This window comes from Pseudidiomarina salinarum (assembly GCF_000753715.1).
GTDB lineage: Bacteria > Pseudomonadota > Gammaproteobacteria > Enterobacterales > Alteromonadaceae > Pseudidiomarina > Pseudidiomarina salinarum.
Genome location: NZ_JPER01000005.1, coordinates 114,191 through 171,861 on the forward strand (window position 1 = coordinate 114,191; position 57,671 = coordinate 171,861).

Here is a 57,671-nt window from a genome sequence, read left to right on the forward strand (position 1 = left end):
TACGTTGCAGGCCGCTGGCCAGGTCTTCCTGATGACCGGCGACAAACAGCTGGTTCGCCCGCACCAGATACAGCAGGTGGTTGGCATCGGCCAGCGGAGCGCGACTAGCGGCGGCGCCAAACAGGTAATCAACCGCCGGCAGGTTATTGGTGACGCTGGCGAGGCCGTCAGCTGGCAAGGTTTGTTGCTGCGGAGCCTGCATATTCATAATCACCGGGTGCATGGCTTCCTGAGTAATCATGGCCAGGGTGCTGGTAATACCTTCCAGTGGTGCCACACCCTCGTAGTAATCGCCCTGATTCCAGTTGGGATCGGCTTTAATCGGCCGCGCCCAGTGCTCCAGTGCCATGATGGTCCAGGCATCCATCGCGCCGGCACCGATAACTGAAATCATCCGCTCGACCTGATCCGGGTAGGCCGCTGCCCACTCAATCGCCTGCAGTGAACCCATAGAAGCACCAGCTACAGCATGCAGCTTGTTAATCCCCAGGCTGCTGAGCAGTTCACGCTGTACATTGACGAAATCGCGGATAGTCACAACCGGGAAGTCGAGGCCATAGGGTTCGCCCGTAGCCGGATTAATTGAGATCGGCCCCGTGGTAATCACGTTCGGGTCATTCGGGAACGCGTTAACCAGGGTATCGGAGCTGATCACGAAATATTTATCGGTATCAATGGCTTTGCCCGGGCCGATGATACTGTTCCAGTAGCCTGGCATGGCGTCGTCTGCGGTGTATTTACCGGCGGCATGACTATTACCGGAAAAGTAGTGGGTGATCAGAATCACGTTGTCTTTGGCTTCGTTAAGCTGGCCGTAACTTTCCCAGCCCACGTTAACAACCGGGATCACTTCACCGCTTACCGTGGCAAAATTCTCGGTGGTGAAGGTCTGTTTTTCGACCAGCATATCGGCTTGCACAGGCGCTGCCAGCAGATAGCCACTGATCAGGCCGATGGATAATAATAGGTTTTTCATGTTAATTGCGCTCCACGAGGTAATTTGCGTACTCTTTGCGTAATTCGTTTTTGACCAGCTTGCCGGTGCCGGTGTGCGGCAATGAGTCGACAATCAGAATTGCGTCCGGTGTCCACCATTTGGCAATCTTTCCCTGTAAAAATTCATAAATCATATCGGTATTCAGTTCCATGCCTTTATTGGCAACCACCAGCAGCAATGGGCGCTCATCCCATTTCGGGTGTTTCACGCCAATGACACAGCTTTCATTGACCGCCGGATGCTGACTACAGATGTTTTCGATTTCGAGCGAACTGATCCATTCGCCGCCGCTCTTGATCACGTCTTTTTTACGGTCGACCACTTTCATATAGCCATCAGGGTCGATAACGGCAATATCACCCGTGGCCAGCCAGCCATCAGCGAAGGTGTCAGGGTCGTTGCGCCGGTAATAACTGCTGGCGATCCAGGGTCCGCGTACGCGCAACTCTCCGCTGGTGGTGCCGTCATGTGGCAAAGGGTCGCCATCGGCATTCACAATTTGCATATCCACCCCAAAACAGGCGCGGCCGGCAGTGGTCTGGATGGCATAACGTTGCTGTTTCGGCAGGGTCATGAGGGCCGGCTCGGGCGGTGCGGAACTGGCTAGCGGGCCGGTTTCAGTCATGCCCCAGATGGGCTGCCAATAGACGCCGTAAACCTCATCATAGGTTTTAACCAGACCCAGTGGCGAGGCAGCTCCGCCCACGCAGACCCGTTCCATTGATGGCATCGACTGACCAGACTCGCGTAAGTAGTTATGCAGCGCCAGCCAGATGGTTGGCACGCCCAGCCCCACGGTGACTTCTTCCGTACGAATGAGTTCGTGCAGGGCTTCGCCGCTCATGCCGCTGCCCGGCAATACCAACTTACAGCCAGATAGTGGGGCGGCATAAGGTGCCCCCCAGGCGCCGGCGTGATACATAGCGACCACCGGCATCAGTACGGTATCACCGCGCAAATCAAGTAACTCACGGCTGGCGGTCGCCTGGGCGTGCAGCACCATGGCGCGGTGTGAACTAAGCACACCCTTGGGATTGCCGGTAGTTCCTGAGGTATAACAGAGCAGCGCTCCGCTGTCCTCGTGTAGGGCTGGCCAGTCAAACTCAGCCGGATGTTGCCCAATAAAATGTTCATAAGGTTCAACCGGCAGCCAGATGTGCTCCAGTTCAGCTTTTGGGTGATGTTCGCTGTCGCATAACATCACAATACCTTTTACGGATTTAAGCTCATTGGCAAATTCACTGAGCAGGCCGGCGAAGCCAATATCCACAAACAGCCAGGTATCCTCGGCGTCATCAATCATCCAACGGATCTGATCGGCAAACAGCCGCGGATTTACTGTGTGCAGAACGGCGCCGATGCCGCTAACGGCATAATAGAGTTCCATATGCCGGTAGGTATTCCACGCCAGCGATGCGACCCGGTCGCCGGGTTGAATGCCGGCGTTAGTCAGGGCATGCGCAAGCTGGCAGCTGCGCTGGTAGCAGTCGGCATAGGTATACCGATGGATATCGCCTTCCTGCCGGCGACTGACGATTTCCTGCCGCGGATGCCGGCGCAGCGCGTGGCGCAGTAGGTCGATAATCAGTAATTGGCTGGCTTGCATGGCACCGGCTAATGCCGGTGCCGCCTGGGTTGTTTCAAACATATACGCTTACCACCAGATAAATAATGCGATAGCTACGGCCAGACCCATCAGGGGCACAGCGACGGTGACGGCTGCCACCGGCCAGTAGGCCGCTTTGTGTGTTTCATTACAGATAGCACGAATTGTGGTCACGACATAGCCATTATGGGGCAATGAGTCCAACGCGCCGGAAGAAATGGCCACAATCCGGTGTAACTGATCAGGGTTCACGCCAGCATCAATATAATGGGGGCCCAGAATAGGTAAGGCAATGGCCTGCCCACCCGATGCTGAGCCGGTTAAACCGGCGATAACACTTACTGCCACCGCAGCGCTCACCAGTTCATTACCAGGCAGGCTGGTCATAAAGGCCACGGCGTCAGTAAATGCCGGAGTCACTTTGGCGATGCTGCCAAAGCCAACGACGGCTGCGGTATTCCCGATGGCAATCAGGGCACCGGTTGAGGCCTCAGAAATAGCCCGCGAGATATTCTGAAAGTACTTGTGGTTGATAATAGCGATAGCTATCACACCGCCAAGCAGCGCGATAATCAGCGCGTTCTGTTTCAGGTCATCGTGGAATATAAAGCTCAGCGTCAGCACGGTAGCCAGCGGAATAAGACCGCTGAAGGGGGACGGCAACTTGCGTTCAATCAGAACCGGGTCGCCTTCGCGTGCTTCAAACCGCTCGCCGTTATTGACTGCCTTGGTGATTAGCTTCTTCAGCCACCAGTAGCCAAATAGCGCCATCAGAATCGCGACGAATAAGCTGACTTCCCAGGCTGCATAGGGTGAGGTACCAAGATGCTGGATTGGAATCCAGTTCTGGATCTCCGGTGAACCGGCTGAAGTCATGGTAAAGGTCACGGAGCCAAACGCCAGCGCTGCCGGAATAAAGCGGCGGGGCAGGTTCGCATCTTTAAATAAAGCCAGTGCCATCGGGAATACCGAAAAGGCAACCACGAATACACTGACGCCGCCGTAGGTCAAAATGGCACAGGCCAGTACTACCGCCAGCACAGCTTGCTGGCGGCCAAGTTTGCCGATAATCCATTTGGCAACACTGTCTGCGGCACCGGTATCTTCCATGAACTTACCAAACATGGAGCCGAGCAGGAACATGAAGAACCAGGCGGCGACAAAGCTTGCGAAGCCATCCATATACGCGCTGACAAAGTTTACATCGCCCTGGAACAGGGGGACATTGCTGGTCAGAGCGACCACGACGGCGCACAGCGGCGCACTGATAAACAGGTTCATTCCACGCAGGGTGAGAACAATGAGCAGTGCCAGCCCACCAACCAATCCAATCATGCTTAACATGCATTACCTCATTGAGTAATAGGTTTCAGGTATGCCATGACCTGATGATATTGCGCTGACGATGGCACACATCATGCGGCAGACCGACCGGTTTTTACATAGTACTAACGTACAGAATACAAAGTTGTGGCTTTAGGTTAGGGTAGCTGTGCCATGACAACAAGAGTGTGTGCTGATACACCCAGAAACGCTTTTAAACAACAATAATCAGGAACCGGGAGAACGACACCATGAGTCAACCCAAATTTCGTCATTCGTTAGTTGCTGCAGCAATCGCTTCGGTGGTTGCCATGCCAGCACTGGCGCAGGACCAGGACGCCACTGCCACTGATGAATATCAGGGCCTTGAGCGAATCGAGGTAACCGCACGCCGCACTACCGAAAGCATTCAGGAAGTGCCGGTATCCGTTACTTCGGTCGGAGAAATGGAACTGGAAAACAACGGTATTACCGTGTTAACTGAAGTTCAGCAGTTTTCTCCTAACACCACCTTACAGAACAGCCGTGGTACCAACTCTACTTTAACCGCTTTTATCCGGGGTGTTGGTCAACAGGATCCACTCTGGGGTTATGAGCCTGGTGTCGGTATCTATATTGATGATGTATTCGTTGCCCGTCCACAAGGCGCGGTACTGGATATTCTGAACGTACAGCGCATCGAAGTACTGCGCGGCCCGCAGGGCACGCTGTATGGTAAAAACACCACTGGCGGTGCGATTAAGTACGTAACTAAAGAAATGAGCGGCGATGCTGAATTCAATATCCGCGGTACCGTAGGCAGCTACAGTCAGCGCGATATTAAAGTGACTGGTCAGATGCCGCTAATCGACAATACCCTGTATCTGGGCGTTGGCATTGCCGATTTGAGCCGCGACGGTTTTGGTGAATTCCTGGAAGTCAGTTATCCGAACCAGGATAAAGAGAACTACAACAAAGATCTGACCGCGATGCGGGCAACGCTTGAGTATCATCCTACCGACACCCTGTTTTTCCGGTTGAACTGGGATAAAACTGAAGACGATTCGAATTCAAAAGGCGGTTTCCGCTTACTGCCAAGTTTGCTGGCGCCGATTCAGATCCCTGACAGTGTTTATGACTCGTACTCGTCCATGCCAACCTGGAACAAAGTAGAGCTGGAAAACCTGAGCTTAACGGCGAACTGGGAAATTTCTGCGGATACGTCTTTGAAATACATCGGTGCAACCCGCGAAAGCTATTCACCAACCAACATTGATTTCGATAGTACCCCACTGCAGATCTTTGATGTGCCAGCTTTCTACGATGATGAGCAGTCGTCGCACGAGTTGCAGATCACGCACCATGCATCTTCCTACAAGGTGGTTGCCGGTGTTTATTACGATGATACCGATTCCTGTGGTCGCTTTGATGCCGTCCTGACGGTGCTTGGCCAAGCCGCTTTTGGTACGCCTGGCCTGACTCGTGAAGTCAGCGGTTGTAGCTACGGTGAAAGCCTCTCGGTTTATGCACAGGGCTCAATTGATCTGAATGATCAGTGGTCACTGACTCTGGGCGCACGTCATACAAAAGATGAGAAGTCAGCGATTGTTCGTAACGGTCTGTTATTTGCTCCGGTTTATCCGCTGGACGGCTGGGTCGACGGCTTCGTTCGTGATGAAGACGCCATTGCTGCAGCTACTCCGGTCGTACTGGGTTCTGACAGCGACGGTGACGGCGTACTTGACGCACCGAAATCAGCAGACTGGTCACGCTTTACCCCGCGCGTTGGTGTTGAGTATCAATACAATCCGGATGTGATGTTCTACGCCAGCTATGGTCAGGGCTTCAAATCAGGAACCTTTAACCCACGGGCGACTATTAACGAACCTGCAGCGGATCCGGAAATCGTTGATTCATTCGAGATCGGTATGAAGAGCGACTGGAACGATCGTCTGCGCGCTAACGTCACGCTGTTTATGCTGGACCACGAAGATCGTCAGTACATCTCGGTATTGCCGGGTGAAACTGCGACTGACCTGAACCAACGTCTGGGTAACATCGGTAAATCAAGTGCCAAAGGTATCGAAATCGAAACCACTTATGTGGTTACCGATGCCCTTGATGTGGATTTCAGCCTGGGTTACATCGATGCTGAGTTCGAAGAAGTGCTGGATACCGACCCAAATACCGGTGCCACTTTTGATAAATCAGAACTCTTTACCATTTCAAATACACCTGAAGTGACTGCGAATCTGGGCTTTACCTACAATATCCAGTCAGCAATCGGTGATATGGCTGTAGTGGGTAATTACTACCATCGCGGCAAGTATGACTTGTTTGAAGAGCTTAACCTGCTGAAACAAGACAGCTACGGTATTCTGAACCTGGGTATTAACTGGTTCAGTGATGATGGCCGCTGGACTGTGGGTTTACATGGTAAAAACCTGACTGATGAAGAATACATGGTTGGTGGTTATCAGTTCGTCACCCCAGATCCAAGTGACCTGAACGACACCACGCTGTATCAACCTGGTTTAGGTGGCGACACCACATTGACCGCTTACTACGGCGATCCACGTACTATCTCCCTGACTGTGGGGTATCGTTTCTAAACCCCGCCCGGTGCCTGCCGGAGTTGATTTCCGGCAGGCACTGACTTTTACTGATGGACGCGTTAGCATGGAACATCTGTTTCCAAATCAAACCGACACCCCAATGGCGCGTGCAATTATAGCTGATGATCATCCGTTATTCCGGGCAGCCCTTAAACAGGCGCTGACTGAAACCCTTTCGACTGATATTAAAGAAGCCGCCAGCTTTGAACAGCTACTGGCAATCCTCAAACAAGAACCGCAAATTGAACTGGTGCTACTGGACTTATCCATGCCGGGTAATCGCGGACTGACCGGACTGACCTCACTACGTAGCCGCTACCCCGATATTCTGGTGGTGATTGTTTCTGCCAACGAGCAACTACAGGTTATCCGTCAGGCAATGGCCTATGGCGCCAGTGCTTATATTCCCAAATCTATGCCGCTGGCGGAATTGCAGGGCGCGGTGCACGCGGTGCTGGCCGGTGATACCTGGCTGCCTGAGCATCTGGTGGACGTGGTTAACCAGGCCCCGGTACCGGAAACCCTCGACTTCGCGCGGCGTCTGGAACAGCTAACCCCGCAACAATTTCGGGTACTTGAGTGCCTGGCTGATGGCTTGCTGAATAAGCAGATTGCGTATGAACTCAATGTTCAGGAAACCACGATCAAGCAGCATGTGTCAGCGATTTTGCGCAAACTTGAGGTATTGAATCGTACGCAGGCCGGAATTCGCTTTAAGCAGATGCTCAGCGCGCCGGACTCAGCGGATCAGCCGTTTGAGTAAACGCTTCAACGCCGCGGTTTTTAATGGTTTTGGAATAAACGCAGCATGTTGGGCAATGGCTTGTTCGCGCAGGTGCTCATCGGGATCCGCAGAGTTCAGGATAGCCGGTAAATCATCACCGTAGCGTTCGCGTAGCAACTGCAGCACAGCGATGCCGGTATCCCCGTGATCCAGATGATAATCCAGAATCACCAGATCAGGCTTTGTCGTGGTTGCTGTCGGTAATTGCTCGCGATTGGCGAAGGCGACAACGTCAGCGCCCCAGCCGGATAACAGTTGCTGCATGGCGCTCAGGATCCGATCATCGTTATCGACCACCCAGATAGTGCGACCGTTCAGGAATTTTTCATTGCGCTCAGGCAGGGAGAGAGGTCTGACCGGTGCAACTTTGTGCCAGGCTACTACCGGTAACGTCAGCGTAAAGCGCGTACCGCGGCCAACCTCAGAGTGCAGATCCAGCGGGATGCCAAGTAACCGGCACATGCGATCAACAATGGCCAGCCCCAGTCCCAGCCCCGGGTTATCCCCACTTTGTTCAAGCTGATGAAACTCACGGAAAATATTGTCCCGCTGATCCGTCGGAATGCCGCGGCCGGTATCAATAATATATAGTTTCAGCGCGTTGCCGTGGCGTCGCCCGCCAATCAGGATCTTGCCCCGATCGGTATAGCGCACGGCATTAGACAACAGATTCTGAATGATTCGGCTGAGCAACTTGCGGTCGCTATCCACCATGACCATATTGGGCACATAGCGAATTTTGAGCTGCTTTTCAGCGGCAATAATGCGCTGGTTTTCCAGCAGCGGCTGAATAATGTCATGTAGTGAAACGGCCTGTCGGTTAACCGGCAGGTTACCCGCTTCCAGCCGGGTCATATCCATCAGCATCGTCAGTAATTCTTCAGCATTTTGCAGCGACTGCTGAATCTGCCGTACCAGCTGTCCCTGCTCGCCATCCAGTCGCTGGCGCAACATGTCGCAAAATAGCGTGGCGGCATTAAAGGGTTGCATGAGGTCATGTCCGACGGCAGCAAAAAAGCGTGTTTTGCTCTGGTGTGCGCGCTCTTCGGCATGCTTGGCTTCAAGTAGCTGGCGCGTGCGGTCAGCCACCCGCTGTTCAAGCTGCACGTTTATCTGTTCAAGTTCGCGCTGCGCGACCACCAGTTCGGTAATGTCGGTGTAAGTGGTCACAAAGCCACCATCAGGCATAGGCGCGCCCTGTAGTTCAATCACCAGATCGCCCTGCTGGCGCTGGTAACGATAGGCACTACCCGCCCGCAGATAATTCAGGCGTTTATCGATTTCGTCAGCCAGTTTCGGCTCCTCACCGTCACCGAGCAGCCCCCGTCTGGCGTTGTAACGTAATAGTTCAGACACCGGCATACCTGCTTGCAAAAAACCGGCCGGGTAGTCAAATAGTTCAATATAACGGCTGTTCCAGGCGACCAGCCGCAGATCCTGATCGATTACGCTAATACCCTGGGGGATGTTCTCAACCGAGGCCTGTAATAATTCGCGGTTAAATTTATAGAGTTGCGAGGCCTGCGTGGCCCAGGTGACCACCTGTGCGATAGGTACACCCGGTTGCTGAGTTATAGCCTCGAGCAGGATACGGCTGGCAGCGCTACCTATTACCGCTGACAGTTCCCGTTCAACGCGCGCCAGTACCGGTCCCGGCACCAGCTCATCGCCCGCTGCTGTGGTTAAGTCAAGCTGCAGGCGGCGGCTCATACGTTCTAATTCCACACTGTCGAAGAACCGCGCCAGCACCTGACGCAGGCGGCCCCAACTGATGGGTTGATGATGATAAAGCTCAGGGTGCGCGCCGGTGGGATCGGTAAACTGATGGCGCTGACGTTGTTCAAGGGCGCTGGGACTAAATAGCAGCGAGCCGATAATATACAGCGCCAGATTTACTCCCAGACTGATGAGCACGCCGTCGCTGAGTGCAATATCCGTCAGGTTTTGCGCCGCATGAATAGACGGCCACAGCAGGGCATACACCCAGAGCAGCGTACCTGCAGTGATGCCGGCAATGGCACCCGCCTTATTGGCCCGGGTCCAGACCAGGCCGCCCAGCAGCGCTGGTGCGAGCTGGGCCAGCAGCGCCAGCGACAGCAACCCAGCGTTAACCAGCGGTAAATTCGCTTCGGTCAGCTTATGAAAGCCGTAAGCCAGCACGATGATGAAGATAATGGTTGAGCGGCGAATCAACAGCACCCGGCCGGGGGTGAAAGTGAACTTGCGCATGCGCTGTTCCGTGAGCCGCAGCCACATAGGCATGATCACGTCGTTCGACATCATGATACTGAGCGCCAGGGTGGCGATAATCACCATGCTGGTAGCGGAAGCCAGCCCACCTATGAATGCGACCATGGTCATTACCGGCTGCTCGGCCTGCAGTAGTAGTGTCAGCATAAAGGTATCGCTACGCGCGGCGTCAGGCACCAGCAACAAACCCGCCAGCGCTATTGGTAAAATAAAGAGATTGATGGCAAACAGATACAATGGGAAGGCCCAGCGGGCGGTGCGTAACTCTTCCGGGTCGGTATTTTCGATATAAAGCACATGAAACTGGCGCGGCAGGCAGAACATCGAGATAGCACCAAGCAGAATATGGGTCACGTAGATGTAGGCGCCGCCGGGCTTGCCCTCCAGTACCGGTCGCACATCAATATGGTTGGCCGCCTGCAGGAAAATATCACTGACGCCGTCGAACATGGAGTAACTGACAAAAATCCCAACCCCCATAAAGGCCAGTAACTTAACTACTGACTCAAAGGCCACGGCATCCATCAGGCCAGCATGTTGTTCGGCCAGGCTTAACCGGCGGGTACCGAACAGAATCGCGAAGCCCATCATCGCCAGCGCCACCAGCGCGGCGACGTCACCAAACCAGGGTAAGGGGCGATCAACCATACCTGTGGCGGTGGCGAAGCTACCGGTGACCGCCCGCAATTGCAGCGCGATGTACGGGATAATGCCGATTAAAGCAATAAGGGCAACAGTGACCGCCAGCGAAGAGGTTTTGCCGTAGCGGCTGCTGATCACGTCCGCAATCGAAGTCAGGTTCTGTTGTTTACAGGCGTGCAGCAGCCGCATCTGAATGCGATGGGCAAATAAGAATACCAGCATCGCCCCGATATAAGTTGGGGCCATGGACCAGCCGTAGTAAGCCGATTGCGTGACGGTGCCGTAGAATGCCCAGGTGGTGCAGTGGATACCCTGGGCCAGCGCATAGCGGTAGGGCTTTATTTGGTTGGGTGGCTTACGTTCGCCGCGGTAAGCGATGCTGTATAGCACCGCGATATAACTGATGGCGATAAAGACCGTAAGCGAAGTACTTAGCATAAGTTACCGGTGCTGATCGCCATGAGGTTGGAATACCGTGAGTGACCATTGCCAGCGAATAGCGCCAAAGCGCAATAACAAGGTGCTGAAGCCGCCGGCCAATACCGCGACTACCGGCGCATAAGGTTGCAGTATGACGAAGATACTGGCGCCGATAATGCAGGTGGTGGCATAGAGTTCACTTTTTAGCACCATCGGGATATCACGCGCCAGCACATCACGCAGCATGCCGCCAAAGCAGGCGGTGATGGTACCCATAACCACACAGATGATCGGTGAAAAACCGGCTTCCATTGCTTTGTTAGCACCCATCAGGGTAAAAAAAGCCACACCCAGAGCATCGGCCGACTGCAATAGTCGCTGATGGATGTATTCGCGAAAGCGCAGCCAGATAATAGTGGCAAAAGCCGCGACCAGAATACTGTAGAGGTAACTTGGGTCGTGCGCCCAGAACACCGGTAAATCCAGGATCAGATCACGGACAGTACCGCCGCCAATCGCGGTAACCGACGCCAGCACAATCACCCCGAAGCCATCCATGTTTTTGCGGAATGCCAGTAAGGTGCCGGAGATCGCAAATACTGCGACTCCCAAATGATCAATCCAGTAAAATAATGTATCCATGGCGAATGGTTATTTATTGTTATTTGTTCAGGCAGTTTCGCATGCTTTATTGCCGCTGCCTAGTGTCCTGACCTGCGAACCGGCTGACTTGGTTCTCCCTATTTGGTCAGAAATTCGTTAGAATGCTGCACAATTCTGAAAAACTGGTGGCTAAGCCTTGTTTGCTATAAAGTTTGCCCCCATCCTTAGACTCATTAAATACTAATAACTTGTAGGGGAATACTATGGACTTTTTAATTTCTACAGCGTACGCACAAGATGGCGCAGCACAGACTGGCGGCGGCATGGAACTGATTTTCATGCTGTTAATGTTCGGCCTGATCTTCTATTTCATGATTTACCGTCCACAAGCTAAACGCGTTAAGCAGCATAAAGAACTAATTGCCAGCGTGAGTAAAGGTGATGAAGTGCTGATGAACGGTGGCCTGGTAGGTCGTATTACCAAAATCAGTGAAGATAAAGATTTTATGGTGATTGCCTTAGCTGAGTCAGTAGAAGTAACAGTACAGAAATCAGCAGTAACAGCGGTGCTTCCGAAAGGAACCATGAAATCTCTGTAAGCAGAGATAAGGATTTGACGTGTTAAACAAGTTTCCGCTCTGGAAAAATCTGCTGGTAGTGGTGGTGATAGCGATAGCCGCGTTATTTGCCCTGCCTAACCTTTACGGTGAAGACTATGCCGTGCAGATTTCTGCCAGTCGTAACGCAACGATCGATATGACCGCCCTTGGTAAGGTAGAAGATGTTCTTACCGAGCAGGGGATCGAGCCGAAGTCCGTTGCTATGCAAGATGAACAGATCATGGTGCGGCTGACCAGTGATAGTGACCAGTTGACCGCTCGTGATGCGATTTTGCGGGAATTAGGGACCAACTACGTGGTGGCGCTTAACCTGGCGCCGGCGACCCCCGATTGGCTAGACAGTATCGGGGCCACGCCGATGAAGCTGGGTCTGGATTTGCGCGGTGGGGTTCACTTTCTGATGGAAGTGGATATGCAGGAAGCTATCCGCAAAATTCAGAACCAGATGCGCGATACGGTGCGCACCGAGCTGCGTGAAGAGCGGATTCGCTATACCAGTGTTGAACGGGCTGACAATGAGGTTATTGTTACGCTGCGCACTGCTGAAGATTATGCCGCGGCAGAAGATTACGTCGACAATCGTTATAACGGTTATACACTAATTGAAGAGCCTGAAAACCGCACCCTCCGGTTACGCATGACCGATGCCAAGTTGCAGGAAACACAGAATTACGCGGTATCGCAGAATATTACCATTTTGCGTAACCGGGTAAATGAACTGGGTGTTGCTGAACCACTAGTGCAGCGTCAGGGCGCAGACCGTATCGTAGTGCAGTTACCAGGCGTACAGGACACCGCCCGCGCGAAAGAAATTCTGGGCGCAACGGCCACTCTTGAGTTCCGCTTTGTCGATAACGAAAACAGCGTTCGTGATGCAGAAATGGGCCGGGTTCCGTTCGGTTCCGAATTATTCCCCTCGCGTAGCGGCGGTAATGTGTTACTTGAGCAGGACGTGATTCTGACGGGCGACCATATCGTCAATGCCACCGCCGGCTTCGATGAAAACCAGCGGCCGCAGGTTAGCATCTCGCTGGACGGTCCGGGCGGCGATCTGATGTCACTGGCAACCCGGGATAATATCGGCGAGCCAATGGCAACCCTCTTTATCGAGTTTAAAGCCACCGGCGAGCGTGACGAAGACGACAAGATTGTTTTTGAACGCCACTCCGAAGTGATCAACGTAGCGACCATCCAGGCACGACTGGGCAGCAACTTCCGCATCACCGGCATCAGTAGTCAGCAGGAAGCACAGAATCTCGCGCTGTTACTGCGCGCCGGTGCACTGATTGCGCCAATTCAGATTGTTGAAGAGCGCACCGTCGGACCAAGCCTGGGGCAGGAAAATATCAACATGGGTATTCAGGCGATCGTCTGGGGCTTTGTGCTGGTGCTGGCCTTTATGGTGATGTACTACAAGAAATTCGGCATGGTCGCAAACGCCGCACTGGCTACGAACCTGGTGCTGATTGTTGGTGTGATGTCAATGATTCCGGGCGCAACACTGACCTTGCCCGGCATGGCAGGTATCGTTCTGACGGTGGGTATGGCGGTTGATGCCAACGTACTCATATTTGAACGGATCAGAGAAGAAATAAAAGCGAATCGAAGTCCGCAACAGGCGATTCATCATGGTTATGATAGCGCCTTGTCGACCATCGCTGACGCCAACATTACTACCCTTATTGCTGCGGTTATTCTGTTCTCCATCGGCACCGGTCCGGTGAAAGGCTTCGCAGTGACCTTAATGATCGGTATTCTGACATCGATGTTTACTTCCATTGTGGGCACCCGGGCGATTGTTAACGCTGTATGGGGTGGTAAACGCATCGATAAGTTGTCGGTTTAGGAGGCCACATGAGAGAGCTAATTAAAACAGAGAAAACTATACCTTTCATGAAGCTTCGGGTTCCGACCTGGATCTTCAGTGGCCTGTTAGTTATTGCCTCTATTGTTTCGCTGAGTATCAATCAGCTGAACTGGGGGCTCGACTTTACCGGCGGCACCGTGATTGAAGTGGGGTATGAGCAGAACGCCGATTTATCGGCCATCCGGCAAACGCTGGATGATAATGGCTATACTGGCGCTGTGGTGCAGAACTTTGGTACCCAACAGGATGTACTGATCCGCCTGGAACCGCAGGAAGGTGTAAAGGCGCAGGAAATTGGCAACCAGATTCTGCAGCTGCTGCGCGCAGAAAGCAGCAGTAAAGTCGATATGCGGCGGATCGAGTTTGTTGGTCCGAACGTTGGTGATGAACTTACTGAGCAGGGTGGTCTGGCAATGCTTACCGCGTTGCTTTGTATTCTGCTCTATATCGCAGTGCGTTTTGAATGGCGACTGGCGGTAGGTGCAGTAGGCGCGCTGGCACATGATGTTATCCTCACCTTAGGGCTGTTTTCGATACTGGGGCTGGAGTTTGATCTGACCGTACTGGCGGCCTTGCTGGCGGTTATCGGTTATTCGATAAACGATACCGTGGTGGTATGTGACCGTATCCGGGAAAACTTCCGTAAGTTCCGTAAAGGCACTCCGGAAGAAATTATCGATGGTGCTTTGACCGATACCATGAGCAGAACGGTGATTACCTCATTAACCACCATCTTAGTGCTATTTGCGCTATTCTTCTTAGGTGGCGCATTAATTCATGGCTTTGCTACCGCCTTGTTATTCGGCGTAGTAATAGGTACCTACTCATCGGTTTATGTAGCAAGTTCGCTTGCTCTGGCGCTGGGTGTAAGCCGCGAAGATCTGATGCCACCTGAGGTTGAGAAAGAAGGCGAAGATCTCGAGCCAATGCCTTAAGCAGGCTGATTAGCACGAGCAAACGGCGAACAAGGAGAGGAAGTAATGCTTGTCGTATTATCTCCGGCAAAAAATCTGGATTTTGAAAGTGATTTGCGCACCAAAGAGTATTCGCAGCCGCGTTTACTCGATCATGCCGAGCAATTGGTTGAGCGGTGCCGTGACCTGAGTCCGCAGCAGCTTGGCTCGCTCATGAAAATCAGTGACAAGCTGGCTGGCCTGAATGCCGCCCGCTTTGCCGAGTGGCAACGGCCATTCACGCCAGATAATGCCCGCCCGGCTATCTATGCTTTTGATGGTGATGTGTATGCCGGCCTGGCTGCCGAAAAGCTAAGTGATGAAGCAATTGCTTATGCGCAGGAACATTTACGCATTCTCTCGGGTCTATATGGTGTGTTACGGCCATTAGACCTGATGCAGGCCTATCGGCTTGAAATGGGTAGTAAACTTGATACTGACCGCGGTACTACCCTGTATGCGTTTTGGGGTAAAGTAATTACCGATATGCTGAATGAGGATTTAGACGCGATAGATTCCGACGTACTGATAAACCTTGCGTCGAACGAATACTTCTCCAGCGTTAAGGTTGGCGATTTGAATGCCAGGGTGATTACCCCCGTATTCAAAGACGAGAAAAATGGCGAATTTAAAGTCATCAGTTTTTGGGCGAAGAAAGCTCGCGGTATGATGGCGCGTTATATTATGACCGAGCAGCCTCAGTCTGTAGCTGAGCTAAAGAACTTTAAAGCAGCGGGTTACCGGTATAATGCTGAGCAGTCGAGCGAGACTGAACTGGTATTTTACCGTGCCGAGCGCGACCAGTAATACGCTGCGCCAACAGGAGTAAGCGGAATGAAAGATCTCCACGAAGAAGAGCTAGAGCAAAAGTCGAGTCAGGGGAAGTTAATGACGACTCTGGTTATCGTGATTGCGATTGCCGTAGCAGTTATTGCCTGGCTGTGGCAGCAGCAAGATACGACGCCCGAGCCAACTCCTGAACCTGCCGAAACGGTGGTAACCCAAAGTGAACCGCCTACGCCTTCTGAGCCCCAGCCTGATGTTGAGGTGATCACTGAAGCCGAAGAGCCGCTGGAAGAAATACCTGAACCGGCGCCGGACTTGCCAGAGCTTGAAAACAGTACCGATGAGGTAATGGAAGATCTTCGCGCCGCCGAGCAGAATGTTGAGCCAATTCAAAGCGAGCGGTTAATTCGCGACGCTGTGGTCTTTGTCGACAACCTTCGCAACGGCCTGGTGGTACGTGACAACGCGCTGCTACCGGCACCTAAGAGCCGCTTCCGGGTACTTGAGCAAAACGAAAAAATTTACATCGACCCGCGTTCATATGATCGCTACAACAGCACGGTAGATTGGTTTGTCAGCCTGGATACCGGGGTTCTGGTCAACCTTTTCAACTACTACCAGCCGCTGGCCGAGGAAGCCCTGGGTGAGATTGGCTATCCTGACGCCGCCCCCGATGAGGTTTTGCTTGAAGCGATAAACCTGTTGCTGGATACACCCTCAGCTGGCACCGTGATTGAATTAACTGACGACGATGTGATGTACAAGTTCGCTGATCCATCGCTGGAGTCTTTACCGCCCGCACAGAAGCAGATGTTGCGGTTAGGCCCGGATAATATGCGGCGCGTCAAACTTAAGCTTGAGAGCCTCAAGCAGGAGCTCACTGAGCAATAATCTTTATGTCGCAGGACGTCAACGAGAAGGTTCCAGATCATCTGCTGGCGCCCCTGCCGCAGCGGGGCAACAAGGTTAGCCGCTGGCTTGGCCGGCTGGGCATGCGACTGTTAGGTGGCTGGCAGGTCAAAGGTACATTGCCCGCTACCCGTCAGGCGATTATCCCGGTTGCTCCACATACCTCAAACTGGGATTTCTTCGTCGGCGTATCCGTCATGCTGGCGCTTGGTCTCCGGCTTTCGTTTTTTGGCAAACACACCCTGTTTCGTTTTCCTATCAACGGCATTATGCGCTGGCTTGGTGGTATTCCGGTGGATCGCCGTAAATCTCAGGGTGTGGTTGAGCAATCAATTGAAGCATTCGAGCAGCGCGACGAGCTGATTCTGGCGCTGGCGCCGGAAGGCACCCGTCGTAAAGTAACCGAATGGAAAAAAGGTTTTCTGCATATCGCCAAAGCAACCGGCGTTCCGGTTATTCCGGTTGCGTTCGATTTCTCCAGAAAAACTGTAGATATCGCTGAGCCTATGATTATCAGCGATGATATCGACGACGAACTGGCGCGGGTTAAAGCCGCGGTAGCCCATGCCCAGGGAAAAAATCCAGAGCATGTCTGAACTTGAAATCTGTGCTATTATCGCGCCGTTTTCAGCAAAAGGAATCCACCATGAAGGTCATTGAAGGCGGAATCGCCGCTCAGGGTAAGAAATTTGCGATTGTCGTATCGCGCTTTAACCATTTTGTGGTCGACAGCCTGCTGGATGGCGCGCTGACCACCTTAAAGCATTATGGGCAGGTTAGTGCCGACGATATCACTGTGGTACGGGTGCCAGGCGCCTATGAAATGCCGCTGGTAGCCAGAAAGCTTGCCGCCAGTGGCAAATACGACGCGATTATCGCGGTCGGCGCCGTAATTCGTGGCAGTACACCGCACTTCGATTTTGTTGCCGGCGAATGCAACAGCGGCCTGAGCCGTGTCGTTCATGAGTTTAATATTCCGGTAGCTAATGGCGTGATCACCACCGACTCGATCGAACAGGCTATTGAACGCAGCGGAACTAAAGCAGGAAATAAAGGTTCTGAAGCGGCTTTAAGCGCATTAGAAATGGTCAATGTACTGAGTCAGTTGTAAGAGGCAATGTAATGAAACCAGCAGCACGCCGTAAGGCCAGGAAACTGGCGGTTCAGGCTATTTATTCGTGGCAGCTTAGCGATAACAGCATGAGCGATATTGAAGCTCAGTTTCTGACTGATAATGACACCAGTAAAGTAGATGTGGATTATTTTTTAGTCCTGGTCCGTGGTGTGGCCGGTCAGGTCAAGTCGCTGGACGAAGCCGTGTCGCCGTTTCTTGATCGCCCATTAAAAGATCTGGATCAGGTTGAACGGGCGGTACTTCGGCTGGCCGCGTTCGAATTGCGCGAGCGCCTTGATGTGCCGTACAAAGTGGCGATCAATGAGGCCATTGAACTGGCCAAATCGTTCGGCGCAGATGACAGCCACCGCTTTGTAAATGGCGTTCTGGATAAAGCTATTGATTCGCTTCGTCCTGCTCGCCAGTAAATCGACAGCGAGCTGATCCGGTTATGGCGTTTGGCGAATTCGATCTGATCGATACTTACTTCACGCAGCGCTCCAAGCAACGCCCTGATGTTGTTATTGGTGTGGGCGACGACGGTGCGGTGGTGAGTCTGCCGGAACGCAGTGAGCTGGTCATCGTCACTGATACCATGGTGGCCGATGTTCATTTTGACAGTGATACCCCCGCCCGCGCCTTAGGCCATAAAATCGTTGCTGTTAATCTCAGCGATCTTGCGGCTATGGGTGCCGAACCTGCCTGGATTAGCCTTGCTGTTACCCTGCCTGAAGTTGACCATGAGTGGCTGACGGATTTTGCCGCTGGTTTACGCGAAATATGCGATTACTATGGTTGTCAGCTGATCGGCGGCGATACCACTCAGGGGCCGTTAAGCCTGACTGTTACCGCCCATGGTGTGGTTCCCGCAGGTAGCGCGATAAAACGCGCCGGCGCCCGCCCTGGCGACTGGATATACTTAAGCGGACCACTTGGCGATGCTGGCCTGGCACTTGCTGCCCGGCAGCAAAAAGTAAAGCTTACCAACGAACACTATAAACGGGTCACCGACCGGCTCTATTTTCCTTCGCCCCGGGTGGCGTTGGGTCAATCTCTGCGCGGTATTGCCAGCAGTGCGATTGATATCTCAGACGGTCTGGCCGCCGATCTGGGCCATATTATTAAAGCCTCCGGCGTCGGTGCCCGGGTTACCCTCGAAGCCGTACCCTTGTCACTGCCCCTTACCGAAAGCGTGAGCCAGGAGCGAGCGCTCGAACTGGCGCTGGTAAGCGGCGATGACTATGAACTCTGTTTTACGGTGCCGGAAGCGCGGCGGGGTGTTTTCGATACCTTAATTGCGCACAGCCCCACCAAACCGATTTGTATCGGCCGCATTACCAGTGAAACCGGCAAGCTGAAACTCGAACTTGAGGGCGAGCCATGGGAACTACCCGAAGCTGGTAACGGCTTCCAGCATTTTAGTCAGCGCAAGTAGGACGTTTCACTATGTCGACGCACCGCCATTTGTTGTCAAATCCGCTGCACTTATTATCCCTTGGTTTTGGTAGTGGTCTGGCCCCAAAAGCCCCTGGTACCTTCGGTACACTGGCGGCAATCCCACTGTGCTGGCTGTTACAGCTGGCTGGTTGGCCGGTTTATGGCATCATTACCGTACTGGCCTGTGTGGTTGGTATCTGGCTGTGTGGTTATACCGCCAGAGCAATGGGCGAAGATGACCACCCGGCGATAGTCTGGGATGAAATTGCCGGTTTCCTGATTGCTATGTTCGCTGTGCCCTTTACCTGGTACAACGTGCTGATAGCCTTTGCGCTGTTTCGATTCTTCGATGTGGTTAAGCCAGGCCCGATAGGCTGGTGTGACAGGAATCTGCATGGCGGGTCTGGCATTATGGCCGACGATATTCTCGCCGGCCTCGCTAGTGCCTTATTACTTCATGGTGGCTATGCGGTCATTAATTTGCTGGGTTAAACCTGCGGCATCCAGCTGTAGTTCCTGACGGATCTCAGTCTGGCTGCCATGCTTAATAAAGGCATCAGGTAAACCTATAGTCAGTAATTGTACCTGGCTATTTCTGCTTTGTAAGTACTCACCAACGGCGCTACCCGCGCCACCAGCCGTTACGTTTTCTTCAACTGTGACTAATAACTCGTGCTCGCTGGCCAGCTCATCGATCAGGGCGGCGTCCAGCGGCTTCACAAAGCGCATATCGGCCACTGTGGCATCCAGCTGCTCAGCAGTTTCATTGACTTCATTCAGCAGCGTACCGAAGTTGAGAATGGCAACGCGCTGACCGCTGCGCAGGCGGCGACCTTTACCGATCTCCAGTTGCTGCATGTGCTCATCAAAAGAGCAGCCGGTGCCGTTACCGCGAGGATAGCGAACTGCTGCGGGTTGTTGCAGTAAATGACCGGTGTAAAGCATATTACGGCATTCGTTCTCATCGCTGGGGGTCATTACCACCATATTAGGTACACAACGCAGATAGCTTAAATCGAAAGCGCCCTGGTGAGTCGGACCATCCGCACCGACCACGCCGGCGCGGTCAATGGCGAATAATACCGGCAGGTTCTGCAGAGCAACGTCATGAATCAGTTGATCATAGGCGCGCTGCAAAAAGGTCGAATAGATTGCCACGACCGGATGGTAGCCGCCGATAGCAAGACCTGCGCCAAAGGTCACCGCATGTTGCTCGGCAATAGCCACATCGAAGTACTGATCCGGAAATTTCTGTGAAAACTCAACCATGCCCGAGCCTTCCCGCATAGCTGGCGTCACCGCCATCAGCTTAGGATCGGTGGCGGCCATTTCACAAAGCCAGGCGCCGAACACCTGCGAGTAAGACGGCGTTAATGCTGGTTTTGACGGTATTGATGTCAGGGTGGGGTCGAACTTAGGCACACCGTGATAGCCAATAGGGTCTTTTTCAGCGGGTTCATAGCCTTTACCCTTGCGCGTCACCACATGCAGAAACTGCGGACCCTTGAGCTTGCGCATGTTGCGCAGTGTATCAACCAACAGATTGACATCGTGGCCGTCAATGGGGCCGATATAATTAAAGCCCAGCTCTTCAAAGATGATGCCCGGCGCTACAAAGCCTTTCATATGTTCTTCAGCGCGGCTGGCAAGGTGATGGATACCCGGCATCCCCTGCAGTAGTTTTTTACTGCCTTCCCGGATCGAGGTATAGAATTTACCGGATAAAACCCGCGCCAGGTGGTTGTTCAGGGCCCCGACATTTTCAGAAATAGACATGTCGTTATCGTTCAGAATCACCAGCATGTCCGGACTAATGTCGCCGGCATGGTTCAGCGCCTCAAATGCCATACCGGCAGTGAGCGCGCCATCGCCAATAATGGCGACGACTTTCTGCTGGGTCTGATTGCGTTCAGCGGCAATAGCCATCCCCAGTGCCGCGCTGATCGAAGTGCTGGAATGACCAACGCACAAGGTGTCATATTCACTTTCATCACGCCACGGGAAGGGGTGCAGGCCGTCTTTCTGACGGATGCTATGCAACTGGTCTTTGCGGCCCGTCAGGATCTTATGCGGATACGCCTGATGGCCAACATCCCACACCAGTTGATCGTAAGGCGTGGCATACACATAGTGCAGCGCTACCGTCAGCTCAACCGTTCCGAGGCCGGATGCCAGATGTCCGCTGCTGCGACTCACTGAGTTGAGCAGGAACTCACGGACTTCGCCACACAGCTGTGGCAGCTGGCGATCATTCAGGCGGCGCAAGTCGGCAGGAAGGTCGATGTTATTCAGCAACGGAAATGAAGCTGGCTGGTTACTACGCGAAGAAGACATGGTGTTAATGATCCCGGGTCAGCAGCGATTCTGCAAGTTTTTCTAGTACCAGGGTATTGTAAGGGATTCTGGCAAGGGCATGAAGCGCTTTCTGATGTAAAGCCTTTACTTCTGAACGGGCACCGTCCAGGCCTAACAGTTGTACATAGGTCGCTTTATTGGCATTAAGATCGCTGCCCTGGGTCTTTCCCAGAGCCTCGGTACTGCTGGTTACGTCGAGAATATCGTCCTGTACCTGAAATGCCAGACCCAGATAGCCCGCATAGGCATCAAAATCGCCAAGGTAACGCTGTGCTTCATCGGCACCGGCAAGCACGCCAAGCTGAGCGGCAGCGCGAATCAGGGCGCCCGTTTTATGCTGATGCACTTGTTCCAGCTGCGACTGGTTAAGTTGCCGGGCAGTGGCTTCAAGATCCAGCGCCTGACCGCCACACATGCCTTTATCGCCGGCGGCAACCGCCAGATATTGCACCATCGCCAGCTGCTGGGCCGCACGGGCCTGGGGCTCTGGCTGACTCAGTAACTCGAATGCGAGCGCCTGCAGCGCGTCGCCAGCCAAAATTGCTGTGGCCTCATCAAAGGCGACATGACAGCTGGGCTGGCCACGACGTAATACGTCGTCGTCCATCGCGGGTAGGTCATCGTGGATGAGCGAATAAGCGTGGATACATTCGACGGCCGCAGCTGCGCGGCGGGCCAGGGCCGGGGGCGCGTCACATAAGGTCGCGATCTGCAGGGTCAGAAAGGGGCGCACCCGTTTACCACCCAATACCAGCGCGTAATGCATGGCTTTATTTAACTGTGAGGAGGGCGCCTGTCGGGCCGCAATGATGTCAGTTAAAAATCCATTTATCTCTTGCTGGCAGTCATTTAGCAAAGCGGTTAGCTTCACGCATTGTCCTCTTGAGCATCAACCTGATTATCAAAAGGCACCAGGGCCTCTTCGCCTTGCTGTTGCAACAGTTTACTGACCTTCTGTTCGGCCTGTTGCAGCTTATTCTGGCTAATGCGCGATAAACTGACTGCTTTTTCAAATTTTTCCAGAGCCTGCTCCAGCGGTAGCTCGCCTTGCTCCAGCTGGACAACTATTTCTTCCAGTTGCTGCATTGCTTGCTCGAAGGTTAAATCAGCCATAAATCCACCTATGAGTTCGTCAGCCGCACAAGTTACCCTGATTCCGATGTGTGGTCAAATCAGGTATAATGCGCCACTTTTTACGATTGGAACAGCCAGAACTGATGAAATTTATTATCCGGCTACATGCTGAAATCACCATTAAAAGCGATAGCGTCCGCAAGCGCTTTGGCAAAGTATTGGTAAATAACCTGAAAAGCATCTTGAGCCGTCAGCAACTGCCTGTCACAGTAAGCTGGCACTGGGATCGTATTGATTTAACCAGTACTGAAAATACGTCCGAACTGGCGGCAAAAATCAGTGATGAATTACAGCGTATTCCGGGTATTGCCTGGTTTAGCCGGTCACACGAACTGCCGCTAACTGAGCAGGAGGGCGCCGCCGATTTCGCCCCGATTCTGGAACAGGTACTGGCGTGCTGGCAACAGCGCCTGGCCGGACGTAGTTTTGCCGTACGGGCGAAGCGCAAAGGTCAGCATAGCTTCAGTTCACAGGATCTTGAGCGCTACATTGGCAGCGGCTTACTCGCTCATGTTCCGGATGCCCGGGTGAACCTGCGACGTCCTGATACCGAGGTCCGCATCGAAGTCGATCGGCAGATAATTCGCGTGTTTGAAGACAAACAACCCGGGCTTGGTGGATTTCCGCTGCCAACTCAGGAGACAGTGCTGAGCTTACTGTCTGGTGGTTTTGACTCGAGCGTGGCTAGTTTTCAGCTGTTGCGCCGTGGCGCCCGCACACATTTTTGCTTTTTTAATCTGGGCGGTGCGCAGCATGAAACCGGCGTGCAGCAGACGGCTTATTATTTGTGGCGACAATATGCCAGTTCGCATCCGCTAAAGTTCATCAGTATTGATTTTGCGCCGGTGGTAGAGGAGATTCTCGAGCGGGTGGATAACGGCCTGATGGGCGTGGTACTCAAGCGGCAAATGCTGCGGGCAGCGGAAATTGTCGCGGATCGGCTTAATACCGCCGCTATAGTGACCGGCGAAGCCTTAGGCCAGGTATCCAGTCAGACGCTGAGCAATCTGAGTGTGATTGATGAGGCGACCCGAAAACTGGTGTTACGCCCGCTGATCGTAATGGACAAGCAGGACATCATTAACATTGCGCAACAAATTGGCACCGCAGATATTGCCAGAAGTATGCCAGAATACTGTGGTGTGATTTCGGTCAAACCAACGGTGAAGGCTGACCGCGGCGCTATCGCAGCAGCCGAGGCTGAACTCGACCCCGCGCTTATTGAGCAACAGGTGTCGGCCGCCAATGTTTTAGATGTACGCGATATTGGTGAGGCTGCCGCCGCGCGCGTTGAATCCGTAGCCACTATTTCAGAAGTTGGTAAAAATATGACTGTGCTGGATATCCGGGCAAACGATGTGCAGGAATTATCGCCGCTGTGTGCTGAACAACTTGGCGCACCGGTTACCCATATTCCGTTTTTCCGACTGGCGTCAAAGTTTGCCGAACTTGATCCGGATACCACCTATTTGCTGTACTGTGACAAAGGGGTAATGAGCCAGATCCAGGCCTTGTATCTTCAGGAGCAGGGGTTCAGCAATGTCGCAGTTTTTAGTCCGCAAACAAAGCAACATCAGAAGGATCTGTAGATGACGAGGAAAAATGCAGCCCGGTTAGTTTTTTTACTGGTGTTGATCGGCCTTTCAGCGATATTTCTGATGCGCGTCTCATCGGGCGACCTGCCGCGGTTCGAACATGCGGACAAAGTGGTGCATTTTGGTGCCTTTTTTATTCTGGCACTGACGTTTCACCGGGCATTTCCGATCCCGGTGTGGGCGGCGCTGGTGATTCTTACCGCTTATGGACTGGCGATTGAGTATGTTCAGAACTTATTACCGTACCGCCAGGCGAGTATGGGCGATTTACTGGCCGATGCCGCAGGCGCGGCATCCTATTACCTGATTGCCTGGTGGCGCTATCAACGCCGTTCGGCAAAAGCCAGAACCTGAACTATTTCGTTTTCTTGCCTTTGGTTTTGGGCTTCTTCTTGCGTTTGACCACGTCCGGAAATTTATATTGCGGTCGCAGTTCGTCATACACCCGCCGTTCCATTTTTACCTTCTGATAACGCTCGATACGTCGCAACAGCTCTGCATCATGGGCTTCAACCAGCGCTACCGCAATACCCGACTTGCCGGCGCGGCCGGTACGACCAATCCGGTGCAGGTACACGTCAGCCTGCTTCGGTAAGTCGTAATTTACCACCAGCTCGATATCTTCAATATCCAGCCCCCGGGCAGCGACATCGGTCGCAATCAGGGTGCTGTTGTCGAATTTTTCCATGCGCGCAATAATTTTTTGCCGGTCGCTTTGTGGCATATCGCCGCGCAAGGTTAAGTTCAGTACGCCGGCTTGCTGCAAACGACCTGCCAGTTCGTCGACTTTGTCGCGGGTGCGCACAAAAATAACGCGGCGCCCGGGGTGATCCTGAAGTAAGCGCAGTAACAGCTGAAATTTATGCTGGGCGGTGTCGGCCTGATACCAGCGCTGCAGGATCTTGCCCTTTTCGCGCTTTGGCGGCTCAATCAGAATATGTTGCGGTTCTTTCTGCAGTTCGGCTGAAAAGCGGCGCACGCCTACGCTATCCAGTGTGGCTGAGAACAGGAGGGATTGTTGCAGGTTACGGGCGGCCGCCGCGATCTGCTTCACGGTGCTGGCAAAGCCCATATCCAGCATCCGGTCTGCTTCATCGATAATAAGCCATTCAATCAGTTCCAGCTCAACCCGGGCCGCACCCAGCAAATCAACCAGGCGGCCGGGGGTTGAGACCAGGATGTCGTGGCTCTTTTCCAGCTGTTCATGCTGACTGCCATAGTTTACCCCACCGGTAATCAGCACCGTGCGAAGGCCGGTGGTCTCCTCAAATGCGTCGGCTTGTTCAGCAATCTGCTGCGCCAGCTCCCGGGTCGGAGCCAGAATAAGCACCCGGGCCGGGCCGGGCTGGCGACGAGGGAAGTCACGTAAATGCTGTAATGCGGGTAGCAAAAACGACAGCGTCTTACCGGTACCTGTTGGTGATGTCACCAGCAAGTCCTGGCCGTCGAGCGCGGCCGGAATCACCGCCTGCTGTACTTTGGCAGGTTTATTCAGCTCGGCACCCAGCAGCACCTGAATGAGTTCTTCGTCGAGTTCCAGTTCTTCCCAGTCCGGGGTCATTATACAATCCTATAGTTACTTATTTCGGCGATGTGCCGGGCCGGTTCAGAGCCCAAGCACCTCTTTGCCTTGTTTAAAGGTAATGTCGACAGGTATAGCAGCATCGGCGAGGCGGTCAAGATCAGCCTGCAGTTGCGGGCTTACGCTGCCCATAGTGTCAAATAGCTCAGTCACGCCCTGATAATCACCGTCACCCTGCAAGGTCAGGATATGCTCAGAGAGGTTATTCATGGCGGTGCGCATCGCGTCCATATTCACGGAATACTGACCCAGCTCATTACGGCTGAAAGCGCCGGCCTGCTCAAAGTAGTTGAAGCGAATCATGTTGGCCTGGCCGTGAGCACTGGATGCACCGAAGCGCACCGAGCGGAAAATGCCGGCCAGAAAGGTCGTGTAGTAGTCTTCCAGCTGACCTTCACTGATAACGCCTTGTTCAAGGAGCTCGGTAACCATGTACAACCCGAGAATATCGGCTTTACCTTCTTCCAGGGCGCTGGCTTTTTCTTTCAGTGCTTCGCGGACAGTGCCTTCGCCGTTAATGACGTTTTTGATACCCAGGCCATGCGCAACTTCGTGGAACATGGTATTGGCGAAAAACGCGTCAAAGGTAATGTACTGGCGCTGTTCAGGAACAATCAGCAGTTCTGAGATCGGCAGCAGGATCTCATCGAACTTCGCGCGCATGGCATTTTTCAGCTGTAGCCGGCGGGTGCCCTTTTCTAACTGGACTTCTTCATCGTTAGGTAAGTTAATCGCAATGGTTTTGCTGCCCGCGTTTGAGTGGCCGGCATAGTAAACGACCTCATAGGCGTTGAGCTGCGCGCCTGAGCCGGGAACTTCCTGCTTGTACTGTTCTGGCACCGGCAAGTTACGCTGCAACTGCGGCAGGTACTGAGCATAGCGGGCCAGCCGCTCGCTCCATGCCATATCTTTTACCAGCACGTAGGATTCAAAGCCGGCACGGTAGCCAAACAACTGATCTTCATAGGTTTCAATCGGACCAATAACCACATCAAGCTCATTGGTCTGCATATCCATCCAGGCCATATCGGATGGCTGGTATTCATTGCTTAAAAAGGCGTCAGCGCGAAGGCGCAGATAATTTGCAAAAGATTCATCTTCAACGAACTCAGCTGCTTCCCGCAAAAGCTCGGCGGCACGCTTTAACTGCGCGGCATAAGCTACGTTGTAAGCGACGCTGTACAGTTCACCTTCGGCATCGCGACGTACCAGGGTATAGAGATCAATTTTGCCGGGAAATTCCGCGGCTTCAAACTCTTCCCGGGTCATGTCGGCAGGGTAAAAGTTGGCGCCGGGTGGCTTTGGGTCAACGCCTTGCAGAAAAGGTTGGTTGTTATTCAGGCGATCCCAGGGGCCATAGTTAATTTCAGCGAACTGCCGTACTAAGGGGTCACCCAGGCTGTTCAGCAATTTCTCTTTCTCACCCGGGTAAGCCTGGTGCCAGAACAATTCATCCATAATCTGAGAGGCTTCAATCAGCAACTCAATAGCGTGGTGCTGGCGGTTTGACAGATGAGATAAATCAGCTGTCAGTGTGACCGGAGTGTAAATGTTCAGGCGCTGCTCAGCACCCTCAACCAGTTCCAGTTGCGGAAGCGGTTTTTCAAGGGCCTCTTCGTTAACCTGGGGGCCGCATGCGGCTAATAAAACTGAGGACACCATCAGAATAGCGGTGCTGATCCGGTTTATTTTAACGTTCATGGCTCACCTGTTGTTCGGTCTGTTGTTAGGGGAATATGGGGGAAGACCCAAGTCTATGCCCCTAATTTACGCTCTTTTAGCTTTTAAATAAACTGACCAGTGCCGGATAAAATTCGTTGATCTCGCCGCTAAAGAGCGCGAAGTCCGCATCAATTTTATCTTCCGGCGAGGCGTCGACCAGTTTGTCCTGCTCATCTAACAGTACATCAGTGGCTTTAAAACGCTTAACTGCCAGGTCATGCTCAAGCACAAAGCTGATCCGCTCACGCCATTCCAGGCCTAGCTTGGTTGCTTGTTTGCCATGCTGTAGATGGGTGTCAATTTCGGTACTGGTGAGGTCGTGCTGCCGGCAGCGGACGATACCACCCTCGTCGTCGGTGTCCCGCAGCTCAACTTCGCTGCCAAATTCAAAGTCGCCCGGTACTGCTGAGGTACGCAGCCACTCGGTGAAGTAAACTTCAGATGGTTGTTCGTTGAACAGGGGCTTGACCGGCAATGAGCCAAAGCTACTGCGCAGCAGGCCCAGAAAGTCTTCCGCGCGGTTGCCGGCGGAAGCATCAACCACCACGATTCGTTTGCTCAGGCTGATTATTCCCCAGGTCAATTTAAAGCGGGTGAATGCCTGTGGCAGCAAACGATGAACGAGATCTTCTTTCAGTGCCTGCTTTTCTTTACCGGCAACGCGGCGGCCCTGTTCACTCTCGATTTGTTGCAGCTGCTCATCCAGTTGCGCATTGACGACGCTGGTGGGCAGTACTTTTTCTTCTTTACGGGCGCAGAACAGATAGTTATCGCCAATTTTGTGATAGAGCACGTCACTTTGTTGACCGAAAGGTGATGCCCAGCCAAAACTAGCCAGCTCTTGCCGGCCGCAGGGTACGAACTGACAGGCGCTGAGCGCTTGGTCCAAATCCGCAGGCATAACAAAATCTTCAGCGAGCGTGTAAATACGCAGGTTACGAAACCACATGAAAAATCCTTGCTGAGTGCTTATTTATAAAAAGATAACCGGAATCCGGAAACGATAGGTCAGGCCCTGGCCCGGGGCGCTGTCGGCTTCAATTTCACCGTTAAGCGTCTGGCTAACCAGGTTACGAATAATGTGCGTGCCCAGGCCGCTGCCACCTTGCTGACGTTTGGTCGTAAAGAATGGGTCGAACAAATGATTCATTTGTTCTTCAGTCAGGCCCTTGCCGTTATCCGAGTAGGTGATCTCGAGCTGATCCTGTTCCCGGGTAATAGTGATGGCGATTTTACCCTGACTGGTATCCTCAAAACCATGAATTAATGAATTTAAAATCAGGTTGGTGAATATTTGCGCAAGAGCGCCCGCCGGACAGCGGATATTCAGATCATCAGCGCAGTCCAGGCTAATTTCATGGCGGGTATTTTTCAGGCGCGGACGCAGAGCCTGAATGACATCCTGCAGGTATTTTTTCAGGTTGATGTCGCGAATCGCTTCCGAAGTCTGATCCACAGCAACCTGTTTAAAGCTGCCAATCAAATCAGAGGCCCGGCTGAGGTTATTTTCCAGCAACTCAAGGCCTTCATTACCGGTGCTAAGAAATTCCTGCAGTTGCGCCTGGGTAAGGCTTTTGTCAGCCAGCGCCTGCTCCAGTTTGGTAATACGCTCGCGGATGAAGCTGGCAGCCGTAATACTAATGCCAATAGGCGTATTCACATCGTGGGTGATACCGGCGACCAGCCCCCCGAGCGAAGCCATTTTCTCCGACTCCAGTAACTGATCCTGCGCCCGCTCAAGCGCGGTAAAGGAGTTTTGCAGGCGGGTATTGGTATCGCGCAGATCCTGCTCCATGAGCTGGCGCTGACGGATCTCCCGTTCCAGCTTGTCCTGCCGCAATTCGAGTTCGTTTTTACGCCGCTCAAGATCCACTAATACCTGACTAAGACTGGATGTTTTGCGCGCCACTTCCTGTTCCAGCATAGCGTTCTGCTCATCCAGCTGCCGGTTGGCCTGCAATAATTGTTGCTGGGTGCGTTGCAGGTCATCCTGATAATCTTCGAGATTATCCAGCAGCTGGTTATATGCCTGCTCAACCATCAGGAACTCGGTATTGCGCTGATCTTTAAGGTCCAGCCGCGAATGCTTGAGGTCATCCAGCCGGAAGTTTCTGATCTGGTTAGTCAGATCGTGCATCGGGCGGTTAAGCATGCGGTTAAATGCCAGGCTGAACAGCAGAATCAGGAACACACTCTTGATTATGGCGTTACCGACAATGAAATAGAGGCTCACCTTGATACGGTCAATAGCGATATCGCGGGTGGAGAACAGCGTGATGTCGCCAACCATGGTGGAGTTGCCGGAAAATTCGAACACCAGGGTTGAGAAATAGCCAAACAGACCATTACGTTCGCTGATGGTGAAATTTTCTGCCGGTTTCATCGGCAGTTCGGCAATCGGCAGGGTATCACCAAGGTTAATCAGTACTGCTCCGGTATCATCGCGTACGATCACGCCGGCGATAGCGGAGATATTAATCAGGCCTTCGGCGGTCGCCACTACCTGTGGTGAGTTGAATTCCCAAAGTGAGCGAGCCAGCGAGTCATTTACCGTGCTCTGCTGGTTTTGTAGCTCCTGCACCAGCATCCCTTTGGTATCGTAATATTCGCCCACCACCTGCACACAAGTCACCAGTAATGTCAGTAAAAAATATACCGACAGCACACTGGTTAAAAGTGACTTGGATATGCTGGACGTAGACATGTAAGCGCTCAAATTTATTTTGCATCAAATTAAAGCAATCGCGGCCGGAGCGCAACCTTAAGCGCAGCTGGCAAGAGCTGTCATAAAGCATTCACGAGCCCGTCACCCCGTTGTCACATTGGTTGCCTAGAGTGCTCTGCGTAACTTAACTCGCAGTACCTGACATCTCAACGGAGACCATTATGAAAGCGAATAATTTTCTGGCCTTAAGCGCTATTACAGCTTCTTTGCTACTGGCGGGTTGTGGCGGTGACATCAACCTGACACCGACCTCAATCGACAACTCGACTGATAACTCAGTAACGAACCCTGGTGGTGGCAGTACTGAAAACAACTGTGCCAGCTATGTTGATGATGGCGTCACAGTTCGTGGCCAGGTAGACGGTGATAACTGTGTGTACCCGCCAAACTTTTCTACGCCTAACAATCCGATTATGACCAACTTACGGATAGTTGATTTAGCTAACGACGGTGCGCATATCTTCCCTAATGGTCTTTATATTGGTAATGGCCTGGAAAACAACGCGGCGAATATTCCCTCCAGTGGTCCTGTGTTAACGATTGATGCTGGTGCGACCCTGGCCTTCCAGGACGCCGATGGCTTCGTGCAAATCGCGCGTGGTTCAAGAATCATTGCCGAAGGTACAGCCACGGCGCCTATCACCTTCACTTCAGATGAAGACCTGACCGGCAATGTCGACAAAGACACGGATCGCGGTCTGTGGGGCGGTGTTATCTTACTCGGCCGCGGTATTTCCAATAAGTGCGACCAGAATGACCTGGCCAACTGTAATCTCGAAGCAGAAGGTGGCGCTGGTCTTTATGGCGGTGCGGACAACAGCGACAACTCCGGTGTGCTAAGTCATGTCGTGGTGAAATATGCAGGCTTCGAAGTTGCTGTGGGCAACGAACTCAACGGTATTACTTTTTATACCATCGGTGATGCGACACAGGTCGACAATATTCAGGTTCATAACAATGTCGACGATGGTGTTGAATTCTTCGGCGGCGCAGTCAATGCCAAGTACGTAGTACTTACCGGCAATGGTGATGATTCACTGGACTGGGCAGACGGTTGGTCGGGTGCTATCCAGTACATCTATGTTCGCCACAATGAGTCGTTAGCTAACCGTGGTATTGAAGGCGACAACAATTCAGGCAACTTTACTGCCGAACCTTTCACCTCTCCGCAAATCGCCAATATGACCATCGTGGGTTCAAATTTCTCTACCACAGACCGTGATTCTGAAGGTGTATTGCTCCGTCGCGGTACCCAGGCCGAGCTGTATAACTTTGTGGTAACCGGCCCTGAGTTGATGGGTGAATGTCTGGAGTTGGATGACCAGGCGACCGTTGATCACATCGCTACTGATAACCTGGTTATCGAAAGCTCAGTGATTGCTTGTGCAGAAAACTTCGCTGACCAGACCACGGAAGACTGGTTTACCGCTGGTACCAATAACCTCGCCCTGACTGATACAGCGACGGTACTGGATGGTGGTTTATACACAGCTTCACCAATGCTTGATGCCAGCGGTGCCCAGGTTTCCCCAACCGCCAAAGCTGATTTAAGCACCGTTAACCCGTTCTTTGATGATGTCGATTTCGTTGGTGCAGTTTCGGCTGATGACGACTGGACTCAGGGCTGGGCATTCGACCTGAATAACAATCAGTAATCACGCTCAGTGCACAGGGACGTGCCGGGCCCCCACAACTGGTGGAGCAAGCCAAATGAAAAGAACGCCTATTATTACAAAGCATAAGCTAGGACTCGCTATCGCCTTAGCCTTGTCCGGGCAGATGGCTCTTGCTCAGGAGCAGGAAGCCACCGAAACCATCGAAGAGGTTGTCACAACCGGGACCCGGCTGCAGGGATCAGCAGCTGCGGTAGTGGAAGAACGCAAGGAGCAAGCATTTGTTGCCGACATTCTTGGCGCTGAACAGATTTCCCGCACTGGTGACAGTGACGCCGCCGCGGCACTGCGTCGGGTGACCGGCCTAACTCTGGTTGATGGTAAGTTTATTTATATCCGTGGCCTTGGCGAGCGCTATTCAAGCACACAGCTGAACGGTGCCCAGGTTCCTTCACCTGACCCTACCCGTAATGTTATTCCGCTGGATATGTTTCCGGCCAGTATCATTGAAAGCCTGGAAGTACAGAAATCCTATTCGGCTGACAAGCCTGCCCACTTTGGTGGCGGTAATGTCGATATTCGCACTAAGTCGCTGCCCGAAGAGGAAGCGTTTGAAATTCAGATTGGTACCGGCTGGAACTCAGAGAGCAGTTCTGACGCGCTGGCCTATGGCGACTCCAATGACTGGCTGGGAAGTGATGATCAGCGGGCCCTGGCACAGCCATTTTTGCAGGCGCTGGCTACCTACGGCTCGGTGAACTTTACCGATATCGCACGCTATGAAGAAATTTCGACGGACCAGGCGCGACTCATCAACCGTGATCTCATGAATACGATGAATACGGATTACGATGTTTATACTGAAAGTGTTTCGCCTGATATCAAAGGCTCAGTTAGTTATGGCAATCAGTTTGTTCTGGCGGATGACTGGACCTTTGGCTTTCTTGGTGCCGTTGACTATGATCGCGCCACCCGAAACTCTGATCAGGAGCGCCGGGTGTTAGGTTTCTCCGGCGAGAACCTGGTAAATCAGTATCGCAGCGAGTCACAGATCTCCACCCATTCGGTAGAACTCAGCGGTATGTTTAATACCGGCCTCGAGTTCGGCAACAATCATAAGCTGGAAACCTCGTCTATTTTCCTGCGCGATACCCAGGATCGGATTCAGCGCGGTATTACGGAAACTATCGATACCATAGGTGAGGAAAACCTGTCATTTTTTGATACGGACATCCGTTACGAAGAGCGGGAATTGCTTTCCCACCAGCTTCGTGGCTCCCATTTGTTCCCGGAGCTGCATAATATCGCCATCGACTGGCAGTATACCGATGCCACCTCGCGCCGCGATGCGCCGGGTAATGTCTTTACCCGTCAGGGTGCCGACGCGGACATTGGCGAGCAGCCACAAAACCTGAACTATCAGCGCTCACGGAACGCCGCCGTACTGGAATTCCAGGATCTGGAAGATCAGGTAGAAAACTACGGCGCTGATATCGAACTGCCATTTTACCTGGACGGTAATGAGTTATTGTTACAAGCCGGTGGTGAAGTGATGCGTAAGGCGCGGGAGTCTTATGGTCGCCGTTTTGGTTTCAGCACCGAAAGCACGCCGTTAAGTGAACTGACCAATACGGAGTTTTCCGAACTCTTTGGCCCCGATAGCGTTAATGACCCGGATAATAATCTGCAGGTGTATGGCGCGCCAACCCTGACCGATCCCAACTACCTGGCCGCGCAGCAAATTGAAGCTGGCTATGGTTTATTCGACTATACCACCAGTAAGTGGCGGCTTAATGCTGGCGCGCGCTGGGAGCAGTACTCACAGGTATCGGCGCAGATTGACCTGGCAACCAGCACTATTATTGGCGCCATCGAAAATACCACGCGCCGCGAAGATGACTGGTTTGGTGGTGCGGGCCTTACCTACTTTGTTGATGACACCACACAGTTACGGTTGACCTATGGCAAAAGTACGGTGCGTCCGGACTTGCGTGAAATAACCGAAGTTGTGTTTATCGACCCGCTGACCAGTGACAAGGTACGGGGCAACCCGAATCTGATCAGTACCGACGTACAAAGCTTTGATGCACGTTGGGAATGGTACGGTCCGGCTGGTGACAACTGGTCGCTGGGTGCGTTTTACAAAGACCTGACTAACCCGATTGAGTCGGTTGAAGCAAAAGCAACAGATTCGGACCGGGTCATCACCTTCTTAAACGGCGATACGGGCCATGTTTACGGTCTTGAATTCGAGTTTCTGAAAGATCTGACCATGGTCACCGATGGCTTATTTGTTAACGGTAACCTGACACTGTCTGATTCAGAGATAACGATTCAGAACACCGGTGGGGTTGAACTGACCAACAACGAACGGCGCATGACCGGTCATTCAAAATACGTGATTAATACCCAACTGGGCTATGACACCCTTGATGGTGAACATAGCGCGGCGCTGGTCTACAACGTGTTTGGTGAACGCATCGCCTTCGCCGGTTCGGTATTTGGCGGCCGCGGAATTGATGATGCCTTTGAGCAGCCGTTTCATAGTCTGGATGCAATTTACACCTGGTATCCTGACTTTAATTCAAAGTTGCGGCTAAAAGTGCAGAACCTGTTGGGTGAAGACACTGAGATTATGCAGAATGGTCAGGTCATTCAGAAGCAGACCGTTGGCACATCAGTGAGCCTGGAATATAGCTATTCATTTTAAGCTGAACCGGCGTATCGCTGGCATTAGTAAGAGTGCAGTAACGGGAGCTTTGACGCTCCCGTTACTATTTTTTGTGGCGCTGAAGTGCTAATTTATGGTTTACGTTTCGAAATTTACCGACACTAACCCTGATAGGACTGTCATGCAGGAAGAGTTTGACGCGCTACAGAGCTGGCTGCAACAGCATCCCGATATTGAAACCGTAACTTACCTGGCATTGTTGCTGGTAGGATCATGGCTGGCTAATTTTATTGTCAAAAAGATCCTGCTCCGCGGTGTGCTTACAGCGCTGACGTATACGCCTGCCGGGCCTGACGTAAAAATGATCGAGCGCAATATCGTTGCGCGTTTTGCCAATGTGGTACCTGCGCTGGTCATTGCTTATGGCATTGCTTCAGTGCCACACCTCGCCGAAGAAGTCATCATTGTTGTTAATAATGTCTGTAAGGCGTTCATCGTGGTTACCGTAGCCCGCGGACTGAGTGGCGTGCTCACGGTTATTAATGCCATTTATGAACGGCGGCCGGATTCTCATGAACGGCCGATAAAAGGCTATATACAGGTGGTGAAAATCGCCATCTATGTCATTACGGCAATTCTGGTGATTGCAGCGCTGATCGATCGCTCCCCGGTGATTCTGTTGTCGGGACTGGGCGCGATGGCAGCAGTACTTATGCTGGTATTCCAGGACACCTTGCTGTCGCTGGTTGCCAGTATCCAGATTTCTTCACACGATATTATCCGGGTCGGCGACTGGATCGAAATGCCGAACCTGAATGCTGACGGTGACGTTGTCGATATCGCGCTGCATACAGTCAAAGTTCAGAACTGGGATAAAACCATCACTTTTATTCCGACCAAGCGCTTTATTTCAGATTCGTTTAAGAACTGGCGCGGTATGCAGCAGTCAGGCGGCAGACGGATAAAACGCAGTCTGTGGCTGGATCAGCAAAGCGTTCACTTTCTGAGTGAAGAGGAGCGCAAAGCCCTGTATCGCTTTCGCCTGTTAAGGAGCTACCTGAACGACAAACAGGAAGAAATAGATAAGTGGAATCAGCAACTGGAAGAAGCGGGCAAGGAGCCGGTTAATACCAGGAGAATCTCGAACATAGGCTCATTCCGTGCTTATATCAGGGAATACTTGAGTAATCACCCCCGCATTCATCAGGAAATGACTCTGATGGTTCGCCAGCTGGAACCTACCGCGGATGGTCTGCCGCTGGAGGTGTACTGTTTCACCAATACGGTGGTCTGGGCCGAATATGAAGGCGTCCAGTCGGATATTTTTGACCATTTACTGTCAATTTTGCCCGAGTTTGGCCTGCGCGTATTCCAGCACCCCAGTGGTCTGGACATGCGTGAGATGACCCGCCAGCTTAAAAGCACCGACGACACCCTAACTAACTGACATATAACTGACATGTGACGGTCACCAAGCTGTCACATAATCGTCGTATTGTACGCAGCATCATTTACCAACATTGTGTAAGGTGCTGTCATGCGGCTTTTCGCTGTTTCCACTCTACTCTCGCTGACCCTGCTCTATAGTCCGGCAGGATTTGGTCAGGATCCCCTTCTGAAACCAGTAGTTGATGCCGCTGCTGAGATTAATACCCAAGCCAAAAACTCCCAGATCCGGGTTGAAACCATCGCGGATTCTACCCAAGAGCGCATTCAGCAATATAAACAAATCAGCCGCCAGATTGAGGGGCTGGAGGTTTATACCGCTCAGTTGCAGAAACAAACCGATAATCAGAACCGTGAAAAAGCCGAACTGAACGCTTCTATTGATGAGGTCAGCGTCATTGAGCGGCAGATTACACCGCTTATGCTGCGCATGATTAACAGCCTGGATAAGTTTATTGAACTGGATGTGCCGTTTTTACCGCAAGAACGGGCAGAGCGTCTGGCCTCACTGGAACAACTGATGGAACGCGCCAATGTGGACGTATCGGAGAAGTTCCGCCGGGTTATGGAAGCCTTCCAGATTGAAGCCGACTACGGCCGCAATATTGAGGCGTACAACGGCAGCATGACAGTAAACGGACAACCACAAGACGTTGAGTTTCTGCGCATCGGCCGGCTGACACTGATTTATAAAACCCGCGACGGCAGCCAGATGGGCCTTTGGGATCAACAGCAACAGCAATGGCAGGAGCTTGACCAGAGTTACGCGTCTGATGTTCGCGAAGCCATTCGCATCGCGCGCAAACAACTGGCGCCGGATCTGCTGATGCTACCCGTACCCGCCCCGCAATCTGGTTCAGGAGTCTGAATTCATGAAACTACTTAACTGTTTAATGATCGCAGCGGCGCTGGCTATATCCACCGCACAAGCTGCACCGCAGGAACCTATTAACGTGGATCAGCTGTTACGCCAGTTGCAGCAGGGCCAGTTTGAGCAGTCGCAGGAAAACAAAGAGCGCGAGCAGCGCTTCCGGGAGCAGGCTGCCGATCAGGAGCGTCTGTTGCGGGAGGCTATTGCCGAGCGGAACCGTCTGGAGCAACTCAGCGAGCAACTGGAAACCCGGTTTGAACAAAATGAAATCGCGCTGGCGGGGCTGACGGATACGCTGACCCAGCGGATGGGCTCGCTGCGCGAACTCTTCGGTGTGTTACAGCAGGTTACCGCCGATACCAGCAGTAAGCTCGCCAGTTCTTTTATCTCGGTTGAGTATCCGGGCCGCATCGAGAAGCTTGAGGCGCTGGCAGAGAAAATGAGTTCCGCTTCGCGGCTGGCTTCTATTGCTGATATTGAGTCGGTGTGGCTGGCTTTGCTGCAGGAAATGACAGAGTCGGGCAAGGTCACAGAGTTTACCACCCAGGTTACCCTGGCTGATGGTGAACAGGCACAACGTGAGGTGGTCCGTGTAGGGACCTTCAATATGGTTGCTGACGGCAGCTACCTTGAGCTGGTACCAGGCACTGCTACCGTAGCCGAACTGATTCGTCAGCCTGCCGGACGCTATCAGGACACTGCTGAAACGTTGCAACAAACCGAAACTGGCCATGTCCGGTTCGGGCTTGATCCTACTGGCGGCGCGATTCTTGGCTTACTGGTGCAGGCGCCGGATTTATGGGAGCGCATCGATCAGGGCGGCACCGTTGGCTATATCGTGCTGGTGCTTGGTGCGATTGGCCTGCTGATCGCGCTGGAACGCTATATCACCCTGACCCGGATCAACAGCAAAGTATCCAAACAGCTGAAGCAGGATCAGGCGCGGGAAGACAACCCTCTTGGCCGCGTCATGCTGGTGCAGGATAAGTACCCGAATGCCGATACCGAAACGCTGGAGCTTAAGCTCAGCGAAGCGATTTTGCGGGAGGTTCCGGCAATTACCCGCAATCTGACTTTCATTAAGATTATCTCCGTAGTGGCCCCATTAATGGGTCTGCTTGGAACCGTGACCGGCATGATTAACACCTTCCAGGCGATTACCTTATTCGGTACCGGTGACCCGAAACTGATGGCCGGCGGTATCTCGCAAGCACTGGTCACGACCGTGCTGGGTCTGGTGGTCGCGATTCCGATGACATTGTTATTCGCTACTTTGCATACGCGTAGCAAAAATCTGGTGCACATCCTGCAGGAACAGGCATCAGGAATCATTGCGGAGCGTTCTGAGCGAGGACACTAATCGTGTGGTTACTTGATATTTACGGCGCCATTCAGGACTTCATCGAGAGCGGTGGGCAGGTGCTTTTGATTATCGGTGTACTGATTTTTGCGATGTGGCTGATGATTCTGGAGCGCATGTTCTACTACCTGCGTGGTCATCAGCAACGCAAGAAGCAGGCACTGGCCAGCTGGCGTGAACGCGAGGATAAATCTTCCTGGCAGGCTGAGCAGATTCGTTCGGCCATGATTTCACGGGTTTATCTGGCGCTGCGCGGCAACTTGCCGGTATTGCAGGCGCTGGTTGCGTTATGCCCGCTACTGGGTCTGATGGGCACAGTAACAGGCATGATTGAGGTGTTTGATGTGATGGCCATATCAGGCACCGGCAACGTGCGTTCAATGGCGGCCGGGGTGTCGAAAGCGACCATACCGACTATGGCAGGAATGGTTGGTGCCTTGTCTGGTGTATTTGCGGCAACCTGGCTGCAACGGGCTTCTCGTCGTGAACGGATGAAACTTGAAGATCGCATGTTGCTTGAACATTAACCGAGGCGGTTACCCGATATGAAACAACATTTTGCTAATTTAATCGAAGAAGAAGATGCGCAGATCGATATGACCCCCATGCTGGATGTGGTGTTTATTATGCTGATCTTCTTTATCGTTACGGCCAGCTTTGTTAAAGAGTCCGGCATAGACGTAAACCGGCCCGAAGCGGCAACGGCGGTGCAGAAGGACCGCGCTAACATTCTGGTTGCCATCAGTGCTAAGGGTGAAATCTGGATCAATAAACGCCAGGTTGATGCCCGTGCGGTACAGGCGAACATTGCCCGCCTCTATGCCGAGAACCCGCAGGGTTCAGTGGTCATCCAGGCCGACCGTAAAGCAACCACCGACACCTTAATCAAGGTGATGGACGCAGCCCGTGCTGCCGGCGTCTATGACGTTTCCATCGCCACCGAGGAAGGCAGCTGATGATGCGTTTTCTGGCCGCTTTACTGCTTGCGCTGTTAGTGACTCTGGGGCTGTTTTACCTGATGCAGTCGCTGATTACTGGCGGTGAGGGGGCGGTATCCGAACCGCCGCGAGGGAGTGTACTTGATTTTGTCCGCATCAAGCCGGACGAATCGGTACAGGAAAAAGAACGTAAGCCGCCGCGTCCGCCAGAGCCGGAACAGCCGCCCCCTGACTTACCGCAACCGCAAATGGACTCTGTGGATGCCGAACAGACTGACAGCGGATTCGACTTCAGCACACAGGTTTCTGCAGACAGCCAGTTAAGCGGTGGCTTAGGCCTTGATACCAGTGACGGTGAATACCTGCCGATCGTCAAAGTGCAGGCGGTTTATCCCCGGCGTGCCATGCAGCGGGGTATCGAAGGCTATGTGGTAGTCGAATTCACTGTCACCCGCAGTGGTACCGTGCGCGACCCACGGGTGGTAGAGGCCGAGCCAGAAGGTATTTTTAATCAGGCAGCCATGGATGCGGTACTGAAGTTCAAATATAAGCCGCGGGTAATAGACGGCGAGCCGGTTGAAGTAGAAGGCGTACGGAACCGTATGACGTTTGAGATGGGAGACTGACCATGATAGTACGAATTTTACTGGTACTGATGCTGGCTCTGGGCATGCAAAGCGATCTGCTGGCGCAGGATACCAAGCGCACGCCTGCGTTACGCGAGCAGGTTTACAGTCAGCTGGCGCTGGCGCAGGAGCTGGCCGATAACGGCGATGTTCAGGCGGGCCTGAAGGCGCTCAATAATGTTGAGAGCAAGCTCGGCAGTATGAACAGCTACGAACGTGCCATGCTCTGGAACTTCTACGGCTTTATGCATTACAGCCAGGATAATATCGACAAGGCGGTCGATTATTTCGCGCGGGTTGTGGCAGAAGATCCGATCCCAAACTCACTGCGCCAGAATACCCTTTATAGCCTGGCGCAGCTGGCGCTGGGGCAGGGCGACTATCAGGCGGTGCTGAGCTATCTGGACCAGTGGCAACAGCTGGCAGGTGATGAACAGCAGAGTAAGGCACTGCTGCTAAAAGCGCAGGCCTTGTATCAGAGCGAGCAGTATCAGCCCGCGCTGAGCGCCATCTCAGAAGCTATTAAGCAAGTTGAAGCGCAGCAGCAGATAGCCGACGAAAACTGGTATGTATTGCAGCGCGCCATCTATTTTGAACTGGGCCAGACCCAAAAGATTGCCGATTTACTCGAAAAAATGGTCGGTTACTTCAATAAACCAGAATACTGGACCCAGCTAGCCGGCGTTTATGGTCAGCTTGGCGAGAGTAAAAAGCAGTTGGCGGTGCTGGCGGCGGCTCATCAGCAAGGCTATCTGACCCGCGAGCAGGATATTATGAGCCTCGCAGAAAGCTATTTTTTCAGTGATGTGCCTTATCAGGCGGCACTGGTGTTAGAAAAAGCCTTGGCCAACGAACAGGTAACCGCCACCCCGCGCGCTTTAAAAATGCTTGCCCAAAGCTGGGTCGCCGCGCGGGAGATTGACGAAGCTGTCGTGGCTTTAGCCAGGGCGGCCGAATTCAGTGATGACGGCGAACTTGATGCGCAGCGGGCCCAGGTATTGCTTAGTGCGGATCGCAATGACGAAGCAGCTGAAGCGGCGCGCACGGCACTGAAAAAAGGTGGCCTGAAACAGCCTGGCACTATGTATCTGTTAATCGGCATGGCAGAACTGAACCAGGAAAACTTCAACGAGGCACTACAGGCATTCAGCCGGGCGCAGGAATTCGATGATGTGAAGAAGCCAGCGGCGCAGTGGCATCGCTACGCAGAAGCCGAGCAGGAGCAAGCTGAACGCCTGGCTGACCTTAAAGCGTCATCTTAGCGTCATGCGAGCGTCATAAAAAAGCATAAAAAAGTTCATTTAGTCATGAAATTGTCATATTTCTGACATAACATACGCAGCCATAGAGGGGATCGCCTATAGTTGGTGAATTCATCTCTTACCGACTCGAACCTGATAATCGGATGGCAACATTATGGCAGCTTTTATGACTAAAACTTTATTTATTCCGCTGGCGGTTTCCGCCCTGGCATTTACCGCTACAGCTGGCGCAGCTGAAGACGAAACCTTTTCGTTTGATTTTTACGGAAAGCTGAACCTGTCCCTGCAGAGCAGTGATGATGGGGATGGTAGTGAAGGTGAGCTGGTCAGTAATGCCTCCCGGGTAGGGATCAAGGGCGGCGCTCAGCTTAATTCATATATTGAAGCTATCTATCAGCTTGAATGGCAGGTAGATGTTGATGATCTTGGTGGTAGTGACAACCTGAGCCCGCGTAACCAATATGTTGGCTTGCGTGGTAACTTCGGTGAAATCACTATGGGTCGCCGCGATACCGTGCTGAAAACCCTGCAGGGCAACATCGATCTGTTTAGTGACTACGAGGGTGATATTAAGGCCATTTTCGCCGGTGAGAACCGGACCAAAAACACGGTTTCTTATTACTCGCCTGGTTTTAATGAGTTCCGTGTTGCGGCCAGCTATATCCTGAGCGAAGACGACATGGTCGATGACGGTGTTTCACTGGCCGTCACTTATGGTGATGACGATTTAAAACGTACCAACTTCTATCTTGGCGCGGCCATGGATTCAGAAGTGCAGGGTTACGACAGCGAGCGCTTCGTTGCCTCCACCCGGTTTGAAAAGACCGTGGTAGGCCTGATGTACCAGCAACAGGAACGCGTTGACGGTACCGCCGAAGCGGATGGCTACGTGGTAAGCGCGAAGCATCCGGTGGGTAACTTCACCTATAAAGTTCAGTACCAGATGATGGACTTTACCGATGGCGACGAGAACTCCATCGCTGCCGGTGTGGACTACAAACTGGGCAAAAATACCAAGGTATTTGGCTGGTACACCGGTCGTGATCTGGACAACATCGACGTTGAACAGCGCTACTTCGCAATCGGCCTGGAACATAAGTTTTAAGTCTTAATACGAACAGAGTAGACTATCGCCATACTTCATAAAACAGATGAAATATGGCGAATTTTTTCCTGATTGCCGGCTACTTAGTTATTGGCTTGCTACTGCAGCGTAGCCGGCAGTTTCCCCAGAATACCGGACAGGTACTTAATGCCTACGTGATTTACGTAGCCTTGCCCGCGGTTATTCTTCAAAAAATCCCCTTACTCGAACTGTCTTCAGAATTGCTGGTACCGGCGCTGACGCCATGGCTGCTGCTGTTCCTGACTATCCCGGTTATTCTCTGGTTAGCCTGTCGTTATAACTGGTCGCGGACCACGACCGGCGCCATGTTAATCGTGGTGCCACTGGGCAATACCTCCTTTGTCGGTTTTCCGATGATTGAAGCTTTTTTTGGTGCTGACGGCATTCCCTATGCGCTGCTGTACGATCAGCTCGGTTCATTTTTGATTTTGTCGATCTATGCCAGTATTGTCGCCGCTGTTTACTCACATGATCCGGGCGGGCAAACCGCGAAGCCCTCGGCAAAAGCCCTGGCTATGCGTATTGTCCGGTTTCCGCCGTTCATCGCCTTGCTGTTAGCGCTGGCATTGCGGGCAGTGGATTATCCTACACTGCTGGATAACTTTATTGATTCGCTGGCGGTGACGCTGGTACCGGTGATTATGGTTGCGGTTGGTTTTCAGCTGAAACTGCGGTTGCCGCAGGAAGATCGTAAGCCTTTGTATTTTGCGCTACTGATTAAGTTAGTGCTTACACCGCTGGTCGCGCTCGGTATTTTGTATGGCTTCGGGATCGACCAGCTGGTGGTTCAGGTCACCATTCTGGAGGCCGCTATGCCTGCGATGATTTCCGCTGGCGCGCTGGCCATTATGGCTGGGTTAGCGCCGACATTGTCGGCGGCTATCGTGGGATACGGCGTGATCAGCTGTTTTATTACGCTGCCGTTATGGTACTGGCTGCTGCAGTGGTTAAGCGGCGCCTAACCAGATTTTTTCGCGACAAACTCGCCTTTGGCGACCCGTACACTAAATTCCTGGCCACTATTAAGTTGGGCCGGGTCACGGATCACTTTACCGTCCTCCGTCTGCACCACCGCATAGCCCCGCTCAATCGTTTGTAACGGGCTCACCAGATGCAACTCCTGACTGGCGGCACGATAGCGCTGGCGCTGATCTTTAACCAGATTGATGATGGCCTGTTGAAGCCGTTGTCTGACCTGACTCAGTTGCTGCCGGGCTATGGGTAAGCGGCGTTGTGGATGGATAGTGAGCAGGCGCTGCTGTTGATGAGCCTGCAAGCGGTTGCGCTGGTCGATGATCCGTTTCATCGCCCCTTCAATGCGCAATTGCAACTCGTCCAGGCGCTGGCCGTTTTGCTGTAATTGTCGCTGCGGATCCTGTTGCTGCAGCCGGCCCTGGATATAACCAAGACGTTGTTGCAGTTGCCGCTGCTGGCGCAGCCACAGTTGATTCAGCCGGTGTTCTAAATGACTGATGCGCTGCAGATTTTCCCGCTGATCGCGGCTGATGAGTTCAGCCGCCGCTGATGGGGTTGGCGCCCGTACGTCTGCGACATAGTCACAGATAGTAAAGTCTGTTTCATGACCAACGGCACTGATGGTAGGCAGCGGACAGCTATGCAGTGCATAGGCGAGCTGCTCGTCGTTGAAGCACCAGAGGTCTTCCAGCGAGCCGCCACCACGAGCCAGGATCAGCACATCCACTTCATTGCGGGTAATTGCCCGTTGCAACATATTGAGCAGCTCGCCGGTGGCGCTTTGCCCCTGCACCGAACTGGGGTAAATCACCACTTCGATAGCCGGGTCCCGCCGTTTGAGTACGGCCAGGATGTCGCGCACAGCGGCACCCGTTGGTGATGTGATCACCCCGACTTTGCGAATGTTTTCCGGTAGCGGTTGTTTGAGGGCCGGGTCAAACAGCCCGGCCAGTTGCAGCTTCTGCTTGAGCTGCTCGTAGCGCTGCTGAAGCAAGCCCGCGCCGGCATCTTCCATGTGCTCGATAATCAGCTGGTAGTCGCCGCGGGGCTCATACACCGTCAGTTTGGCCCGCACCAAAACCTGCATGCCGTGCTGTGGCCGAATTTTTACCCGCTGATTGGCATTGCGGAACATGGCTGCTTTGATTTGCGCCCGCTCATCTTTGAGGGTGAAATACCAGTGACCAGAGCCTGGCGCGGCGAAGTTTGAAATTTCGCCAACCAGCCAGATTGAGCCAAAGCCTTGCTCCAGAACCTGGCGTACCTCGGCATTAAGCGAGGCCACACTAAAAACATGCGGTTGCTGCATTTCGCTGACCCTGTGGAAAAGTAAAAAATCAGTTTACTGAAAAGCCGTTTAGGAGTAAAATCTGCCCGCAACATAAAGCCAGTCAGTGAGATGTTGCCATGCTACGAATTGCCCAAGAAGCCCTTACCTTTGATGACGTTCTGCTCGTCCCCGGTCACTCTACCGTTTTGCCCCATACTGCGGATTTAAAAACCCGTCTGACGCGGACTATTGAGCTAAATATCCCGATGGTGTCGGCGGCCATGGACACGGTCACCGAAGCGAATTCTGCGATTGCTCTGGCCCAGGAAGGCGGCCTCGGTTTCATACATAAAAATATGACCATCGCTGAGCAAGCAGCTCACGTTCGACGGGTAAAAAAATACGAAAGTGGCGTGGTCTCTGACCCGGTAACGGTGTCGCCGCAGACCACCCTTGGCGAAATTCGCGGCCTGGCAATGGAACACGGCTTCCACGGCTTCCCGGTGGTTGAGTCCAACGGCGAACTGGTTGGCATTATTACCGGCCGTGACACACGCGCTGAGCGCGATGACAGCAAGCAGGTCAGTAGCCTGATGACGGCGAAAGATCGCCTTATCACCGTAAAAGAAAACGCTGGTAGTGAAGAGATCCTCGGACTGATGCACGAGCACCGTATTGAGAAGATACTGGTGGTGGATGACAATTTCCACCTGCGTGGCATGATCACCCTGAAAGATTTCACCAAAGCTGAAAATAAACCCAACGCCTGTAAAGACGAGTTGGGCCGGCTGCGGGTTGGTGCTGCAGTAGGTGTTGGTCCCGGCACTGATGAACGCATTGATGCACTGGTGGAAGCCGGGGTTGATGTATTGCTGATTGATACCTCTCATGGCCATTCACAAGGGGTACTGGACCGCGTGATGTGGGCTCGCAAAAATTATCCTGATTTACAAATCATTGCCGGCAACGTTGCCACCGGCGCCGGCGCCAAAGCGCTTGCTGACGCTGGCGTCGATGCCGTTAAAGTGGGAATCGGCCCGGGCTCTATCTGTACGACCCGCATTGTCACAGGTTGTGGTGTACCGCAGATTACCGCAATAAGCGATGCCGTTGATGCATTAAAAGGCACCAACATTCCGGTTATTGCCGACGGTGGTATCCGCTTCTCGGGCGACATCGCCAAAGCCATTGCCGCTGGTGCGGATTGTGTGATGGTTGGCAGCATGCTGGCCGGTACCGAAGAGTCCCCTGGTGAGGTTGAGCTGTACCAGGGCCGTTATTATAAATCCTACCGCGGCATGGGCAGCCTGGGCGCGATGAATCAGCGCCACGGCTCGTCTGACCGTTATTTTCAGGCCACCAACGAAGCCGACAAGCTGGTACCAGAAGGTATTGAGGGCCGGGTTGCCTATAAAGGGCCGGTGGCGGCAATTATTCACCAGCAGATGGGCGGATTGCGTTCAGCCATGGGCTTAACGGGCTGCGCGACCATTAAAGAAATGCGCACCAAGCCACAGTTCGTCAAAGTCACCGCGGCGGGCATGGGTGAATCCCATGTACACGACGTGCAAATTACCAAAGAAGCACCTAATTACCGGATGGGCTAAGCCGACATGCAAGATATTCATGCACATCGCATACTGATTTTAGATTTTGGTTCACAATATACCCAACTCATCGCCCGTCGTATTCGTGAAATTGGCGTGTACTGCGAACTCTGGGCCTGGGATGTTGATGAACAGGATATAAAAGACTTTAACCCGAACGGGATTATCCTGTCAGGTGGTCCTGAGTCAGTTACTTTAGAAGGTTCACCACGAGCGCCTGAGTATGTCTTTAAAGCAGGCGTGCCGGTATTTGGTGTGTGCTACGGCATGCAGACCATGGCGGCGCAGCTCGGTGGCAAGGTACAAGGCTCACTGGAACGTGAATTCGGCTATGCCCAGGTTGAACGCATTGTTGATTCGCCGCTATTCCATAATATCGAAGATAGCATCAACGCCAACGGCAATCCGGTGCTGGATGTGTGGATGAGCCATGGCGATAAAGTTATTGCCGAGCCGGAAGGTTTTACCATTGTGGCGCAAACCCCAACCTGTCCGGTTGCGGCTATGGCGGATGAACAGCGCCATTTCTATGGCGTGCAGTTCCATCCGGAAGTCACCCATACCCGTCAGGGCATGCGTATTCTTGAGCATTTTGTGGTCGAGATTTGCGGGTGTGTCACCAACTGGACCCCGGCGCAAATTATTGAAGACGCGGTTGAGCGCATTCGTGAGCAGGTTGGTTCCGATCGGGTGGTCCTCGGGCTTTCAGGCGGTGTCGACAGCTCGGTTACCGCCATGCTGCTGCATCGCGCCATTGGTGATCAGCTCACCTGCGTATTTGTTGATAACGGCCTGTTGCGACTGAACGAAGCTGAACAGGTATTGGAAATGTTTGGCGATCATTACGGCCTGAACATTGTGCATGTGGCTGCTGAAGATCGTTTCCTGGATGCTTTGGCCGGTGAGCCTGAGCCGGAAGCTAAACGCAAAATTATTGGCGGCGTGTTTGTCGATATCTTTGACGAAGAAGCCAGCCGTATTACTGATGTCAGCTGGCTGGCGCAGGGCACCATTTACCCTGATGTGATTGAATCGGCCGGTTCAAAAACCGGTAAAGCCCATGTCATCAAGTCGCACCACAATGTTGGTGGCTTGCCGGCTGATATGAAACTCAAGCTGGTTGAGCCGCTGCGCGAACTCTTTAAAGACGAAGTACGCAAAATTGGCCTGGAACTTGGCCTGCCGTATGACATGTTATACCGGCATCCTTTCCCTGGCCCTGGTCTGGGCGTTCGGGTGCTGGCTGAAGTCAAAAAAGAGTACTGCGATTTACTGCGTCGGGCCGATCATATCTTCATCAGTGAACTGCGCGCGGCAGGCCTGTATCATGAAGTGAGCCAGGCTTTCGCGGTATTTCTGCCGGTGCGTTCGGTCGGTGTTATGGGCGATGCCCGCAAATACGATTGGGTAATTGCCCTGCGTGCGGTCGAAACCATTGACTTCATGACGGCTCGCTGGGCACACTTGCCTTATGAGCTTCTGGAAAAAGTATCAAACCGGATCATCAATGAAATCGATGGCATCTCGCGTGTGGTTTATGACATTTCCGGCAAGCCGCCTGCCACTATTGAATGGGAATAGCCTGAGTGGCGCGCTGGCTTAGCCTCTTCGCAGTGATTGCTGCGCTGGCTGGTTGCGCGCCCGAGCCACAACCCAACCATCTTGATTCTATTCAGCAGCGTGGCGCGCTGCGCGTGGGCACTCTGGTAGGGCCAACAACTTACTATCATGGCCGGGAATCTGAAGCCGGGCTTGAATACGTCCTCGCTGCCACCTTCGCTGAACAGCTCGGCGTAGAACTGGTCATGGTGCCGCGTTACAGCATAGGTTCTTTATTTACCTTGCTGAGCCAGGGCGACGTGGATCTGGTTGCGGCCGGACTTGATCGCACCCCACGACGCGATGAATTGTACCGCTTCGGGCCGCCGTACCAGGAGATTGCCCAACGGGTGGTTTTTCGCCAGGGCTCCCGCGACCGTCCCCGCTCGTTAGAGGAACTTGATGGCGAACTGGTGGTGGTTGCCGGCAGCAGTCATCACGACTGGTTGTTGACTCATCGCGCCGAATACCCCGATCTTAAGTGGCGGGCCACGGACGAGCAGGATACCAGTGAACTACTGCGGCAAGTGGTTGAGGGCGAAATTGCCTTCACCATTGCCGATAGTAATATCCTCGACATTCATCGGCGTTACTACCCGGATCTCAGTGTTGCCTTCACCGTTCGGGAAAATCTGGATATTGGCTGGATGCTGGCCCCGGGTCGTGATGGTTCACTGTACAGCGAAGTTATCGACTTTTTTGGCGAACTGCGCAGTGATGGCCAGCTCGAACAACTTATCGATCGTCACTTTGGTCATGTAAGCAATTTTAACTACGTTGATACCAGCCTCTTTATTCATGCAGTTGAAAACAAGCTGCCGATTTATCGCTCGTTATTTCAGGAGCATGCAGGTACGCTGGACTGGCGCTTGCTGGCGGCAATCAGTTACCAGGAAAGCCTGTGGGATCCGCAGGCGCTGTCGCCCACCGGCGTACGTGGCATGATGATGCTGACCCTGCCTACGGCTGCCGCTATGGGGGTGGAGAGCCGGCTTGATCCCGATGAAAGTATTCGTGGCGGCGCCCGTTATTTTGAACAGATGCTGAACCGCATTCCGGCCCGCATTCCTGAGCCCGACAGCATCTGGTTTGCGCTGGCCGCATACAATATCGGCCTGGGCCACCTTGAAGACGCGCGGGTTCTGACCGAGCGGCAGGGGGCCGACCCCGATCGCTGGATAGATGTCAGAAAACGACTACCTTTACTGAGACAGAAGAAATATTACCGCCAAACCCGTTATGGGTTTGCCCGGGGCGATGAACCCGTTCGTTATGTGGGTAATATTCGCCGCTATTATGATACTTTGGTGTGGTTGGATGAACGGGGCCGCATACCGGCTCAGCCACTTGAAATTACGCTGCCAGCTGATGGCAGCGGCGATGAGGAGCCGTGATGCGAAAAATGAAACGTCTGGTCTCAAAAGAGCGCCGTCGCGCCTGGCTTCGTAAGCGGCGACATCTGCAAACCGAGCGTCGGCAGAAATGGTTCCGGCTGGTGCAGGACGAAGACTGAAATCAACTGGTAAAGTCTGGCCTGCGCTGGTAGCCCCGACTGCTGTTTCTGATTATAATAGCCACCAACTTATAGAGCTCCCAACTCTGGAGAATGATCTGTGGAGATTTTACGCGGCGCCCCGGCTTTATCAGCATTCCGTACGGAAAAACTGTTACAACGCCTGCAACAGGCTGACCTGCCGGTCACCGACATTTACGCTGAATACATGCACTTTGTCGACGTTAACGAAAAGCTCGACGACGAAGCGCAGACCATCCTTAAGAAGCTCCTGACCTATGGCCCCGCCCTGGCGCAGCATTTACCTGAAGGCGAACTGCTGGTAGTGGTGCCGCGGCAGGGGACAATTTCTCCCTGGTCATCCAAAGCCACTGACATTGCACACAACTGCGGTCTGCAGCAAATCGATCGGATAGAACGAGGCCTGGCTTATTACCTGAGCGGCGATCTGAATGCGGCACAACTGGAGCAGGCAAAAGCCTTGCTGCATGATCGCATGACCGAGATGGTGCTTACTGAAATGTCGGCCGCAGAGGTTCTGTTTAAAGAATCTGAACCGGCAACAATGCAAAGTATAGATATCCTTGCTGGTGGCCGCGAAGCATTGCAGCGCGCCAACATTGAGATGGGACTGGCGCTGGCCGACGACGAAATCGACTATTTGTACGATAATTTTTCGGCCCTTAAGCGCAATCCCAACGACATTGAACTCTATATGTTTGCGCAGGCGAACTCCGAGCACTGTCGTCATAAAATTTTCAACGCCGACTGGACCATTGACGGTGAAGAGCAGCTGAAGTCGCTGTTCAAGATGATTAAGAACACCTATGAAGTAACGCCTGACCATGTGCTGTCGGCTTATAAAGATAACGCCGCGGTCATGACAGGCTCAGAAGCGGGCCGTTTCTATCCGTATCCTGCCGGTGCTCCGGCGGCGGGTGAATACAGCTATTTCCACGAGCCCGTGCATATTCTGATGAAGGTTGAAACCCACAACCATCCAACCGCTATTTCGCCCTATCCTGGTGCAGCAACCGGCTCCGGCGGCGAGATCCGCGACGAAGGTGCGACTGGCCGTGGTGCTAAACCCAAGGCTGGTTTGGTCGGTTTCAGCGTATCGAACCTGCGGATCCCTGGCTTTGAACAGCCATGGGAAGAAGATTTTGGTAAACCGGATCGCATCGTTACCGCGCTCGACATCATGCTCGACGGGCCCTTAGGCGGCGCTGCCTTTAATAACGAGTTCGGGCGGCCGGCGCTGACCGGTTATTTCCGTACTTATGAAGAGCGGGTCAACAGCCATAACGGCGAAGAGATCCGTGGTTATCATAAACCTATTATGCTGGCAGGTGGCCTTGGCAATATCCGTGAGAGTCACGTTGAGAAAGGCGAGATCCCGGTCGGCGCGAAGCTGGTGGTATTAGGCGGTCCGGCGATGAATATAGGTCTGGGCGGCGGTGCGGCGTCATCGATGGCCTCAGGAACTTCAACCGAAGATCTGGATTTTGCCTCGGTACAACGGGAAAACCCGGAAATGGAACGCCGTTGCCAGGAAGTGATCGATCGTTGCTGGCAGCTTGGTGACAAGAACCCTATTGCCTTCATTCACGATGTAGGCGCGGGCGGACTTTCTAATGCGATGCCGGAGCTGGTCAGTGATGGTGGCCGTGGCGGTAAATTTGAACTGCGCAAGATCCCTAATGATGAGCCGGGCATGTCACCGCTGGAGATTTGGTGTAACGAATCCCAGGAACGCTATGTAATGGCCATTGCTACCGATCGCATGGAGATTTTTGAAAAGATCTGTGAACGTGAGCGTGCTCCTTTTGCGGTGATCGGTGAAGCCATTGAAGAAGAACATTTAGCGGTATCGGATAGTCATTTTGATAATAAGCCGATCGATCTGCCGCTGGATGTGCTGCTTGGTAAACCACCCAAAATGCATCGTGATGTGCAGTCAAAGCAAGCGGCAGGTGAACCGCTGAACCGCGAAGGCATCAAGCTCAGTGAAGCGGCAAAGCGCTTATTGCGACTGCCGGCCGTTGCTGAGAAAACCTTCCTGATTACTATTGGTGATCGTACGGTAACTGGCCTGGTGGCGCGCGATCAAATGGTCGGGCCCTGGCAGATCCCGGTTGCTGATGTCGCGGTCACTGCGGCGAGCTATGACAGTTACGCCGGTGAAGCGATGGCATTGGGCGAGCGTACCCCGCTGGCCTTACTTAATTTTGCCGCCTCCGGGCGGATGGCGGTTGGTGAAGCACTGACCAACATCGCCGCCGCTGATATTGGCGACCTCAAACATGTGAAGTTGTCGGCGAACTGGATGGCTGCGGCCGGCCACCCCGGTGAAGACGCCGGTCTGTATGAGGCAGTAAAAGCGGTAGGCGAAGAATTATGTCCAGCCCTGGGGATTACCATTCCGGTCGGAAAAGACTCCATGTCGATGAAAACGCGCTGGCAGGATGCTGACGGCGACAAAGCGGTGACCTCACCATTGAGCCTGGTGATTACCGCCTTTGGCCGGGTTCGCGATGTGCGCCGCACATTAACGCCGCAGTTACGGACCGATAAAGGCCCGAGTAAGCTGCTACTGATTGACCTTGGTGCCGGTCAGAATCGCCTGGGCGGCTCTGCTCTGGCGCAGGTATACCGGCAGCTTGGCGAACAGACTCCGGACGTAGACAAGGCTGAGTTATTGGCCGGATTCTTTACTGCAACCCAAAAGCTGGTACGCGATAAAAAACTGATCGCCTACCATGACCGGTCCGATGGTGGCTTATTTGTCACCGTGGCCGAGATGGCATTTGCTGGTCATTGTGGCGTTGAAGTTGAACTCGACAATCTGGGCGATGACGATCTGGCGGTGCTGTTCAGCGAGGAGCTGGGCGCCGTTATCCAGGTCGCTGATGAAGATCTGGAAAGCGTTGAAAAAGCGTATGCTGAAGCAGGTCTTGAACACTGCGTTCATACCATTGGCCGTCCGGTACGTGAAGATGTTGTCCGCTTTACCCGTCGCGATGAAGAAGTGCTGTCGCACATGCGTAGTCACTACCGCGCGATCTGGGCGGAGACTACGGATCAGATGCAGCGTCTACGCGATAACCCTGCTTGTGCTGATGAAGAATTTGAAGCCAAGCGCAAGCTGGATGATCCGGGCTTGTCGGCAGAACTGACTTTTGACGTTAACGAAGATGTGGCCGCGCCTTACATCAATACAGGCCGGGATCCGGTCATTGCAGTATTGCGTGAGCAGGGTGTGAACTCTCATGTAGAAATGGCAGCGGCTTTTGATCGCGCCGGATTTGCCGCAATCGACGTGCACATGAGTGACATTCTCAGCGGCCGCACGTCGCTGGATAAATTTAACGGTCTGGTTGCCTGCGGTGGCTTCTCGTACGGTGACGTATTAGGTGCTGGTGAAGGTTGGGCGAAATCGATCCTGTTCAACAGCCGGGCACGCGATGAGTTCAGTGCGTTTTTTGAACGCCAGAAGACCTTTGCGCTTGGTGTTTGTAACGGCTGTCAGATGTTGTCGAACCTGAAAGAGCTGATTCCTGGCGCCGAGCTTTGGCCACACTTTGTGACCAACCGTTCAGAGCGTTTTGAAGCGCGCTTCAGTCTGGTTGAAATACAGAAGAGTGACTCACTGTTCTTCTCAGGTATGGCGGGCTCCCGTATGCCCATAGCCGTATCCCACGGTGAAGGCCGCGCCGAGTTTAAGGGCAACAACCTGGAACAGGCACAGCAGCAAAATCTCGTTACCATGCGTTATGTGGATAATCGCGGTCAGGTTGCTACTAAATATCCGGCGAATCCGAATGGCTCACCGGAAGGCATTACCGGCCTGACCACGCCTGACGGGCGGGTATCTATTATGATGCCGCATCCGGAGCGGGTGTTCCGTACCGTTGCCAACAGCTGGCATCCGGATGACTGGAACGAAGACAGTCCATGGATGCGGATGTTCCGTAACGCCCGGGTTTACTTAGGTTAGCACTTAGCGTCGCGCTCTGAAGAAAGCTTTCAGCAGCGCGGCGCTTTCAGCCTCCAGCACGCCTGAAACCACTTCCACTTTATGATTCATGCTGCCGTGATTAAGCACGGTTATGGCCGTTCCGGTTGCGCCTGTGCGCGGGTCCGGGGCACCGTAGACCAGCGTCTTCACTCTGGCGTGGGTGATCAGACCCGAACACATAGCGCAAGGTTCCAGCGTCACATAGAGCGTTGAACCAACCAGCCGGTAATTCTGCAGCCGCTGTCCAGCCGCCCTTATCGCAAGCGACTCGGCATGGGCTGAAGGGTCGTGTAAACCGATCACCTGGTTAAAGCCCTCACCAATAATTTCATCGTTATGAACTACTACTGCACCGACGGGGACTTCTCCGTGGGCTTCGGCCAGTTGCGCTAACTCCAGCGCCCGGCGCATATAAACTTCATGATCCATAGTGCATCCTTGTGACGCATTAACCGATTGCAATGTGCCTAGTGTAAAACGAAATGGCAAACGGCGGGTAAAAAAAAGCCCCCGCGATGCGAGGGCTTTTGTCAATTTTTGCACTTTTCCAAACTAACTTTTTAGAACTGGTAGCGAACACCCACTTTCACAGTCCAGGCTGAACTGAAGTCAACCGTATCGAAGTTGTTCGGGTAATAACCATTGAATGCCGGCTCAATGATGTATTTACCTTCGTCATTCAAGCCACCGAAGTCATACAACGCTACCTGCGGGAAACGTAAACGGCGCTCGATGCCCCAGTCATCGTTCAACAGGTTAGCGAAGTTGTCGATAGTGAAGTAAAGCGTACCTTTGTGGCCTGGCATAAAGCCCGGAAGCTCCTGCTGGATACTTAGGTCAAGCTCGGTTACCCATGGTTGATTATGGGTGTTGCGATCCAGAATGTAGCCTTCTCCGCCGTAAGCAATACCGGCGTTATCAAGCAACATCTGCACTTCGTCCCAGCTGATTGATTGATCCCAATCTACGTTGGTGTCATCAGCACCAGATGGAATATATGGCAAATAAGCTGACTGCGTATAGAAGCTCTCAAAGGCAGTGTCACCAAAGTCACCATCACGGAACATACCCATAACGTAACTGAACGGACGACCTGAACGGCGCTCAAAATACAGGTTAAAGCGCGTATCGTAACCACTGAAGAATTGAGTCGCATAGCCAAGGGTAAGCTTCAGGCTGTGCTCGATTTCAAAGTTGCCAGTGGCGTTGAAGGCCTGGTTACGACTCTTCGCTACATAGTGACGATAGTTACTATGTGCTTGTGAAGAAGAGCCTGAACCATTTTCTTCCAGGTTCTGATAGGTGTAGCTACCAGTGAAACGGATACCGTTGTCCCATTCCTTCGCCAGCGACTGCGAGAAAATAAAGTTATTTCCTGAACCTGGAGAATTGGTCAGCATGATATCGTAGTTTTGCTCACGATCGCCGGTATAAATTTGTTCATAAATGATCCGCTCGCCATCTGCTGCGGTACCAACAGGCTGGATTGCGGTATTGTACCAGACTACCTGATCGTCAATGCGCTTATAAATAAACGACGTTGTCGCACTGTAGTCTTCACCCAGGTAAGGAATCGACAGGTCATACTCGAAGGCTAACTGGGCGCGCCAGTCACTCGGCAACTCAAAGTTAGGATCGGTGTAGTTGGTGCTGCCATTGCCCTGTTCCAGAGTATCTTTAATTTCTTGCGGTACGCGCGTGAAATCAACACCGGTGCGGCCATTAAAATAATCGTTAACAGCGTTTTGTGGTGCTTGTACCAGGGTTATACCGTCTTTGGTGAACGGGTTGGTATACCAGACGTTCGGCAAACCACCGTAGAAGCGTCCGATTCCGCCGCGAACTACCAGGCTGCTGTCGGTGAAATAAGTGAAGCTAATACGCGGTAATATGATGTCAAGACCGTCAAGGTTTTCCTGATTGCTATAACCATAGGTATCCAGGAAGTTCTGGTTCAGCGTAGGGGTGTCATCAGAACTGATACGCTCGTAACGCAGGCCCGCATTTACTTCTAAATCCGGGGTAGCATAAAAAGTGTCGCCCACGTAAAGCGCTAGCGTCGAGCGATCGACTTCATAAGCTGCATCTTCTGGGTTGTTGGTGTAGGCATTCTGATACATAAAGGAGTAGTTGCCTCTCCAGTCTGAATCAACGATACCGGCTTCGAAATCGTCAAGTGAACCAAAGCCCCATGTTCCGCGTGAATCCGGAACAAATTTGTTGTAAAGGCTGAGTTGCTCGTGTTGTATACCAAACTCAATTTCATGCTCACCCATTAAGTAGGTTGCATCAACGTGCAGAGTCAGGTTGTCATTTCTGATAGCGTTGGCGTGACGGTAACGATCTGTACCAAATTCTACGGTTGGTCCGCGGTTATACAAATCGACGTCAATTTGGCCAAGCCCAGAATTGGTGATCGAGTCAGTCTCAACATCTTTATAGGTGACGCCAATTTCGGTGATCAAATTAGCGGACCAGTCACTATACAAACGCGCGCTGACATTATTCATGCGCGTGTGATAGATGTAACGACGTGAGTTCAGGCTTACAGTCGCCCCACCCGTTGCATAATTACGCTCTTCCGCGTTGTCCTGCCACTGGTAGGTTAAGTCAAAACGATGATTGTTACTGACGTTCCAGCTAAGTTTGGTCAGCCATTTGCGATCTTTATCTTCCGGGTCGCCACCTAAGCTGTCGGAAATACCGTAGCCGCCAAGTACGTCCATGAAGTCATCGAATTCTTGTTCTGTGATGTAGAATTCGTTGGCAGCACCACTGCCATCAAAGCCATACTCAAGATCAAGGGTACGGGTCCATTCTTCATAGCTGGTAAAGAAGAACAGAGTATCTTCAATAACGGGGCCACCGAAAGATAATCCTAAAGTGGATATTTCCTGAATCGACTCAATTTCTTCTGTGCTGTAGGTACGATAGCCATCGTCGTCAAGGTCGCGATAGTTTAAGCGTAAGTCCTGCACTTTACCTTTCATATCAGGCGTTGAAAGTTCGTAGAAAACTTCACCTTCGAACTCATTGGTACCTGATTTAGTAACAGCGTTAATAGTACCACCAGAGAAGTCACCTTTTTTCACTGAGAAAGGCGCGGCGTCTACAGAGATTTGTGCGATCGCGCTGAGTGAAATAGGTGCTTGCTGAGTTGGGTAACCACCATAGTTCAGACCGAAATCATCGTTCTGGCCGATACCGTCGACATTAATGCTGTTGGTACGGGGATCGCCACCGGCAATAGTCATCTGGCCGTCGCCGCTAACCGTTACTAACGGGTTAAGGCGCGCGATGTCTTTCAGGTCTCGATTCAGTGAAGGCATATTCTCGATGGTTTGTTCACCGTAATTGCTGGATGCTCCAGCGCTCTCAACGCTAATAGCTGCGCCAGATACGACGATACGTTCCATCACATCACTTTCAAGCTGACGGTTAAGGCGGTACGTCTCGCCCAGATCTAAATAAATATCCTGCAACACCGCATCACGAAACTGATCAGAGTCTAACGTGATCTGGTAAGGGCCGCCGACCCGTAAACCTTTCGCTGAAAAGGCACCGTCTTCATTAGTGTGCATTTCACTAACAGTTCCGGTTGGTTGGTGCACAATGATGATTTTGGTGTTAGCGGCTGGATTACCTTGTGGACCGGTAATCACACCACGCATTGAAGAGGAAGTTTCCTGGGCTATTGCTGTTGTCGAGGCTAAGCCAAGAGTAATAGCAATGACGCTTGCTAAGCGGGAAAATCGCATAGTTGTACTCATCTTTATTTCCTGGTGTTAGTGGGTTGTAATAAAAATCGAGCCAAGGTCATACCGCTAGAAGCAACCTTGATGACTGATCGCAGGCATTTATACCACGCGATTGTGTCAAAAATGTGACGCTATTTTACGCAAAGATAAAGTCAATTGCATAGCGAATATTGAACCTTTATCATTTTATTTTGTCCCAGCACTCTTATCACCGAGGCGACCAATTCCATGAAGTCTTATTCCCTGTTACTTGCAGCGCTGTTTCTCACCTTTCTGGCAGGATGCGATATGTCTGAAAATAATAAATCTGATCCTGTGGCTTTACGGGTAGCAACATTTAACGTCAGCATGGATGCGTCCAACTATCTGGACAGCGATGAGCTGGCGGAGCAGGGTGCACAAGCCCTGGCGCAGGCGCTGGACGACAATCACCCGCAAATTCGGGCGGTAGCCGAGATTATCCAGCATACCCGCCCGGATGTTCTGGTACTTAATGAATTTGATTACTTGCCTGCCGGGCAGGGCATCGATCGCTTTCAGCAAGAGTTTCTGGGCGTAAGCCAGAATGGCGAGTCGCCCATCCATTATCCTTATGTGTTTCTGGCGCCGGTTAATACCGGCGAACCCAGCCCCTACGATCTGAACCGTGATGGTACAGCGACCGGCAAGGCTGATGACGCCTGGGGTTACGGCTGGTATCCGGGACAGTACGGCATGGTGGTGCTGTCGCGTTATCCGATTGACCAGCAGGCATCCCGGACGTTCCGCGATTTTAAGTGGCGTGATATGCCAGGCGCGTTGCGGCCGCTGCTGCCGGAGTCGCACGAACCCTGGTACAACGACGAGGCCTGGAAGGAGTTTCCGCTGAGTTCGAAGTCGCATTGGGATGTCGTCATTGAGGTTGAAGGCAAACCGTTACATGTGTTGGTCAGCCATCCGACGCCGCCGGTATTTGACGGTGAAGAGAATCGCAACGGGCGGCGCAATTACGACGAGATTC

45 protein-coding genes (2 of these 45 running past the window's edge) are annotated in these 57,671 nt (G+C 52.8%); 30 read left to right on the forward strand and 15 right to left on the reverse strand.

Annotation, left to right across the window (positions count from 1 at the left end; genetic code table 11):
- The 3 genes in view from IDSA_RS09770 to IDSA_RS09780 are tightly spaced (at most 6 nt apart) and all read right to left on the reverse strand, a layout consistent with a single transcriptional unit that may run on beyond the window.
- Positions 1–976, reverse strand: partial view of an E22 family MetX-like putative esterase gene (locus IDSA_RS09770; protein WP_034776384.1) — the 5' portion only. The gene continues 200 nt to the left of window position 1, outside the view; only the first 976 of its 1,176 coding nucleotides appear in the window; its start codon is at positions 974–976; the stop codon falls past the left edge of the window.
- 1 nt (position 977) lies between these two features.
- A complete protein-coding gene (locus IDSA_RS09775) occupies positions 978–2,645 on the reverse strand; it encodes a long-chain fatty acid--CoA ligase (protein WP_232221295.1) in 1,668 nt (555 codons plus the stop codon).
- Positions 2,646–2,651: 6 nt separating this feature from the next.
- Positions 2,652–3,947 carry a GntP family permease gene (locus tag IDSA_RS09780; protein ID WP_034776385.1) on the reverse strand — a complete coding sequence of 432 codons (1,296 nt, stop codon included), beginning with the start codon at positions 3,945–3,947 and terminating at the stop codon, positions 2,652–2,654.
- 290 nt (positions 3,948–4,237) lie between these two features.
- On the opposite strand from IDSA_RS09780, the gene IDSA_RS09785 reads away from it, so the two are divergent.
- Positions 4,238–6,517: a TonB-dependent receptor gene (locus IDSA_RS09785; RefSeq protein ID WP_415752597.1), complete on the forward strand. Its 2,280-nt coding sequence runs from the start codon at positions 4,238–4,240 to the stop codon at positions 6,515–6,517.
- A 103-nt stretch (positions 6,518–6,620) separates the two neighbouring features.
- Positions 6,621–7,283: a response regulator gene (locus IDSA_RS09790; protein ID WP_034776494.1), complete on the forward strand. Its 663-nt coding sequence runs from the start codon at positions 6,621–6,623 to the stop codon at positions 7,281–7,283.
- On the opposite strand, the gene IDSA_RS09795 is transcribed toward IDSA_RS09790, so the two are convergent.
- A complete protein-coding gene (locus IDSA_RS09795) occupies positions 7,260–10,634 on the reverse strand; it encodes a PAS domain-containing hybrid sensor histidine kinase/response regulator (protein WP_034776388.1) in 3,375 nt (1,124 codons plus the stop codon). The genes IDSA_RS09790 and IDSA_RS09795 overlap by 24 nt on opposite strands.
- A gap of 3 nt (positions 10,635–10,637) precedes the next feature.
- On the reverse strand, positions 10,638–11,258 hold the full coding sequence (locus tag IDSA_RS09800; protein WP_034776389.1) for a trimeric intracellular cation channel family protein: 621 nt from the start codon (positions 11,256–11,258) through the stop codon (positions 10,638–10,640).
- A gap of 224 nt (positions 11,259–11,482) precedes the next feature.
- Here IDSA_RS09800 and yajC point away from each other — a divergent pair, with 224 nt between their 5' ends.
- From yajC to IDSA_RS09850, 10 genes are read left to right on the forward strand one after another with little or no spacing between them, the layout of a single operon-like run.
- The gene (gene yajC, locus IDSA_RS09805; RefSeq protein WP_034776390.1) at positions 11,483–11,818 is read left to right on the forward strand and encodes a preprotein translocase subunit YajC; all 336 of its coding nucleotides are present in this window, start codon (positions 11,483–11,485) and stop codon (positions 11,816–11,818) included.
- Positions 11,819–11,837: 19 nt separating this feature from the next.
- Entirely contained in the window at positions 11,838–13,685 is a 1,848-nt protein-coding gene (gene secD / locus IDSA_RS09810; protein WP_034776391.1) for a protein translocase subunit SecD, read from the forward strand.
- Positions 13,686–13,693: 8 nt separating this feature from the next.
- Positions 13,694–14,641: a protein translocase subunit SecF gene (secF, locus tag IDSA_RS09815; RefSeq protein ID WP_034776392.1), complete on the forward strand. Its 948-nt coding sequence runs from the start codon at positions 13,694–13,696 to the stop codon at positions 14,639–14,641.
- Positions 14,642–14,686: 45 nt separating this feature from the next.
- Positions 14,687–15,466, forward strand: coding sequence for a peroxide stress protein YaaA (yaaA, locus tag IDSA_RS09820; protein WP_034776393.1), 780 nt, complete (start codon positions 14,687–14,689; stop codon positions 15,464–15,466).
- Positions 15,467–15,493: 27 nt separating this feature from the next.
- On the forward strand, positions 15,494–16,336 hold the full coding sequence (locus IDSA_RS09825) for a DUF3014 domain-containing protein (protein WP_034776394.1): 843 nt from the start codon (positions 15,494–15,496) through the stop codon (positions 16,334–16,336).
- A 5-nt stretch (positions 16,337–16,341) separates the two neighbouring features.
- Positions 16,342–16,950 carry a lysophospholipid acyltransferase family protein gene (locus IDSA_RS09830; protein ID WP_034776395.1) on the forward strand — a complete coding sequence of 203 codons (609 nt, stop codon included), beginning with the start codon at positions 16,342–16,344 and terminating at the stop codon, positions 16,948–16,950.
- 50 nt (positions 16,951–17,000) lie between these two features.
- A complete protein-coding gene (gene ribH / locus IDSA_RS09835; protein WP_034776396.1) occupies positions 17,001–17,465 on the forward strand; it encodes a 6,7-dimethyl-8-ribityllumazine synthase in 465 nt (154 codons plus the stop codon).
- 11 nt (positions 17,466–17,476) lie between these two features.
- Positions 17,477–17,896 (forward strand): transcription antitermination factor NusB, encoded by a 420-nt coding sequence (gene nusB / locus IDSA_RS09840; RefSeq protein ID WP_034776397.1) that lies wholly within the window; start codon positions 17,477–17,479, stop codon positions 17,894–17,896.
- A 23-nt stretch (positions 17,897–17,919) separates the two neighbouring features.
- Positions 17,920–18,903 (forward strand): thiamine-phosphate kinase, encoded by a 984-nt coding sequence (thiL, locus tag IDSA_RS09845; protein WP_034776398.1) that lies wholly within the window; start codon positions 17,920–17,922, stop codon positions 18,901–18,903.
- An 11-nt stretch (positions 18,904–18,914) separates the two neighbouring features.
- Positions 18,915–19,397, forward strand: coding sequence for a phosphatidylglycerophosphatase A family protein (locus IDSA_RS09850; RefSeq protein WP_034776399.1), 483 nt, complete (start codon positions 18,915–18,917; stop codon positions 19,395–19,397).
- On the opposite strand, the gene dxs is transcribed toward IDSA_RS09850, so the two are convergent.
- From dxs to IDSA_RS09865, 3 genes are read right to left on the reverse strand one after another with little or no spacing between them, the layout of a single operon-like run.
- A complete protein-coding gene (gene dxs / locus IDSA_RS09855; protein WP_034776401.1) occupies positions 19,356–21,239 on the reverse strand; it encodes a 1-deoxy-D-xylulose-5-phosphate synthase in 1,884 nt (627 codons plus the stop codon). The two genes, IDSA_RS09850 and dxs, sit on opposite strands and share 42 nt — an antisense overlap.
- Before the next feature lie 4 nt (positions 21,240–21,243).
- Positions 21,244–22,131: a farnesyl diphosphate synthase gene (locus IDSA_RS09860; RefSeq protein ID WP_034776402.1), complete on the reverse strand. Its 888-nt coding sequence runs from the start codon at positions 22,129–22,131 to the stop codon at positions 21,244–21,246.
- Entirely contained in the window at positions 22,128–22,373 is a 246-nt protein-coding gene (locus IDSA_RS09865) for an exodeoxyribonuclease VII small subunit (protein ID WP_034776403.1), read from the reverse strand. The genes IDSA_RS09860 and IDSA_RS09865 overlap by 4 nt, the downstream gene beginning before the upstream one ends.
- Positions 22,374–22,477: 104 nt before the next feature.
- Between IDSA_RS09865 and thiI the strand changes: the two genes are divergently transcribed.
- Both thiI and IDSA_RS09875 read left to right on the forward strand, forming a co-directional pair.
- A complete protein-coding gene (gene thiI, locus IDSA_RS09870) occupies positions 22,478–23,983 on the forward strand; it encodes a tRNA uracil 4-sulfurtransferase ThiI (RefSeq protein ID WP_034776497.1) in 1,506 nt (501 codons plus the stop codon).
- Positions 23,984–24,343, forward strand: a complete 360-nt coding sequence (locus IDSA_RS09875; RefSeq protein ID WP_034776404.1) for a VanZ family protein — start codon at positions 23,984–23,986, stop codon at positions 24,341–24,343. It begins immediately after the preceding gene.
- A 1-nt stretch (position 24,344) separates the two neighbouring features.
- On the opposite strand, the gene srmB is transcribed toward IDSA_RS09875, so the two are convergent.
- The 4 genes from srmB to IDSA_RS09895 form a co-directional block, all read right to left on the reverse strand.
- The gene (srmB, locus tag IDSA_RS09880; RefSeq protein WP_034776405.1) at positions 24,345–25,550 is read right to left on the reverse strand and encodes an ATP-dependent RNA helicase SrmB; all 1,206 of its coding nucleotides are present in this window, start codon (positions 25,548–25,550) and stop codon (positions 24,345–24,347) included.
- Positions 25,551–25,595: 45 nt separating this feature from the next.
- Positions 25,596–27,272, reverse strand: coding sequence for a dipeptidyl-peptidase 3 family protein (locus IDSA_RS09885; protein ID WP_034776407.1), 1,677 nt, complete (start codon positions 27,270–27,272; stop codon positions 25,596–25,598).
- Positions 27,273–27,348: 76 nt separating this feature from the next.
- Positions 27,349–28,242 carry a recombination-associated protein RdgC gene (rdgC, locus tag IDSA_RS09890; RefSeq protein ID WP_034776409.1) on the reverse strand — a complete coding sequence of 298 codons (894 nt, stop codon included), beginning with the start codon at positions 28,240–28,242 and terminating at the stop codon, positions 27,349–27,351.
- Between the two features lie 24 nt (positions 28,243–28,266).
- Positions 28,267–29,997, reverse strand: coding sequence for a sensor histidine kinase (locus IDSA_RS09895; RefSeq protein WP_034776410.1), 1,731 nt, complete (start codon positions 29,995–29,997; stop codon positions 28,267–28,269).
- A 182-nt stretch (positions 29,998–30,179) separates the two neighbouring features.
- On the opposite strand from IDSA_RS09895, the gene IDSA_RS09900 reads away from it, so the two are divergent.
- The 11 genes from IDSA_RS09900 to IDSA_RS09950 all read left to right on the forward strand — a co-directional run bounded on the left by IDSA_RS09900 (position 30,180) and on the right by IDSA_RS09950 (position 42,893).
- Positions 30,180–31,673 (forward strand): hypothetical protein, encoded by a 1,494-nt coding sequence (locus IDSA_RS09900; protein WP_034776411.1) that lies wholly within the window; start codon positions 30,180–30,182, stop codon positions 31,671–31,673.
- A gap of 55 nt (positions 31,674–31,728) precedes the next feature.
- On the forward strand, positions 31,729–34,341 hold the full coding sequence (locus IDSA_RS09905; RefSeq protein WP_034776412.1) for a TonB-dependent receptor domain-containing protein: 2,613 nt from the start codon (positions 31,729–31,731) through the stop codon (positions 34,339–34,341).
- A 142-nt stretch (positions 34,342–34,483) separates the two neighbouring features.
- Positions 34,484–35,749, forward strand: coding sequence for a mechanosensitive ion channel family protein (locus IDSA_RS09910; RefSeq protein WP_034776413.1), 1,266 nt, complete (start codon positions 34,484–34,486; stop codon positions 35,747–35,749).
- 90 nt (positions 35,750–35,839) lie between these two features.
- Complete coding sequence (locus tag IDSA_RS09915; protein WP_034776414.1) at positions 35,840–36,616, forward strand: DUF3450 domain-containing protein; 777 nt, start codon at positions 35,840–35,842, stop codon at positions 36,614–36,616.
- 4 nt (positions 36,617–36,620) lie between these two features.
- On the forward strand, positions 36,621–37,979 hold the full coding sequence (locus IDSA_RS09920) for a MotA/TolQ/ExbB proton channel family protein (protein ID WP_034776415.1): 1,359 nt from the start codon (positions 36,621–36,623) through the stop codon (positions 37,977–37,979).
- On the forward strand, positions 37,979–38,506 hold the full coding sequence (locus IDSA_RS09925) for a MotA/TolQ/ExbB proton channel family protein (protein ID WP_034776416.1): 528 nt from the start codon (positions 37,979–37,981) through the stop codon (positions 38,504–38,506). The genes IDSA_RS09920 and IDSA_RS09925 overlap by 1 nt, the downstream gene beginning before the upstream one ends.
- A gap of 18 nt (positions 38,507–38,524) precedes the next feature.
- A complete protein-coding gene (locus tag IDSA_RS09930) occupies positions 38,525–38,935 on the forward strand; it encodes an ExbD/TolR family protein (RefSeq protein WP_034776418.1) in 411 nt (136 codons plus the stop codon).
- Entirely contained in the window at positions 38,935–39,543 is a 609-nt protein-coding gene (locus tag IDSA_RS09935; RefSeq protein ID WP_034776419.1) for an energy transducer TonB, read from the forward strand. Before IDSA_RS09930 ends, IDSA_RS09935 begins: the two co-directional genes overlap by 1 nt.
- A 2-nt stretch (positions 39,544–39,545) precedes the next feature.
- On the forward strand, positions 39,546–40,805 hold the full coding sequence (locus IDSA_RS09940; protein ID WP_051986225.1) for a tetratricopeptide repeat protein: 1,260 nt from the start codon (positions 39,546–39,548) through the stop codon (positions 40,803–40,805).
- Between the two features lie 166 nt (positions 40,806–40,971).
- The gene (locus IDSA_RS09945; protein ID WP_034776501.1) at positions 40,972–41,910 is read left to right on the forward strand and encodes a porin; all 939 of its coding nucleotides are present in this window, start codon (positions 40,972–40,974) and stop codon (positions 41,908–41,910) included.
- A gap of 53 nt (positions 41,911–41,963) precedes the next feature.
- Positions 41,964–42,893, forward strand: coding sequence for an AEC family transporter (locus tag IDSA_RS09950; RefSeq protein WP_034776420.1), 930 nt, complete (start codon positions 41,964–41,966; stop codon positions 42,891–42,893).
- On the opposite strand, the gene xseA is transcribed toward IDSA_RS09950, so the two are convergent.
- Entirely contained in the window at positions 42,890–44,215 is a 1,326-nt protein-coding gene (gene xseA / locus IDSA_RS09955) for an exodeoxyribonuclease VII large subunit (protein ID WP_034776421.1), read from the reverse strand. The two genes, IDSA_RS09950 and xseA, sit on opposite strands and share 4 nt — an antisense overlap.
- Positions 44,216–44,313: 98 nt before the next feature.
- Between xseA and guaB the strand changes: the two genes are divergently transcribed.
- The 4 genes from guaB (at position 44,314) to purL (ending at position 52,892) form a co-directional block, all read left to right on the forward strand.
- Positions 44,314–45,783: an IMP dehydrogenase gene (guaB, locus tag IDSA_RS09960; RefSeq protein WP_034776422.1), complete on the forward strand. Its 1,470-nt coding sequence runs from the start codon at positions 44,314–44,316 to the stop codon at positions 45,781–45,783.
- Between the two features lie 6 nt (positions 45,784–45,789).
- Complete coding sequence (gene guaA, locus IDSA_RS09965; protein ID WP_034776423.1) at positions 45,790–47,364, forward strand: glutamine-hydrolyzing GMP synthase; 1,575 nt, start codon at positions 45,790–45,792, stop codon at positions 47,362–47,364.
- Between the two features lie 5 nt (positions 47,365–47,369).
- Complete coding sequence (gene mltF, locus IDSA_RS09970; protein ID WP_034776424.1) at positions 47,370–48,776, forward strand: membrane-bound lytic murein transglycosylase MltF; 1,407 nt, start codon at positions 47,370–47,372, stop codon at positions 48,774–48,776.
- 219 nt (positions 48,777–48,995) lie between these two features.
- On the forward strand, positions 48,996–52,892 hold the full coding sequence (gene purL, locus IDSA_RS09975) for a phosphoribosylformylglycinamidine synthase (protein ID WP_034776425.1): 3,897 nt from the start codon (positions 48,996–48,998) through the stop codon (positions 52,890–52,892).
- A 3-nt stretch (positions 52,893–52,895) separates the two neighbouring features.
- Here purL and tadA read toward each other — a convergent pair whose 3' ends face one another.
- Positions 52,896–53,342, reverse strand: coding sequence for a tRNA adenosine(34) deaminase TadA (tadA, locus tag IDSA_RS09980; protein WP_084694104.1), 447 nt, complete (start codon positions 53,340–53,342; stop codon positions 52,896–52,898).
- Positions 53,343–53,473: 131 nt separating this feature from the next.
- On the reverse strand, positions 53,474–56,683 hold the full coding sequence (locus IDSA_RS09985) for a TonB-dependent receptor (RefSeq protein ID WP_034776426.1): 3,210 nt from the start codon (positions 56,681–56,683) through the stop codon (positions 53,474–53,476).
- 276 nt (positions 56,684–56,959) lie between these two features.
- Between IDSA_RS09985 and IDSA_RS09990 the strand changes: the two genes are divergently transcribed.
- Positions 56,960–57,671, forward strand: the 5' portion of a protein-coding gene (locus IDSA_RS09990; protein ID WP_198024064.1) for an endonuclease/exonuclease/phosphatase family protein. It continues 425 nt past the right edge of the window; only the first 712 of its 1,137 coding nucleotides appear in the window; it begins with the start codon at positions 56,960–56,962; its stop codon lies off the right edge, out of view.

Excerpts from the sequence above, each read along its gene's own strand:
- xseA (WP_034776421.1), bottom strand. The coding sequence starts at position 44,215 with ATGCAGCAACCGCATGTTTTTAGTGTGGCCTCGCTTAATGCCGAGGTA.
- IDSA_RS09950 (WP_034776420.1), top strand. The coding sequence starts at position 41,964 with ATGGCGAATTTTTTCCTGATTGCCGGCTACTTAGTTATTGGCTTGCTA.
- guaB (WP_034776422.1), top strand. The coding sequence starts at position 44,314 with ATGCTACGAATTGCCCAAGAAGCCCTTACCTTTGATGACGTTCTGCTC.
- IDSA_RS09775 (WP_232221295.1), bottom strand. The coding sequence starts at position 2,645 with ATGTTTGAAACAACCCAGGCGGCACCGGCATTAGCCGGTGCCATGCAA.
- IDSA_RS09850 (WP_034776399.1), top strand. The coding sequence starts at position 18,915 with ATGTCGACGCACCGCCATTTGTTGTCAAATCCGCTGCACTTATTATCC.
- IDSA_RS09900 (WP_034776411.1), top strand. The coding sequence starts at position 30,180 with ATGAAAGCGAATAATTTTCTGGCCTTAAGCGCTATTACAGCTTCTTTG.
- secF (WP_034776392.1), top strand. The coding sequence starts at position 13,694 with ATGAGAGAGCTAATTAAAACAGAGAAAACTATACCTTTCATGAAGCTT.
- IDSA_RS09910 (WP_034776413.1), top strand. The coding sequence starts at position 34,484 with ATGCAGGAAGAGTTTGACGCGCTACAGAGCTGGCTGCAACAGCATCCC.
- IDSA_RS09780 (WP_034776385.1), bottom strand. The coding sequence starts at position 3,947 with ATGTTAAGCATGATTGGATTGGTTGGTGGGCTGGCACTGCTCATTGTT.
- yaaA (WP_034776393.1), top strand. The coding sequence starts at position 14,687 with ATGCTTGTCGTATTATCTCCGGCAAAAAATCTGGATTTTGAAAGTGAT.
- IDSA_RS09865 (WP_034776403.1), bottom strand. The coding sequence starts at position 22,373 with ATGGCTGATTTAACCTTCGAGCAAGCAATGCAGCAACTGGAAGAAATA.
- srmB (WP_034776405.1), bottom strand. The coding sequence starts at position 25,550 with ATGACCCCGGACTGGGAAGAACTGGAACTCGACGAAGAACTCATTCAG.
- IDSA_RS09930 (WP_034776418.1), top strand. The coding sequence starts at position 38,525 with ATGAAACAACATTTTGCTAATTTAATCGAAGAAGAAGATGCGCAGATC.
- IDSA_RS09790 (WP_034776494.1), top strand. The coding sequence starts at position 6,621 with ATGGCGCGTGCAATTATAGCTGATGATCATCCGTTATTCCGGGCAGCC.
- IDSA_RS09905 (WP_034776412.1), top strand. The coding sequence starts at position 31,729 with ATGAAAAGAACGCCTATTATTACAAAGCATAAGCTAGGACTCGCTATC.
- IDSA_RS09795 (WP_034776388.1), bottom strand. The coding sequence starts at position 10,634 with ATGCTAAGTACTTCGCTTACGGTCTTTATCGCCATCAGTTATATCGCG.
- rdgC (WP_034776409.1), bottom strand. The coding sequence starts at position 28,242 with ATGTGGTTTCGTAACCTGCGTATTTACACGCTCGCTGAAGATTTTGTT.
- nusB (WP_034776397.1), top strand. The coding sequence starts at position 17,477 with ATGAAACCAGCAGCACGCCGTAAGGCCAGGAAACTGGCGGTTCAGGCT.
- thiL (WP_034776398.1), top strand. The coding sequence starts at position 17,920 with ATGGCGTTTGGCGAATTCGATCTGATCGATACTTACTTCACGCAGCGC.
- thiI (WP_034776497.1), top strand. The coding sequence starts at position 22,478 with ATGAAATTTATTATCCGGCTACATGCTGAAATCACCATTAAAAGCGAT.
- IDSA_RS09875 (WP_034776404.1), top strand. The coding sequence starts at position 23,984 with ATGACGAGGAAAAATGCAGCCCGGTTAGTTTTTTTACTGGTGTTGATC.
- IDSA_RS09800 (WP_034776389.1), bottom strand. The coding sequence starts at position 11,258 with ATGGATACATTATTTTACTGGATTGATCATTTGGGAGTCGCAGTATTT.
- IDSA_RS09895 (WP_034776410.1), bottom strand. The coding sequence starts at position 29,997 with ATGTCTACGTCCAGCATATCCAAGTCACTTTTAACCAGTGTGCTGTCG.
- yajC (WP_034776390.1), top strand. The coding sequence starts at position 11,483 with ATGGACTTTTTAATTTCTACAGCGTACGCACAAGATGGCGCAGCACAG.
- IDSA_RS09885 (WP_034776407.1), bottom strand. The coding sequence starts at position 27,272 with ATGAACGTTAAAATAAACCGGATCAGCACCGCTATTCTGATGGTGTCC.
- tadA (WP_084694104.1), bottom strand. The coding sequence starts at position 53,342 with ATGGATCATGAAGTTTATATGCGCCGGGCGCTGGAGTTAGCGCAACTG.
- IDSA_RS09830 (WP_034776395.1), top strand. The coding sequence starts at position 16,342 with ATGTCGCAGGACGTCAACGAGAAGGTTCCAGATCATCTGCTGGCGCCC.
- IDSA_RS09785 (WP_415752597.1), top strand. The coding sequence starts at position 4,238 with ATGCCAGCACTGGCGCAGGACCAGGACGCCACTGCCACTGATGAATAT.
- IDSA_RS09945 (WP_034776501.1), top strand. The coding sequence starts at position 40,972 with ATGACTAAAACTTTATTTATTCCGCTGGCGGTTTCCGCCCTGGCATTT.
- IDSA_RS09825 (WP_034776394.1), top strand. The coding sequence starts at position 15,494 with ATGAAAGATCTCCACGAAGAAGAGCTAGAGCAAAAGTCGAGTCAGGGG.
- IDSA_RS09915 (WP_034776414.1), top strand. The coding sequence starts at position 35,840 with ATGCGGCTTTTCGCTGTTTCCACTCTACTCTCGCTGACCCTGCTCTAT.
- dxs (WP_034776401.1), bottom strand. The coding sequence starts at position 21,239 with ATGTCTTCTTCGCGTAGTAACCAGCCAGCTTCATTTCCGTTGCTGAAT.
- IDSA_RS09985 (WP_034776426.1), bottom strand. The coding sequence starts at position 56,683 with ATGAGTACAACTATGCGATTTTCCCGCTTAGCAAGCGTCATTGCTATT.
- guaA (WP_034776423.1), top strand. The coding sequence starts at position 45,790 with ATGCAAGATATTCATGCACATCGCATACTGATTTTAGATTTTGGTTCA.
- ribH (WP_034776396.1), top strand. The coding sequence starts at position 17,001 with ATGAAGGTCATTGAAGGCGGAATCGCCGCTCAGGGTAAGAAATTTGCG.
- IDSA_RS09940 (WP_051986225.1), top strand. The coding sequence starts at position 39,546 with ATGATAGTACGAATTTTACTGGTACTGATGCTGGCTCTGGGCATGCAA.
- IDSA_RS09935 (WP_034776419.1), top strand. The coding sequence starts at position 38,935 with ATGATGCGTTTTCTGGCCGCTTTACTGCTTGCGCTGTTAGTGACTCTG.
- IDSA_RS09920 (WP_034776415.1), top strand. The coding sequence starts at position 36,621 with ATGAAACTACTTAACTGTTTAATGATCGCAGCGGCGCTGGCTATATCC.